The organism is Dyella sp. (assembly GCF_035503745.1).
Classification (GTDB): Bacteria; Pseudomonadota; Gammaproteobacteria; order Xanthomonadales; family Rhodanobacteraceae; genus Dyella_B.
On record NZ_DATJTC010000006.1, the window covers coordinates 1 to 57,671 of the forward strand.

At 63.1% G+C, this 57,671-nt stretch carries 49 protein-coding genes and 1 tRNA gene (1 of these 50 running past the window's edge); 18 read left to right on the forward strand and 32 right to left on the reverse strand.

Going from position 1 to position 57,671, the window contains the following annotated elements; all coding sequences use genetic code 11:
- Positions 1 to 231 precede the first annotated feature (231 nt).
- Positions 232 to 1,407, reverse strand: a complete 1,176-nt coding sequence (locus VME63_RS01565) for a hypothetical protein (protein WP_325429558.1) — start codon at positions 1,405 to 1,407, stop codon at positions 232 to 234.
- Between the two features lie 594 nt (positions 1,408 to 2,001).
- Here VME63_RS01565 and istA point away from each other — a divergent pair.
- The 4 genes from istA to VME63_RS01585 all read left to right on the forward strand — a co-directional run bounded on the left by istA (position 2,002) and on the right by VME63_RS01585 (position 5,965).
- Positions 2,002 to 3,573, forward strand: coding sequence for an IS21 family transposase (istA, locus tag VME63_RS01570; protein ID WP_325429560.1), 1,572 nt, complete (start codon positions 2,002 to 2,004; stop codon positions 3,571 to 3,573).
- A complete protein-coding gene (locus VME63_RS01575) occupies positions 3,527 to 4,282 on the forward strand; it encodes an ATP-binding protein (protein WP_325429562.1) in 756 nt (251 codons plus the stop codon). The genes istA and VME63_RS01575 overlap by 47 nt, the downstream gene beginning before the upstream one ends.
- A gap of 235 nt (positions 4,283 to 4,517) precedes the next feature.
- The gene (locus tag VME63_RS01580; RefSeq protein ID WP_325429564.1) at positions 4,518 to 5,159 is read left to right on the forward strand and encodes a hypothetical protein; all 642 of its coding nucleotides are present in this window, start codon (positions 4,518 to 4,520) and stop codon (positions 5,157 to 5,159) included.
- A 5-nt stretch (positions 5,160 to 5,164) separates the two neighbouring features.
- Entirely contained in the window at positions 5,165 to 5,965 is an 801-nt protein-coding gene (locus VME63_RS01585) for a hypothetical protein (protein WP_325429566.1), read from the forward strand.
- 3 nt (positions 5,966 to 5,968) lie between these two features.
- On the opposite strand, the gene VME63_RS01590 is transcribed toward VME63_RS01585, so the two are convergent.
- Positions 5,969 to 7,639, reverse strand: coding sequence for a MobA/MobL family protein (locus VME63_RS01590; RefSeq protein ID WP_325429568.1), 1,671 nt, complete (start codon positions 7,637 to 7,639; stop codon positions 5,969 to 5,971).
- Positions 7,640 to 8,102: 463 nt separating this feature from the next.
- Between VME63_RS01590 and VME63_RS01595 the strand changes: the two genes are divergently transcribed.
- On the forward strand, positions 8,103 to 10,061 hold the full coding sequence (locus VME63_RS01595) for an ATP-binding protein (protein WP_325429570.1): 1,959 nt from the start codon (positions 8,103 to 8,105) through the stop codon (positions 10,059 to 10,061).
- A 234-nt stretch (positions 10,062 to 10,295) separates the two neighbouring features.
- Here VME63_RS01595 and VME63_RS01600 read toward each other — a convergent pair whose 3' ends face one another.
- The 7 genes from VME63_RS01600 to VME63_RS01630 all read right to left on the reverse strand — a co-directional run bounded on the left by VME63_RS01600 (position 10,296) and on the right by VME63_RS01630 (position 16,213).
- Positions 10,296 to 10,625, reverse strand: coding sequence for a hypothetical protein (locus VME63_RS01600; protein ID WP_325429572.1), 330 nt, complete (start codon positions 10,623 to 10,625; stop codon positions 10,296 to 10,298).
- A gap of 37 nt (positions 10,626 to 10,662) precedes the next feature.
- Positions 10,663 to 12,219, reverse strand: a complete 1,557-nt coding sequence (locus tag VME63_RS01605) for a DUF6538 domain-containing protein (protein ID WP_325429574.1) — start codon at positions 12,217 to 12,219, stop codon at positions 10,663 to 10,665.
- Between the two features lie 82 nt (positions 12,220 to 12,301).
- Positions 12,302 to 12,391, reverse strand: a tRNA-Ser gene (locus tag VME63_RS01610).
- A gap of 57 nt (positions 12,392 to 12,448) precedes the next feature.
- Entirely contained in the window at positions 12,449 to 12,826 is a 378-nt protein-coding gene (locus VME63_RS01615; RefSeq protein WP_325429576.1) for an LrgA, read from the reverse strand.
- Positions 12,823 to 14,103, reverse strand: coding sequence for a serine--tRNA ligase (gene serS, locus VME63_RS01620; protein ID WP_325429577.1), 1,281 nt, complete (start codon positions 14,101 to 14,103; stop codon positions 12,823 to 12,825). The genes VME63_RS01615 and serS overlap by 4 nt, the downstream gene beginning before the upstream one ends.
- A gap of 91 nt (positions 14,104 to 14,194) precedes the next feature.
- Positions 14,195 to 14,773 (reverse strand): hypothetical protein, encoded by a 579-nt coding sequence (locus VME63_RS01625; protein ID WP_325429579.1) that lies wholly within the window; start codon positions 14,771 to 14,773, stop codon positions 14,195 to 14,197.
- An 81-nt stretch (positions 14,774 to 14,854) separates the two neighbouring features.
- Complete coding sequence (locus VME63_RS01630) at positions 14,855 to 16,213, reverse strand: replication-associated recombination protein A (protein WP_325429581.1); 1,359 nt, start codon at positions 16,211 to 16,213, stop codon at positions 14,855 to 14,857.
- Between the two features lie 296 nt (positions 16,214 to 16,509).
- Here VME63_RS01630 and VME63_RS01635 point away from each other — a divergent pair, with 296 nt between their 5' ends.
- Both VME63_RS01635 and VME63_RS01640 read left to right on the forward strand, forming a co-directional pair.
- A complete protein-coding gene (locus tag VME63_RS01635) occupies positions 16,510 to 18,777 on the forward strand; it encodes a TonB-dependent receptor (protein WP_325429583.1) in 2,268 nt (755 codons plus the stop codon).
- Positions 18,777 to 19,514 carry a phosphatase PAP2 family protein gene (locus VME63_RS01640; RefSeq protein ID WP_325429585.1) on the forward strand — a complete coding sequence of 246 codons (738 nt, stop codon included), beginning with the start codon at positions 18,777 to 18,779 and terminating at the stop codon, positions 19,512 to 19,514. Before VME63_RS01635 ends, VME63_RS01640 begins: the two co-directional genes overlap by 1 nt.
- A 44-nt stretch (positions 19,515 to 19,558) precedes the next feature.
- On the opposite strand, the gene VME63_RS01645 is transcribed toward VME63_RS01640, so the two are convergent.
- From VME63_RS01645 to VME63_RS01655, 3 genes are all read right to left on the reverse strand, one after another.
- Positions 19,559 to 20,224, reverse strand: a complete 666-nt coding sequence (locus tag VME63_RS01645) for a YoaK family protein (RefSeq protein ID WP_325429587.1) — start codon at positions 20,222 to 20,224, stop codon at positions 19,559 to 19,561.
- A gap of 10 nt (positions 20,225 to 20,234) precedes the next feature.
- Entirely contained in the window at positions 20,235 to 20,897 is a 663-nt protein-coding gene (lolA, locus tag VME63_RS01650; protein ID WP_325429589.1) for an outer membrane lipoprotein chaperone LolA, read from the reverse strand.
- A 136-nt stretch (positions 20,898 to 21,033) separates the two neighbouring features.
- Positions 21,034 to 23,361 carry a DNA translocase FtsK gene (locus tag VME63_RS01655; RefSeq protein WP_325429591.1) on the reverse strand — a complete coding sequence of 776 codons (2,328 nt, stop codon included), beginning with the start codon at positions 23,359 to 23,361 and terminating at the stop codon, positions 21,034 to 21,036.
- Between the two features lie 359 nt (positions 23,362 to 23,720).
- On the opposite strand from VME63_RS01655, the gene trxB reads away from it, so the two are divergent.
- The 3 genes from trxB (at position 23,721) to aat (ending at position 26,628) form a co-directional block, all read left to right on the forward strand.
- Positions 23,721 to 24,683 (forward strand): thioredoxin-disulfide reductase, encoded by a 963-nt coding sequence (gene trxB / locus VME63_RS01660; protein ID WP_325429593.1) that lies wholly within the window; start codon positions 23,721 to 23,723, stop codon positions 24,681 to 24,683.
- 62 nt (positions 24,684 to 24,745) lie between these two features.
- On the forward strand, positions 24,746 to 25,882 hold the full coding sequence (locus VME63_RS01665; protein WP_325429595.1) for a GNAT family N-acetyltransferase: 1,137 nt from the start codon (positions 24,746 to 24,748) through the stop codon (positions 25,880 to 25,882).
- Complete coding sequence (aat, locus tag VME63_RS01670; RefSeq protein ID WP_325429597.1) at positions 25,879 to 26,628, forward strand: leucyl/phenylalanyl-tRNA--protein transferase; 750 nt, start codon at positions 25,879 to 25,881, stop codon at positions 26,626 to 26,628. Before VME63_RS01665 ends, aat begins: the two co-directional genes overlap by 4 nt.
- Here the strand turns inward: aat and VME63_RS01675 are convergent.
- On the reverse strand, positions 26,612 to 27,424 hold the full coding sequence (locus VME63_RS01675) for an HD-GYP domain-containing protein (protein WP_325429599.1): 813 nt from the start codon (positions 27,422 to 27,424) through the stop codon (positions 26,612 to 26,614). The genes aat and VME63_RS01675 overlap by 17 nt on opposite strands.
- A gap of 204 nt (positions 27,425 to 27,628) precedes the next feature.
- Entirely contained in the window at positions 27,629 to 29,569 is a 1,941-nt protein-coding gene (locus tag VME63_RS01680; protein ID WP_325429601.1) for an acetyl-CoA hydrolase/transferase C-terminal domain-containing protein, read from the reverse strand.
- A 101-nt stretch (positions 29,570 to 29,670) separates the two neighbouring features.
- On the opposite strand from VME63_RS01680, the gene VME63_RS01685 reads away from it, so the two are divergent.
- The 4 genes from VME63_RS01685 (at position 29,671) to VME63_RS01700 (ending at position 35,790) form a co-directional block, all read left to right on the forward strand.
- Complete coding sequence (locus VME63_RS01685; protein ID WP_325429603.1) at positions 29,671 to 31,116, forward strand: phospholipase D-like domain-containing protein; 1,446 nt, start codon at positions 29,671 to 29,673, stop codon at positions 31,114 to 31,116.
- Between the two features lie 120 nt (positions 31,117 to 31,236).
- Positions 31,237 to 32,604 (forward strand): exodeoxyribonuclease VII large subunit, encoded by a 1,368-nt coding sequence (gene xseA, locus VME63_RS01690; protein WP_325429605.1) that lies wholly within the window; start codon positions 31,237 to 31,239, stop codon positions 32,602 to 32,604.
- Between the two features lie 96 nt (positions 32,605 to 32,700).
- Positions 32,701 to 34,344 carry an acetolactate synthase large subunit gene (locus VME63_RS01695; RefSeq protein ID WP_325429607.1) on the forward strand — a complete coding sequence of 548 codons (1,644 nt, stop codon included), beginning with the start codon at positions 32,701 to 32,703 and terminating at the stop codon, positions 34,342 to 34,344.
- Positions 34,345 to 34,359: 15 nt separating this feature from the next.
- A complete protein-coding gene (locus VME63_RS01700) occupies positions 34,360 to 35,790 on the forward strand; it encodes an aldehyde dehydrogenase family protein (protein WP_325429609.1) in 1,431 nt (476 codons plus the stop codon).
- Positions 35,791 to 35,839: 49 nt separating this feature from the next.
- On the opposite strand, the gene VME63_RS01705 is transcribed toward VME63_RS01700, so the two are convergent.
- The gene (locus tag VME63_RS01705; RefSeq protein ID WP_325429611.1) at positions 35,840 to 36,793 is read right to left on the reverse strand and encodes an AraC family transcriptional regulator; all 954 of its coding nucleotides are present in this window, start codon (positions 36,791 to 36,793) and stop codon (positions 35,840 to 35,842) included.
- A 177-nt stretch (positions 36,794 to 36,970) separates the two neighbouring features.
- Between VME63_RS01705 and VME63_RS01710 the strand changes: the two genes are divergently transcribed.
- Positions 36,971 to 38,032, forward strand: a complete 1,062-nt coding sequence (locus VME63_RS01710; RefSeq protein WP_325429613.1) for an NAD(P)-dependent alcohol dehydrogenase — start codon at positions 36,971 to 36,973, stop codon at positions 38,030 to 38,032.
- Between the two features lie 53 nt (positions 38,033 to 38,085).
- On the opposite strand, the gene VME63_RS01715 is transcribed toward VME63_RS01710, so the two are convergent.
- Positions 38,086 to 38,844, reverse strand: coding sequence for a YdcF family protein (locus VME63_RS01715; protein WP_325429615.1), 759 nt, complete (start codon positions 38,842 to 38,844; stop codon positions 38,086 to 38,088).
- 80 nt (positions 38,845 to 38,924) lie between these two features.
- Here VME63_RS01715 and VME63_RS01720 point away from each other — a divergent pair, with 80 nt between their 5' ends.
- Positions 38,925 to 39,521, forward strand: coding sequence for a YigZ family protein (locus VME63_RS01720; protein WP_325429617.1), 597 nt, complete (start codon positions 38,925 to 38,927; stop codon positions 39,519 to 39,521).
- A gap of 149 nt (positions 39,522 to 39,670) precedes the next feature.
- Positions 39,671 to 41,446 carry an ABC transporter transmembrane domain-containing protein gene (locus tag VME63_RS01725; protein WP_325429619.1) on the forward strand — a complete coding sequence of 592 codons (1,776 nt, stop codon included), beginning with the start codon at positions 39,671 to 39,673 and terminating at the stop codon, positions 41,444 to 41,446.
- A gap of 81 nt (positions 41,447 to 41,527) precedes the next feature.
- Here VME63_RS01725 and VME63_RS01730 read toward each other — a convergent pair whose 3' ends face one another.
- The 7 genes from VME63_RS01730 to VME63_RS01760 all read right to left on the reverse strand — a co-directional run bounded on the left by VME63_RS01730 (position 41,528) and on the right by VME63_RS01760 (position 48,269).
- A complete protein-coding gene (locus VME63_RS01730) occupies positions 41,528 to 41,734 on the reverse strand; it encodes a cold-shock protein (RefSeq protein ID WP_115477178.1) in 207 nt (68 codons plus the stop codon).
- 163 nt (positions 41,735 to 41,897) lie between these two features.
- Positions 41,898 to 42,647 carry an S-methyl-5'-thioinosine phosphorylase gene (locus tag VME63_RS01735; protein ID WP_325429621.1) on the reverse strand — a complete coding sequence of 250 codons (750 nt, stop codon included), beginning with the start codon at positions 42,645 to 42,647 and terminating at the stop codon, positions 41,898 to 41,900.
- A 61-nt stretch (positions 42,648 to 42,708) separates the two neighbouring features.
- Positions 42,709 to 43,260, reverse strand: coding sequence for a hypoxanthine-guanine phosphoribosyltransferase (locus VME63_RS01740; protein ID WP_325429623.1), 552 nt, complete (start codon positions 43,258 to 43,260; stop codon positions 42,709 to 42,711).
- A gap of 9 nt (positions 43,261 to 43,269) precedes the next feature.
- Positions 43,270 to 44,271 (reverse strand): beta-N-acetylhexosaminidase, encoded by a 1,002-nt coding sequence (gene nagZ, locus VME63_RS01745; RefSeq protein WP_325429625.1) that lies wholly within the window; start codon positions 44,269 to 44,271, stop codon positions 43,270 to 43,272.
- Positions 44,271 to 44,810 (reverse strand): CYTH domain-containing protein, encoded by a 540-nt coding sequence (locus VME63_RS01750; RefSeq protein ID WP_325429627.1) that lies wholly within the window; start codon positions 44,808 to 44,810, stop codon positions 44,271 to 44,273. The genes nagZ and VME63_RS01750 overlap by 1 nt, the downstream gene beginning before the upstream one ends.
- A 9-nt stretch (positions 44,811 to 44,819) precedes the next feature.
- Positions 44,820 to 46,133, reverse strand: coding sequence for a 23S rRNA (uracil(1939)-C(5))-methyltransferase RlmD (gene rlmD / locus VME63_RS01755; RefSeq protein ID WP_325429629.1), 1,314 nt, complete (start codon positions 46,131 to 46,133; stop codon positions 44,820 to 44,822).
- Positions 46,134 to 46,247: 114 nt separating this feature from the next.
- Positions 46,248 to 48,269: a hypothetical protein gene (locus tag VME63_RS01760; RefSeq protein ID WP_325429631.1), complete on the reverse strand. Its 2,022-nt coding sequence runs from the start codon at positions 48,267 to 48,269 to the stop codon at positions 46,248 to 46,250.
- Between the two features lie 47 nt (positions 48,270 to 48,316).
- Here VME63_RS01760 and VME63_RS01765 point away from each other — a divergent pair, with 47 nt between their 5' ends.
- Positions 48,317 to 49,048, forward strand: coding sequence for a response regulator (locus VME63_RS01765; protein WP_325429634.1), 732 nt, complete (start codon positions 48,317 to 48,319; stop codon positions 49,046 to 49,048).
- Positions 49,049 to 49,053: 5 nt separating this feature from the next.
- Here VME63_RS01765 and recO read toward each other — a convergent pair whose 3' ends face one another.
- From recO to rpoE, 9 genes are all read right to left on the reverse strand, one after another.
- Positions 49,054 to 49,764: a DNA repair protein RecO gene (gene recO, locus VME63_RS01770; RefSeq protein WP_325429636.1), complete on the reverse strand. Its 711-nt coding sequence runs from the start codon at positions 49,762 to 49,764 to the stop codon at positions 49,054 to 49,056.
- Positions 49,765 to 49,795: 31 nt separating this feature from the next.
- Positions 49,796 to 50,737, reverse strand: a complete 942-nt coding sequence (era, locus tag VME63_RS01775; RefSeq protein ID WP_325429638.1) for a GTPase Era — start codon at positions 50,735 to 50,737, stop codon at positions 49,796 to 49,798.
- A gap of 128 nt (positions 50,738 to 50,865) precedes the next feature.
- Complete coding sequence (gene rnc / locus VME63_RS01780) at positions 50,866 to 51,537, reverse strand: ribonuclease III (RefSeq protein ID WP_325429641.1); 672 nt, start codon at positions 51,535 to 51,537, stop codon at positions 50,866 to 50,868.
- A 2-nt stretch (positions 51,538 to 51,539) separates the two neighbouring features.
- Entirely contained in the window at positions 51,540 to 51,926 is a 387-nt protein-coding gene (locus VME63_RS01785) for a DUF4845 domain-containing protein (RefSeq protein WP_325429642.1), read from the reverse strand.
- Between the two features lie 130 nt (positions 51,927 to 52,056).
- Entirely contained in the window at positions 52,057 to 52,953 is an 897-nt protein-coding gene (lepB, locus tag VME63_RS01790) for a signal peptidase I (RefSeq protein WP_325429644.1), read from the reverse strand.
- 22 nt (positions 52,954 to 52,975) lie between these two features.
- The gene (gene lepA, locus VME63_RS01795; RefSeq protein ID WP_325429646.1) at positions 52,976 to 54,766 is read right to left on the reverse strand and encodes a translation elongation factor 4; all 1,791 of its coding nucleotides are present in this window, start codon (positions 54,764 to 54,766) and stop codon (positions 52,976 to 52,978) included.
- Between the two features lie 162 nt (positions 54,767 to 54,928).
- Entirely contained in the window at positions 54,929 to 56,407 is a 1,479-nt protein-coding gene (locus VME63_RS01800; protein ID WP_325429648.1) for a DegQ family serine endoprotease, read from the reverse strand.
- Positions 56,408 to 56,528: 121 nt separating this feature from the next.
- Positions 56,529 to 57,224 (reverse strand): sigma-E factor negative regulatory protein, encoded by a 696-nt coding sequence (locus VME63_RS01805; RefSeq protein WP_325429649.1) that lies wholly within the window; start codon positions 57,222 to 57,224, stop codon positions 56,529 to 56,531.
- Positions 57,221 to 57,671, reverse strand: partial view of an RNA polymerase sigma factor RpoE gene (rpoE, locus tag VME63_RS01810; protein ID WP_325429651.1) — the 3' portion only. It continues 146 nt past the right edge of the window; the window shows 451 of its 597 coding nt (coding positions 147-597); the start codon falls outside the window, past its right edge; it ends in the stop codon at positions 57,221 to 57,223. Before rpoE ends, VME63_RS01805 begins: the two co-directional genes overlap by 4 nt.

Below are 57,671 nucleotides of genomic sequence, written 5' to 3' on the forward strand. Positions count from 1 at the left end.
GCAACAGGTGGTCCTGGGGAACCAGCATCTCGAGTGTCACCATCTCCAGATGCTGTTGGGCCGGCGTCGGTATCTTCAGCATGGCCCATTAAACGACAAACCCCAACGCGATGGTTGGGGTTTGTCAGCAGTCTGAGCCGCTTCCATTGGAAGCGGCTTTTTCTTTGGTGAGAAGCGCGGACCACAAGAAGCCGTATGCCGCCATGCTATGTCCGAGTGGTCCAGGGGATGTCACGCTAAATCTGGCTGCTCATCTTTCAGGTTCATGGCGACCAAGCCACTGCCCACCTCACCGTTTTCCATCCGGCAGATCTGAATGTTGATCTTCGAAAGGAACCTGGCCGGTGATGCCGCCCATCTGATCACTCGTAGCTTTTCGTCACCACCGGAAATATCTGCCCCCGTGGCGTTTCCTTGCAGCAGGTCTTGAACAACTCCTGCGGCCAGGTCCGCCACACTCAACAAGTCATCCAGATAGCTTTTATCCTCAAAGGACCGCCCAAAGCCGATGACATCGAGCGGCTGCGTGGCATACATCCCCCATACGGTTTTGAACAGCTCCTGGGTATGCGCGAAGGTGCGCCGTTTTCCGTCCACATTGATCGTGTCGTTGTCGCAATACCAAAGCAGGCGCTGACCAGTACTCGTCAACAACGACACAAACACGGCAAGGGTATGACACACGCGGGAGACCTTTTCTGCATCCGGCCCCTTCCACTGCCCAAACCCAAGAGAAGCCAGCTGATCCACCAAGAACGCGTGAGCCTCTGGTTTGGAAGGACCAAACAGCGTCTCGATCCGTTTTTCGACTGCCAACGTGATGACCGCGCCATGGATGTAGTTGTCTACCAAGTCTAGGAACTCGGGGAGCGCACGGCTGCGCGCCCCAAATCGAAGGTCCTTGTAAGCGAACTCACTGTAAGGATTGAGCAAGCCATGCTTTTCGCGGAGCTCTCGGACCTTTACCTGGAACGGTCCGATTTTGTCCTGCGCCAAGATGATGAAGGAGTAGGTGTTATAGAGCGCAGAGCGATGCTCCCCGCTGAAATCCGACATGACAAACACCTTCGTGTCATCGGAAAAATCGGGGAGTGATGGGAGCTGCTTGATCGCGTTGAGCAGCAGATGAGCAAACCACGGATATTCCGACGTGACCCTGGGCAGCGCGAACGGTCCCGATTTTCGAACTTTCCCCTGAACCGGATCTCCCGGTGTTAACAGCAGGAGGACCAAATCGCCGGGGTCCAATGTGATGCGGTGATGTTGCCTGATTTGGTTTGCAAGGCGTTCGAATGAGTGACCGTCTACGGTCACCGGGGCCGCACCCGGCGGGAATGGATCAACCTCCGTCACATCGCGGAGCCTGACCATGGCAACGATCAAGGACAGGGCTTCGTCTTGGCTCACGGGTTTTTCTGGGCATTCGAGGAGGAGCCGCAACCGCGACGCCATCCTTCTGAACCACTGCGTCCGAGTTTCCATGGCGCCCCTCGATCATTCATCCGTTCAGCAGTGCCAACTTACCGGATGTCCCCGGTCGAGTTTCCGGAAATCTGAGGCGCGCTCAATCACCGCGGTCAAATCTGGCAAGCGCAGGCAATAGCCCTCCACTTACTGTTGGCAAACCCAGAAACCGTCGATTGACAGACATCCGGTTTTTGGTAAGCCATAGGGCAGCCGCGCCACCCTGCGTGGCACATCCCGCCCCCTTACCCCGGAGAACCCCATGTAGCTCACCCGCCTTGGGCGAGTGATAAAACGAAGAAGGCCCAGCGCAGCAACGCCAGGCCCTTCGAAACGCCAGTTGGATGGAAGCCACCAGCCGGCTTGTTATCTCTCCAGCCCCCTCATCTGTCAAGCGTCGCCCAGCAGGGCGATGTGGGCGGCTGCATCCATGCGGCCCAACCGGCCGAACCGTCGGGTTCAGGCGCCCCAGGAACCTCCCCCAAATATGCAGATCGGTCACGCCCGCCGCTGGCCGGGCATGCCATGGAGCATGGAATGAAGAAGAGCCACAACGAGTTCAAGCTCCACGACCTGCTGGAGCGGATCTTGATGACCCACGACAGTGACCGTGCGATCGCCGAGGCCAGACATGTCTCGAAGACGACCGTGGGCCGCTATCGGCAACTCGTGGCTCAAAAGGGATGGGGGCTGGCAGATCTCAAAAAGATCAAACCGGGTGAGCTCAACAAACTGTTCAACCGCCCCAGCGGGAAGGCCAGCCACCGCAAGCGGCAACCTGACTGGGAGCAGGTGTTCGCCGAGATGCAAAGGCCGAGCGTCACCATCACCTTGCTCTGGCAGGAATACCGAAAACCCAGCCCCGATGATGCCCTTTCGTATTCTCAGATGGCACACCATTACCGTCGCCTGAAAAAGCAGCGGCCCTCTGAAATGCGCCGGTATCACGAGCCAGGCGCGGAGGTTTACGTGGATTATTCCGGCGAGGGACCGTCCTACATTGACCCTCAAACAGGCATCGCGGTCCGCCTTCAACTTTTTGTGGCCGTGCTTCCGGCATCCAGCCTGATCTTTGCCACCTGTGTCCCCACGCAGGGGATTGCCGACTTCATCGCCGGCCACATTCGCATGTTCGAATACTACGGGGGTGTGCCGGGAAAACTGGTGTGTGACAACCTCAAAGCGGCCGTGATCCGCCCCGGCTCCAATCCAGTGCTGACACCGGCCTTCGAGGACTACGCCCGCCATCATGGAATGTTGGTGGACCCAGCGCGACCCTATCGCCCCCGCGACAAGGGGACCGTTGAAAGCAGCGTTGGGTTCGTCCAAAACAACATCCTAGGCGCCCTGCGCAACCATGTTTTTCATTCGATAGACGAGGTCAATGCGGCCATCGCCGAAAAACTGGAAGAGCTCAACGACCGGCCCATGAAGGAATACAAAGTGAGCCGCCGTGCGCGGTTCAACAGTAAGGAAAAGGAACGCTTACGGCCGCTGCCGCGCCCATACGTCTATACGGAATACGTTGAGCTTCCCGCGGTCCCCCAGGACTACCACGTGTGCATCCGGGGCCATCATTACTCGGTGCCTCACACGCTGATCGGAAAGCGTCTGGACGCCCGGATCAGCGACGACATCATTGAGATCCTCAGTCAGCGCGAATGCGTGGCCCGCCACAAGCGGAGCCTCCTGCTGGGTCACCACACGACGTTGCCCGAGCATCAACCACCCAACCACCGATACCAGGCCGAACGAACCCCTGCCGGCGTCAAGGAATGGGCTGCCCGAGAAGGTGGCGACCTGCTCCGGTTCGTTGAACACCAGTTTGAGGTGGCCTCCCAACCTTACCTGGCCATGCCCGCATGCGACGGTGTCCGAACCCTCGTTCACAAGTTCGGTGCTGAACCCGTGCAGGCCGCCTGCCACAGCGCCTTTGAGGTGAAGTCCATCACCCTCTCGACTGTCCGACGCTTTCTGTCCCAAGGAGCAACAAACCACAGAAAGAAACCCACCGTGAGCCGCAGCAGGACGCGAGGTGAACGCCCCACATCGAGCCCTCCCCATGCTCCAAGAAACGTTGAAACTCCTGCGCGAAGCCAAGCTTCATAGCCTGGCTTCATCCTTTAACCGGTGGTGCCGCAACCCTGCCAACCTCCACAAATCTCACGTTGAGTGCCTCCACTCCCTGGCCGTCTCCGTGGCCGCCCAGAAGAAGACCCGCCGCATTGATACCTTTCTTCGCCGAGCCCGGCTGAGCCAGACCGTGGCCATCGCCAACGTATGGACTGAGGCCAGCCGCGGCCTGACTGCGGGCACCCTGGCCAATCTGGCGACTTGCACGTGGGTGGATGAGGGAACCAACCTGATCATCGTGGGCGATCACGGCACCGGCAAAACATTCCTGGCGGGCGCGCTGGCCCGGGAGGCGGCACTCACCCGCCACGGGGTCGTCTACCAGGTCCTTTCCAAACTCATGGACACATCCGATGTCATCGATGCCGCCAAGCTGGAAAAACTGGTGGCTCCCCTGCGGCGTGCCAACCTCTTGGTCCTCGATCACGTTGCAGAGGATTTCATCGAGGAACACCAGTGCACGCTGTTGCGTGACCTGCTGGACGAGCGCATGAGAAAAGGCCTATCCACCATCGTGGTGTCCTCCCGTCCTGTTGAGGAGTGGGAGATCGCATTTGCGAATCCGGATCACGCCGAAGCCATCATCCAACGGATCACTCGCCAGGCCTGCACCATCCGATTGCGCAAGGAGAAGCCGCGTAAGGTGCTCAAACGGCGAGGATTGAAGCCGGCGGCCAGCCGTTGACCAGCAAGCCGGCCAGCGTCAACCAGATTTAGTGGTCAGATGAACCAGAATACTCACAGTGAGTTTTCTGGCCCTATCTGGCCACTCGTCCGGCAGATGCTGACCGGCACGCTTGTTTCGACTGTGCCAGCTCAGTCACCCCGTGCGGTATGCTCGCAAGGCAAGAGACGTTTCCAAAGGTTGCAGTGACCGGTTTGTTCCCTTGAACACGCCGCGCCAACAAGGAGTGACCCAGATGTCCAAGCCGCAGAAAGATGATTTCGATGCCGTCAGGACGGTGATTGAGGCGCTTACCGGCTTCGATGCCGAGGATCAGGAGCGGATTTTGAGGTGGGCCCGGGAAAAACTGGGGTTGAAGACACAGTCTCCCTCACCCGTCCCAGCAGTCAACGTTCCGGCAGTGCCCCCGACGACTGGCATTGCCCCGCCAGCGCTCCCGGCCGCCGCCGACAATGCCTCCGACATCAAAACATTTGTGCAGGCTAAGTCCCCGTCTTCGGACGTCCAGTTCGTTGCCGTCGTCGCCTACTTCTATCGGTTCCAGGCCCCGCTGCAGATCCGCAAGGAGGCCATCTCCGCGGAAGATGTTTTGGAAGCGTGCCGGTTAACGGGACGGCAGAGGCCCAGCAAGATTTCTCAAACTATGGTCAACGCGCACAACCAGGGGCTCCTGGATCGCGCGGAGGGACGTGGCACCTACGCGATCAACACCGTTGGTGAAAACCTCGTTGCGCTAACCCTGCCATCAGGGGGACCGAATGGGGCACCCAGCGGAAAAGTGAGGCGGCCTGCAGGAAAGAAAGCGCCCCGTGGAAATCGCGCCACCAAGAAAGCCCCGCGCGCCACCAAGGCAGCGAAAAAGGCCAAGAAGCGCTAACCGTCATGCTCACCACCAGCATCGACGAAGCCATCGCCCAGATCGATCGGCTCCGCAGGCTGATCAAAAAGGGAAACGGTGCCCAGGTCCGCGGCGCGGAAGAGAGAAGTGTGGTCAAGGCAACGGCTTTGACGTGGTTCAACAACTACAAGGCCACGTTGCGGTCCGTGGAAATGACCTATGAGTTTGAGCGCCTTGAAGAGGCCTATCAGGCTCTATTGGCTCACAGCGACCGACAAACCACCCGCAGTGTCTATGACCAGTTGTGCAAGTCCATCAAGCAAAACCTGATTGACCTGCGCACGGAGGCCCTGAAAGCCCCCGTGCACACCACATCTACCTCTGACCAGCCGATCTCTTTTCAAGCCTTAGGGTCGGACCAGAGGATGCAGTCAGTCTTGACGGCCCGATGGGACGAATGCGTGGTTTGCCTGAAAGCTGGTGCACCGTTGGCCGCCACCGTGATGATGGGCGGCCTACTCGAAGCCCTGCTCCTTGCGCGCATCAATCTTGAAGCAGACAAATCTGCCATCTTCAAGGCCACTGCCGCACCGAAGGACGACCAGCAAAAGACCCGGCAGTTAAAAGAGTGGGCTTTGAAGAACTACATCGAGGTGGCCCATGAACTGGGCTGGATTACGGTTTCCGCAAAGGACGTCGGCGAGGTCCTCCGTGACTACCGCAACTACATCCACCCCTCCAAACAGTATTCCCACAATGTGGCATTGACCACGGATGACGCCATGATCTTGTGGGAGGTCGCCAAGGCCATCGCAAGGCAAGTGTTGAAGCTCGCCCCGCCGTGAACATCAGCTGCCCCTCATCATGGGGCGCGGACGCAGCTTCATCTGATCTTTCATGAGGTCCAAGGGGAGCACCTCTGGCGGAGCGGTTTCGATGGACCCCGCAGGTTTGGCGGCTTCCAGCCACACACGTTCCCCCTGATCACTCACGGACAACAGCCCGGCCATCAGAATTGGACTGAGCTGCTGGATGACATCGAGTGCTCGCCCCAGTTCATCCTTCTGGGCAAGCTCTTGCCCTGTCAGCTGCGCGCCCGCTTGATCGATTGTGACCATGTGCCCCATGTGCCGTTCGCGTGCAGCCTTGGCCTCCTGCACCTTGGCGTCCTCGTGCCGGATGACATCATTCCGCTGGACCCACTCAGAAGGCTTCCGTCCGGCCGCCTTGGCGGCGGCGATGCGCAATGGGTGCTCGTCCTCCCATTGCCTCAAATCCTCTTTCGCGGCCGAGCGCCGCTGACGTGCCTGGTCCACCTGGAACTCCGCGTCCAGTCGTGCCATGACACGTCGACTCCGGTCTTCATCATGGGCCATCTTGCGATGCATCAGGTCTGCCAGCTTCGACAAGAGACGCTCGACCAGGCGAATGATGCCCACGACCTGCACATAGACGCGCAGCGTATCCGCGTCTTCCGGTAGCGCCACCGCCTCGCGGAACCGGCGCAGGAGAGACCCGGGCTCGCCATCGGGCAGTGAGGCGATCGTTTCGGCGGAGGGTGCACCTGATGCAGGATTTTCGCCACCGGACACCCGATTGCTTTGATCAATCTCGTCCATCGCTCCCGGCTCCGTTCTCTGGTCACCTGGTTGCTCGGTCACCTGCTCACGGGCCACGTCCTGCACGGCCTGCGCGTGCTGTGCTTCCAAGGCATCCGCCTGAGAGACACGGAGCACTTCGCTGGCCACAACGATCTGCCCACGGAGCTCTTCGCCCTTTCGGGTCCAGAAGCCCTTGCGTTCCATGGCGGTGACAGCAGCCCCCAAGGTCCTCTGGGGCTCAATATCCAGCCCCATGCGTTGGTAACTTCGGTGGTCGAAATCAGCCACCTGTCCCGCGGCCAATGCGTATTCGTTCGCCAAAGCGGCCCACGCACTGTTCAGGCCCTCCACGAAACTGGACGAGGTGCGGCGATGGGTCAGGAAGGAAAACTTCGACCCCAGCACCCATGCCGATGATCCGCCTGACTGCTCGATCTCATCGAGGGCCCTGGTCGGAAAATAGAGGTGCGCGTGGAAGCCTCGCATACCCGTTGGCTTCGGGGCACCCAGTGCGGTTTTGTCTGCGTCACGATGCACTCCGATGGAGACGGGCGTGTGCAAGTGATCCGAGATTTTACGCGCCATGGCAATGGCCATCTGTTTGGCCTCTTCGAGGCCAACCCCGAGGGGGATGGGAATGCGAAAATCCCGTGCGAGCTGCGCGTCCTTTCTTTTCTCTGCCCCTTCGACTGCGTTCCAGAGCTGTTGCGGGTCGAGGGCCCAATCAGGTGCACCGGCGGGCCCAATGGTGAGGGCCGCGGCGATGTGATCGCCCAGACGGCGGAGGCGAAAGTCGTGCCACTTCCCGGCTCGCTCATCGTAGAGGCGAAGCCCGAGACGATATGCAACGCCGGCGACGGCGCTGTGGCCATCCGATCGGCCATGGGTGGAAAGGTGCGGGCGGGCATGCAGTGTCATCGAAATCCTTTTCGCCATGTGGACCGATCATCATGATCGGGGAGGACCGGGCGCCGGTTATGCACGCCAAGCACATGCCACATGCAAGCAAAGAACAGCCGCACGTCAATGCCTGACGCGCTTCAAAATCTTGCATCTGTGATGAGCGTCAGCCTGTTCGTGCCGATGCTCAAAAGCCCTGGTTTTGACGCTTACTCTTTGGCCTTGGGGTTGCCTTGGCTCGAAGCGTCCTGTTTGAAAAACAGTAAGACGCGCCTTCGATTTTGCATTTAGTGTTGGTCTGCCTGCCTGTGGTTTGCCCTGGCTTTCGGATCGGGAAAAGCGTCGCCACCCATGAGAGGCATTCAAGGAGAGCGGGGCCGTCTCACCCCCTGCGCCAAGCCCCGTCTACCCTCGATTGAGAACCAATCGCGGAGCAGGCATAGTCATGAGCGTCATGGGGCTACCCCGATTTGGAGGGGGTATGGCGAAGGGAAACCGCGGCAACGCCGCCAATGAGGCGCTGTTTGAGGAGGACTATGTCCTCCGAACCTTGGGCAAGATTGGCTACGACGGCGAGACGGCCCTCACAGAGCTGGTGGCCAATGCCTGGGACGCCGGCGCCTCTCGGGTCTCGATCATCATCCCCGAGGATGCAGGCAGCTCCCTGACGGTCGAGGACGACGGCCATGGCATGACCGCGGACAACTTCCGTGCGCGCTGGATGAAGCTGGGCTACAACCGGATCAAGAATCAGGGCAGCGGCGTGGAGTTTCCCCCGGAGCGCGCCGACCAGCACCGCATCCCCTTCGGACGAAATGGTGTGGGCCGCCATGGCCTCCTCTGCTTCGCCAGCCAATATGAGGTGGAGACCTGGCGCGGGGGCGATGCCACCACTTTCGTCATCAACACCCGGAACAACCCGTCGCCGTTCTACATCGAGCGCGAAACCAGGTCGAAGAAAACGGGGCACGGAACACGGCTCTCGGTCGTGGTCGAGCGTCACCTGCCCGACCCGCTATCGGTCTATAAGATTTTGGCGGGGCGCTTTGTGCATGACCCGCAGTTCACCGTGGTCGTCAACGGACGCTCAGTCCCCCTGGCTCAACACGAAGGCCTCCTCAACACCGAAGTGCTCCGCGTCGGTTCTGGGTCCACGGTGGTAGCCCACATTGTGGACACCACCAAGGCCGCCCAGAACACTCGTTACCAAGGCATTGCCTTTTGGGTGAACCGTCGTTTGGTCGGCACCCCGCGCTGGGCGGTCGGCACCACGCCGGTTCTGGATGGGCGCTCGCGGTTTGCCAAACGGTATGCGGTGGTCATCGAGGCCGATGGCACCTGGGCGCCGTTCGTTGAACAAGATTGGTTGCGGTTCAAAGCCGAACCCGAGGTGGACCGGCTGTTCTCCGAGGTGGCCAGTTATGTCCATCGTCAGGTGGAAGCCCTGTCGGCCTCGTTCGTGGAGGAGAACTCCGAAGATGCGCTGATGCGCAACCGGGAGGAGTTCCGAAACCTGCCCACGGGTGCGAAGGTTGAAGTGGCCCAGTTCACCCATGCCCTGGTCGCTGACCATCCGAGCATTGCACCTGAGGCGCTGGCAAAGGCCGTTCGGGCCGTCATCCAGCTCCAATCGGGCCGAGGCGGGATCCGCCTGCTGGACAAGCTCATGCACCTGGACGAAACCGACATCGAGGGACTGGATCGCCTGTTGGAACAGTGGACGGTCCAGGATGCCCTGGTCGTGTTGGATGAGATTGATGCCCGCCTGTCGGTCATCTCCGCCATCGAGAAGCTGGCCAAAGATCCGGCGACCGATGAACTCCACACCCTCCACCCGCTGATCACTCAGGCACGCTGGCTCTTTGGGCCGGAGTTCGACAGCTCCGAATACGCCTCCAACAGCACCCTGCGCACGGTGGCCGAAGAGGTCTTCGGGTCCCGCAAGGCCGACACCACGTTCCAAAACCCGCGCCGGCGTCCTGACTTGGTGATCCTCAACGATGCAACGATCTCGTTGACCGCGACGACCACGTTCAATGGCACGGATCACCTGGCCTGCATGCGGGACGTGCTCCTGATCGAGCTGAAAAAGGGGCATTCAACGATCGGCCGAGTAGAGATGCAGCAAGCCGAAGGCTACATCGAGGACCTGATGTCCAACGGTGCGCTGGCAAGCCGGCCGTTTTTCCATGCCTATGTGGTTGGCCACGAAATCGCTCAGGCAACCACCCGTACCAAGTCGCTCGGTGAAGGCCAGGACGTTTTCGCCCGCATCCAGGCCACCACTTACGGTCAACTCACCGACACCGCCAACCGTCGCCTGATGAACCTGAAAGAGCGCATCCCCTCGCGTTACGAGGAGGTCAATGGCTATGACCTGGTGCAGAAGGTCATGGGGCAACCGAGCCAAGCGCCACTGATACCTTCTGACGCTGAGTGAACCTGCCATCCGTGGCTCCTTGACAGCTCCCCAACTTGGACTAAGTTTCGACGCAGGGGATGAGCCCGTGAAGTTCTTAGGGCTAATCCGCACAAAAGATGCGTCATGTTCCCACAAAGGTTCATCTCATTTGGAGCCATCAATGAAAGAGCGTTCGCACAAAAGCAAAAAAATTAAAGTGACCGACGTCCTTTCCTATGTCTCAGAAATCGTGGCAGTGTTTTTGCTGTCGATTTAAATTCCAGGACAGGCGATCCTGATCACTAACCAGCCAACCGCCGCAGCAGCAAGACTTAGAATAAAAAATGCAATTCTCCACCCTGACTTTCGCGGGTGCTCCGAAAAGCTAAAAGCAAATGACGACAAACTAACACCGACGCCAAATATGGTAGTAACAGTTCTCGGACTTGATCTAAAAAAATAAATCAGCCCAATAACAGCAAAAATAATAACGATCGAGGTTACGACCGCAGCTTTACCCTTTTCCTTCTTCGGCATGGAAGGCGCGGTCGGTGATGGTGGTTCGCTCACTGCAACTGGTGTCCCTGCATCTGTATCGCTCATATCTACTCCCCTTCTTTACCGTGGCAGCATTTGAAAGTTACAACAGGACTTTTCGGATTTTCGGTAGCAATAAATCCCATTTAAGTCCATTAGAAACAATTTCTCGCATTTCTTTCGGCCCATACTCCCCGCTGTAAATCTCCACATGCTCTTCGTCGAGATCGTGCCCCACGAAAGCGCAGCGCCACTCCAACGGAACCTTGGCTGCCTTCATGGTTTGGACGGCCGTTTTCCGGAGGCTATGAAACCCGAACTTTCCTTTGTCAGGCTTTGGGATGCCCACGGCCTCGATGTGACGCCCGAAGGCCTTCGAGAGCCAGTCGCCTCGCCCATTGACTGATCCAACCTTGATCTTCGGAAACAGGTTCTTTTGGCCCTGTTTTCTGAGACGTTCCACGCGCTCCATCAAGCCCAAGGTGAGGAGATCTGGATGGATCGGAATGGTGCGCAAACTCGGAGTGTTTTTGACACTTTGGCCTTCGCCCTCGTCGGTGATCGTGATGCAGGGCACGCCATCCACCATGGTGAAATCCACCAGTGCAAGTTGCCCAATCTCCGAAACACGGGCGCCCGTATAGAGCCCGATCACCGCTCCCCAGCGCGCGCCTGCGCTCAGGGTGGCCAGGGCCTCCGGGGCATAAAGCGCCTGGATCTGTTCAAGAGTGAAGGACTTGAAGCCGAACGCCCGCCGCCGCTTCTTTTCCTGCTTGCGGTAGATGACATGCCCGGCCGCCGGATTTTCGTCTTTGTGAAACTTGGCATAAGCACCAGCGGAGACGGCCCAGGTGAAAAAGCCTCGGACATAAGAGGCTTTGTTGATCAGGGTTGGGGTCTGCAGCCCGCTCGTGCGGAGCGTTTCGATCCAGGCGGAAACATCCTCGCGCCGCACCTCGTGCAGCATCTTCGAGATGCCCACATGCCGGGCAAAACCCATCACAGCCGCTGTTTTGATCACCAGCGTCTTTGGCAACGTGTCAGCCCGGATGCTTTTCAGCCAAGCATCAGCGGCCTTGCCGATCGCACGCGGGCGAGCGGGAGCAGGAGGCATGGAAGAAGCCGCTGAGTTAGACAGCGACTGGGCCAAAGAGGCGCCCAATGTTTCCATCGCACCGGCCAGGGATTGCATGTCCGGAGGCGATGCCTGGGTGGCATGGGGGACGGACGGTGCCTGGGTGAGCCAAGCCGGGGGTTTCTTGGCTTCGCGGATCGCCTCAATCAGCCGTTCGTGGTCCGCCTCATCGGTGGCCTCGAACCGCATGGAACCATCCGGGCGGATCTCACAGCCGTAATCAACCAGCTCCTCCCCAGAGCCCGTTTGCAGAACGACTGAACGCTTCCGAGCCGGTTGCTCCGGCAGATCCTTGGCGCGTCGTTCCTTGACCATCGAGATCCCCTCATCCCGTGCCCTGGCGAAGATCTGAGCATAACGCGCACCGAGGATGTAAGCCCACCACCGGGCCAGCTTGGGATCTCGGGTGCGGAGGGATCGCTTGATGATCCGCACCCCTAGGAGGCCTTGAAGGTCTCGGGGGACCACCAGACGGAAGTGGAAAACGCCTGAGGCGTGGCGCAACAAATGGTGTGCAAGCCGCATTGGATTTGACCAACCGACTTGACCAAGCGCCGTTTCTCCCAGTTCACAAAAAAGCCCTTTAAAAAGGGCTTTTCGTGAGGTTTGGCGGAGAGAGTGGGATTCGAACCCACGGTAGGCTTACACCTACGGCAGTTTTCAAGACTGCTGCCTTAAACCACTCGGCCATCTCTCCATGTGTAGCGCGCCTGCATGCGGGTTGTCGGTTGCATGGCGGTGAGTGCGCATCGTATCAGGAACGGTGTGCGCGCGGGTCGTTGGGGCTTTTGCGGGAAAGCGAATAGAGCGCCCAGGCCATGATGGCTACGGGAATCAATCCGCCCAGCAGCGGAAATAGCGTAGCCGGGTGACGCAGCACCATCGGTACCAGTTGCGTGGCGGTGGTGAAGGCGATGATCCATAGGCGCCACGAGCGGCGCTTGCGTGCGATCCAGAAGCTGGCGATGACGAGTATCAGCGCGAGGATGTTGAAGGCCAGGTCGAGCGGCGGCAAGGTCCACACGGAGTCGAAGGCCAAGCGCGTGCCGATGACGGAGGCGAGCACGAACATAAGGAAGTAGCTGGTGTAGAACTCCACTTTGTCCCAGGACGTGCGCGCCGGTGTGTTCATGCGATGGCCTCGGCACCTGCCATATAGGGGCGCAGCGCTTCAGGCACGCTGATCGAGCCATCGGCGTTTTGGTAGTTTTCCATCACCGCGATCAATGTGCGGCCCACGGCCAGGCCCGAACCGTTGAGCGTGTGTACCAGCTCCGGCTTGTTGGTCTCGGCGCTGCGCACGCGCGCTTGCATGCGGCGCGCCTGGAAATCTTCGTCGTTGGAGCAGCTGGAAATTTCGCGGAAGGTGTTCTGGCTCGGCAGCCACACTTCCAGGTCGTAGGTTTTGGCCGCAGCGAAGCCCATGTCGCCGGTACACAGCAACAGTTTGCGATATGGCAGGCCAAGCTTTTGCAGCACTTTTTCCGCGTGGCCGACCATTTCTTCCAACTGTGCGTACGAATCGCCGGCACGCACGATCTGCACCATTTCCACCTTTTCGAATTGGTGTTGGCGGATCATGCCGCGCACGTCGCGGCCGTAGCTGCCGGCTTCCGCACGGAAGCACGGCGTGTGCCCGGTGAGGCGCAGCGGCAAGGCGTCGGCGTTCTGGATGGTATCGCGCACCAGGTTGGTCAGCGGCACTTCGGCGGTGGGAATCAAATAGCGCCTGGTTTCGCCGACCTGGGTGGCGAACAGGTCTTCCTCGAACTTGGGCAGCTGGCCGGTACCCCGCATGGTGTCGGCATTGACCAGCAACGGCACGTTGCATTCCAGGTAGCCGTGTTCGCGCGTGTGCAGGTCGAGCATGAATTGCGCCAGCGCGCGGTGCAGCTGCGCCAGCTGGCCGCGCAGCACCGTGAAGCGCGCGCCGGAAAGCTTGGCGCCGGATTCGCCGTCCAGCCAGCCATGCCGTTCGCCAAGATCGACGTGATCCTTCACCGCGAAGTCGAACTGGCGCGGCGTGCCCCAGCGGCTGACTTCGTGATTGTCGTTTTCGTCTTTGCCGACGGGTACGGATTCATGCGGGATGTTGGGGATGCCCAGCGCGATGTCGGCCAGCCTGGCCTGCACGTCGGCGAGCGCCTGCTCGTTCGCCTTGAGCGCGTCGCCGATGCCGGCGACCTCGGCCATCAGCGGTGCGACGTCCTCGCCCTTGGCCTTGGCCTGGCCGATGGCCTTGGAGCGGGTGTTACGCAGGTTCTGCAGCTCCTGCGTGTCGGTGGACAGCTGCTTGCGTTGGCTTTCCAGCGCCTCGATGACGGCCACGTCGAGCGTGTAGCCGCGGGTTTCCTTCAGGCGCGCGGCCGTTTCGGCCAGGCGCGAACGCAGCAATGCGGGGTCCAGCATGATCAGATCCGGGTGGATGACTAAGGATCGTGGATTATGGCGGCCGGGCCGGCGCTGCCGCAACGCGGCACCGCCCTGCCCGCCGGGCTTCTCAGCGGGCGGTTTGGCGCTCCCCGCGCCCCAGCCACCACGCCATGACCACGCCCGCCAGCAGCCAGCCGATGATTTGTTCGGCCAGTGCCGCCAGGGTCAGCGCTTGGGGGAAGCGGTACCAGTTCCAGTACGGCACCAGCACACTGAGCCAGGCGAACAGGGGCGCGGCCAGGGCGATGGCCATGCGCTTGCCCAAGCCCAAGGGCGCCAGGCCCATCAGCGCCGCCAGGACCAGCGCCGCGAGCGTGTCTGACGCCCATTCGCGCATCAGCTGGCGCTTCATGTTGGTCATGTCCTCGCCCTGCGGCAAGTACACCACCCAGGCGTAGGGCGCGGTGGCGGATTTCTGTGCGTAGGCGGCACGGGCCGCCGGGTCGTTCCATTTGTCCGGGTCGAACGAAGGCAGGATGTAGACGCCCGGCTGGGTGCCGAGCCCTTCGTGCAAGCTGCTGAGCACAATGTCTTCGTGCACGGGCTGGTGTATGCCCGGGTTGCCCAACCCCAGGAACATGTGGGCCACGAAACCCCACAGGAACAGCACGATGCCGCCGAATATCGCTGCAACCAGTATGCGCATGGATCGGCCCTCCCGGCTGGATGGTAAGCGGCAATCTAGGCGCGCCCGGCTGACGCCGCAAGAGTGCGGCGCCTTCGCGGCTTATTTCTTGCGCGCCCACCTGCGCTGCTCGCGCAGCGATTGCAGCTTTTCGCGCAGTTTCAGTTCCAGCCCGCGCTCGACCGGCTGGTAGAACTCGGTGCCTTCCAGCGCATCGGGCAGGCACTGCTGGTCGAGCGCAATGCCGCCCTCGGCGTCGTGATCGTATTGATAGCCCTTGCCGTAGCCCAGGCCTTTCATCAGTTTGGTAGGCGCGTTGCGCAGGTGCATGGGCACCTCGAGCGTGCCGGTTTGACCGACCACCTCGCGCGCCTGGTTGTAGGCCATGTAGGCTGCGTTGCTCTTGGGCGCGATGGCAAGCCAGATCGCCAGCTGCGCGAGCCCAAGTTCGCCCTCGGGGCTGCCGAGGCGTTCGTAGGTATCCCACGCATCCAGCGCCATGCGCCATGCGCGCGGTTCGGCCAGGCCCACGTCTTCGACCGCCATGCGCGTCATGCGACGGGCAAGATAAAGCGGATCGCAGCCGCCATCGAGCATGCGCACCAGCCAATACACCGCCGCGTCGGGATCGGAGGAGCGCACCGATTTATGCAGCGCGGAAATTTGGTCGTAGAACTGTTCGCCGCCCTTGTCGAAGCGGCGCGTGCGATCGGCCAGCACCTGCTCCAGCGTTGCGTTGTCGATGACGTGCCCATCGGCCACTTCGGCGGCAATCTCCAGCAGCGTGAGCGCACGCCGCACGTCGCCATCGGCAGCGTGGGCGATCAAACGCAAGGCGTCCTCGTCCACATCCAGTTTCAATTCGCCCAGCCCGCGTGTTTCGTCGGTAAGCGCACGGCGCAAGGCAGCGACGATGTCGTCGGTCGATACCGCATCGAGCACGTGCACGCGGCAACGCGACAGCAATGCCGAGTTCAGCTCGAAGGAGGGATTTTCGGTGGTGGCACCGATGAAAATGATGACGCCGCGTTCGATGTGCGGCAGAAACGCATCCTGCTGCGCCTTGTTGAAGCGATGCACCTCATCGACGAACAACACCGTACGCCGGCCGCGCGCAAAATTCACCTCGGCTTCGGCCAACGCCTTGCGCACGTCCGGCAAGCCGCAAAGCACGGCGGAAATGGCGCGAAAATCCGCATCGGCGTAGCGCGCCACCAGCAACGCCAGCGTGGTCTTGCCGCATCCGGGCGGCCCCCACAACACCATCGAGTGCACGCGGCCGGCCTCCAGCGCGCGTCGCAAGGCCTTGCCTGGCGCCAGTAGCCGTTGCTGTCCGACGATGTCGTCGAGGCTTTGCGGCCGCATGCGTTCGGCCAGCGGCTTAAGCTCTTGCGAATCCGCCGCAAACAGTTCCGGGGTATGGGGTAAATCGCGTTGTTCCATCGAACGATGATAGGACATTCGCGCCCTAACCCACCGGCACCCGCCGCGCAACGGCCATCAAACACCCTGAGGGATTATTCCCTATTGCAAATTAATGATTATTGCGGCAATCGTTCATGACTTAGGCTAAGCTTAACTGGCGCCTAATTCGCGCATTAATTTATGTCAGGCTTCATGCAATTCTTAGATTATCCTTAGCGCATTTTCTTTCGCGTCAAAAAGAATATCGATTTAATCTATTTGTTATATAAGTGTCATGTGGGATCTCTACGGTGTCGGCCTTTGCAAACCCCTGCCGATACCGGAAAAAAACAATGACGCCATCGACGTACGCGCTGTTCCGCCGCTCACCGGTTTATCTCGCCCTGTGCCTTGCTTTAACCAGTGCCTTGCCGATTTACGCCCAAGACGCCAATCAAAATGCCAGCGGCCCTAATTCGACCGACAACACCGATATTGGCAATTCGGCGCAAAACGCCAAAACCCTCTCCAGCATGCAGGTCACGGCCAACTCCAGCGCAGTCAGCGCGGTGGCCCCCACGCAAGGCTCGCTGATTGCCACGCAACCGCAGTCGATCATCGGCAGCACCTACATCCAGGAAAATATTCCGCCTACCGGCGACTACACCGACGCCATCGCGATCTCGCCCAGCACTTACACCATCGCGCCCAACGGCTCGGGCTTGATGGAAACCTCGGTGGCCAGCATCCGCGGCTTCCAGGACGGCCAGTACAACGTCACCTTCGACGGCATCCCGTGGGGCGATTCGAACGACTTCACCCATCATTCCACCTCCTATTTCACCAACCAGGAAACCAGCAGCGTTACCGTCGATCGCGGCCCGGGCACGGCCGGCACGCTGGGCGATGCCACCTTCGGCGGCACGGTGTCGGTGGAATCGATCAACCCCTCCAGCACCTTCAACCTGCATCCGTACATCAGCTACGGAAGCTGGAACACGGCGATCGAAGGTGCGCGCATCGACACCGGCACCTTGAATAACAGCGGCACCAACGCGGTGGTCAACGTGCAGAACAGCACCTCCGACGGCTACCTCACCGAGGCCGGCCAGCGCCGCCAGAACGTGTTCGCCAAGGTGGTGCAACCGCTGGGCGACAACACCACGCTCACCTTCGGCGGCATGTGGAACAAGATCAACCAGTACGTGCCGCTGGGCGCCACCAAGGCGCAGATCGCCCAGTACGGCCCCAACTATGCCTTGAATGACAACCCCAACAGCCAGTCCTACTACCGCTACAACAACGACCAGATCAGCACCTACATGGGCTACGTCGGGGTGCATTCGGAGTTCGACGGCTGGACGCTCGACAACAAAGCCTACACCTACGCCTACAACCATTTCGGTTTCAACGGCCTGGACCCGAACGGCGAAACGCCCAACGGCACCTTCTGTAACGCCAAGGGCAACGACTGCCTTTATCCGGACAATGTGCCCGGCCAGCACATGCGCAACTGGTATCGCTCCTTTGGCGACATCTTCCGCTTGAGCAAGGAAATCGGCCCCGGCGAGCTGCGCACCGGTGCCTGGTTCGACCACCAGGACAACCTGCGCTGGGAGTATGAATTCGACGACACGCTGGACGTGCCCGCCCTCAATACCACCGGCGCGCCGACCAAGGGCACCGACCTGCCGATCGATCGCGTCATGACCGATTCGCTGCGCACCATCCAGCCGTTCGTGGAATACCAGTGGAACATCACCGACCAGGCCTACCTGGTGGGCGGCGTGAAGTACGAAGACTTCCTGCGAAATCTGGACGCTACGTACAACCAGAAGACCGGCACGCCGTTGGACTATTCCAAGGGTTGGAACGCCACGTTGCCTTCGGCCGCGTTCCACTACGCGTTTACCTCCGACTGGACGGCTTACGCGCAGTGGGCCAAGGGCTTTCTGGCACCGAACCTCAACCTGCTCTACGTCGCCAAGCCGTCGATTTCCGACGCCGCGCTGGAACCGGAGAAGACCACCAACGTCCAGCTCGGCACCACCTGGACCAGCAACCGACTGACCGTGTCGGGCGACGTGTACAAGATCGACTTCAACAACTTCATCCAGAGCCAGAAGATCGGCGGCAACACCGTGTTCTACAACGGCGGCGGCGTGCACTATAAGGGCGTCGAACTGGAAGGCACGTACATGGTCGGCGGCGGCTTGAGCGTTTACGCCAATGGTTCGCTCAACCGCGCCATCCAGACCCAAAGCAACACCTGGAACCCCAACACGCCGGACAAAACCGCCGCGCTTGGCCTGATCTACACCAACGGACCGGTCTACGCCTCGCTGGTGGACAAGTTTGTGGGCAAAACCTACTACACGGCCAACAACAACGACGACACGGTGATCGGCGGCTACGCGGTCACCAACTTCACCGCCAGCTACAAGTTCGATCCGCACATGGCAGGCGTAAAGGATTTCAAGATCGGCATCCAGCTCAACAACCTGTTCAACAACACCCACATCGACGCGCTGGCCGGCACTACCGTGGCCGACAGCACGCCGTTGTTCTGGACCATTCCGGCGCGCAATTTCAACTTCACCGTTTCGGCGGATCTGTTCTGATGAAATGCTCGTTGTTGCTTTCTTTGCTGCTTATCGGCCAGCCCGCACTGGCCGACGGTGGTGTCCATCCGGCCACCATTGCATTGTCGAACCTGCTGCCGCCTCCGCCGGCAGCAGGTTCGATTGCGGCCCAGCGCGATCTGCAGGCGGTGCTGGATACGCAAAAAACCCGCACCGATGCCGATGACGCGGCGGCGAAGGCGGACACGGACCGTTCCGTGTTCCGCTTCGCCGATGCCTTGGGTCTGGCCGTGCCGTCCTCGGCGCTGCCGAAGACAACCGCGTTTTTTGCGCGCACCGCCCAACTGGACAAGGCGCTGGTGAAAGATGCAAAAAACTACTGGCAGCGTCCGCGACCCGCCGCGGTTTCCGGCGACGTGCATCCGCTGGCCAAGGAGAAAGCGGACGATTGGAGCTATCCCAGCGGCCACTCGACCTTCGGTTACACCACGGCGGTGCTACTGGCCAATATGGTGCCGGAAAAGCGTGCAGCCATCTTTGCGCGGGCCGACGTGTACGCGCAGCACCGCATTGTGATGGGCGCGCACTTTCCCAGCGACGTGGAAGCCGGGCATCTTGCAGGCACGGTGATCGCTGCCGAAGTCATGCAGGATCCCAGTTGGCAGCAGGATTATCTCGCCGCGCGCGCGGAGTTGCGCAAGGCATTGGGATTACCCGCCCAGCCGCCGTTGGCGACCTCGGGCGCAAAGAAAGCGACGGCTTCATCGACACACTGAAACGCCCACGGCATGCCGTCGGCGCAGGGCATCGCCCAGATCGCCTATTCGCGCAGAAAAAACTGGCGATAGATGGCGTAGGCAAGACCTACGGCGCCGGTAAGCGCGGCAGGAATCAGCAATACGCGTTCCTGCCAATGCGCGTATCCCAGTGTACCTAGCGCGGAGCCGACGATGAAATGCCCGGCTACCAGCAGGCAGACATGGATGCGCAGCATGTCCACCTCCAATCCGCGCAAACGCTGTCCGAGGTAGATACCGAGGTCGGTGAAGATGCCCGACAGATGCGTCGTGCGCAGCGTGGCACCGCTATAGGTGCTGACCATGGCGTTCTGCAGGCCGCACGCGGTGGAGGCCAGGTACAACCCAAGATCGTTCGCCGCGTGGATCATCGGCGCGGCCATGAACAGCAGCGCCGATTCGAGTATCAACACAATGCCGTAGCGGCGACCCAGTTCAAGCGCGCCCTGCTTGACGATGAAGCCGCTGACCATCGCGCCGAGCACGAACGAAACGATCATCAACGCCCAGTGCAGATCTTCGGCAACATTGCCTTGCGCAAGCGCGATGCCAAGCTGCGTGCTGGTGCCGGTGAGGTGGGTGATCGGCTGATGCCGAAAGCACAGGTAACCGACCGCATTGATGCAGCCGGCCACCAGCGCCAGCAATCCACCACCGATCCACGCCCAACGCGGCAGCCGGCGGATCATCGCAGTGCGATCAGTTTTTCAGCGGTTGGGTGGTGATCACCGGCAGATCGCCGATCACATCGGCGCCCTTGGGCGGCGTGAAATTGAAATCCTGCGGCGGAATCGGCGGATTGCGCTGCCAATTGGAAAAGTGGATGTCAGTCAGCGAACCGAGCTGATCCTTGAACTGCATGCGCGCCAGGCCGTTGGCATCGAAACCCAGGTCCGCGTATTGGAACTGCGGATCTTTGGAGGTGGAGGTAAGCCGCAACCAGACCAGGCCGTCGCGCTCGCCCTGCTCGGTGACATTGAAGTCGCTATCCAATTGCTTCAGATCCGTCAGCACGGTAAGCGGGCTATGCGCCTCTTCGGTGTCCTGCTTGCGCACAGTGACCTGTTCCAGATCGGGGTCGTACATCCACACGCGGCTGCCGTCGGCAACGATGGTCTGCTTGTAGGGCGCCAGCGTATCCCAGCGGAACTGGCGCGGCGCCTCCAGCACCAGCGTGCCGTTGCTGGTCTGGCCGGGCTGGCCGTCGGCATTGGTGAGGGTCTGGGTGAAGTTTCCGGCGATCGCGTGCAGCCCTTGGGCGAAGGCATCCAGCCGCGTGCGGGCCGGGCCGGCGGCCTGCGCCAGATTGCACGCCAGCAGGGCGAGCGAAGCGACGAGGGCGGCGAAGCGGAAGCGTTTCATGGGTGCTGTTCCTGGTGGGCGGAATGTGCCAAGTGTGCAGCGGGGATGCTTAATGGCGGATGCGTTTTTTAAAGCCTGCCCCCTCCCGGCCTCCCCGTGCTTTGCACGGGGGCCAAAAGCGCGGCGTGCTTGAAGGTCAATGCTTGGGCGGCGGCGGTGCCAGCACTTCGCGGTTGCCGTTGTGCTGCGGAGCGCTGACCACCCCATCCTGCTCCATCTGTTCGATCAGGCGCGCGGCGCGGTTGTAGCCGATGCGCAGGTGGCGCTGCACGCCGGAGATCGATGCGCGCCGCGTCTCGGTGACGATGCGCACGGCGCGGTCGTACAACTGCGCGTCCGCGTCGCCGCCCTCTTCGCCGTCCTGGGGCAGACCCGACTCATTGATGAACTTGCCGTCGCTGGTGGCCTGCACTTCTTCCAGCACGCCTTCGATGTATTGCGGCGCGCCCTGCGCCCTGAGCCAGTTCACCACGTTATGCACCTCGTGGTCGTCCACGAAGGCGCCGTGCACGCGATCGGGGGTGGCGGTGCCGGGCGGCAGGTAGAGCATGTCGCCGTGGCCAAGCAGGGTTTCGGCACCGGACTGGTCCAAGATGGTTCGGGAGTCGATCTTGCTCGATACCTGGAACGCGATGCGGGTGGGAATGTTCGCCTTGATCAAACCGGTGATCACGTCCACCGAGGGGCGTTGCGTGGCCAGCACCAGGTGCACGCCGGCGGCACGCGCTTTTTGCGCCAGGCGCGCGATGAGCTCTTCGACCTTCTTGCCGACGATCATCATCATATCGGCGAATTCGTCGATGATCACGACGATGTACGGCAACGGCTCCAGCGGTTCGGCCGCCAGGTTCGGCATCTCCGGATTGGGCCGAAACAGCGGATCCAGCAGCGGCTGGCCGGCGTTCTCGGCGTCCCTCACCTTTTTGTTGAAGCCGGCCAGATTGCGCACGCCCACGGCCGCCATCAGCTTGTAGCGGCGTTCCATTTCAGCCACGCACCAGCGCAACGCGTTGGCGGCCTCTTTCATGTCGGTGACGACCGGCGCCAGCAGATGCGGAATGCCCTCGTAGACGGACAGTTCCAACATCTTCGGGTCGATCATGATCATGCGCACGTCTTTCGCGCTGGCCTTGTACAAAAGGCTCAGCACCATCGCGTTCACCGCCACGGACTTGCCCGAGCCGGTGGTACCGGCCACCAGCAGATGCGGCATCTTGGCCAGGTCCGCGACCATCGCGCGGCCGCCGATGTCCTTGCCCAGCGCAAGCGTCAACGGCGATTTCTGCTGGTCGTATTTGTCGGAACGCAGGATTTCCGAGAGATAGACGATCTGCTTTTTGGCGTTGGGAATTTCCAGGCCGATGACGTTTTTGCCCGGAATCACGTCGACCACGCGCACGCTGACCACCGAAAGGCCGCGCGCGATGTCCTTGTCCAGGCTCGACACCTGGCTGCCGCGCACGCCCGCGGCCGGTTCCAGTTCAAAGCGGGTGATCACCGGGCCCGGATAGACACCCACCACCTTCGCCTCGATGCGGAAATCCTTGAGCTTAAGCTCCACCTGGCGCGAGAGCACTTCCAGCGTTTCTTCCGAATACCCCGGCCCCTGCTCGGGGGCCTCGTCGAGCAGCGACAGCGGCGGCAATTCGCCCGGTTGGGCGGCACCCACGAACAACGGGATCTGTGTCTCCACGCGTGCGCGTTCGCTCTTCACGACCGGTGCCGGCGCCGCTTCAATGCGTACCGGCTCGCGCCTGGCCTGTTTGATCGCCTCGGTTTTCTTCACTACCTCGCGCTCGGCACGCGCCTGGTGCGCGGCGATCGCCTCCGGCGCTTGGCGCAGCTTGCTGCCGAACCAGCCCAACAGCTTGAGCACGCCCTGCCCGGTCAGGTCCATCACCTTGAACCAGGACAGGCCCGTGGCCAGCGTCACCGCGATCAGGAAGATCGCCAGCAGCAACAGTGGCGCACCCTTGTCGCCGAACGCACGCACCAGTCCGTGCCCCACGGCGCGGCCAAGGACGCCACCGGCGCCCTCGGGCCCCATCGTGCTGTCCGGAAAATTCAACCAGCACAGTCCGGGGGCGGTGATGAAGAAAAACACCGAGCCGATCAGGCGCAGCGAGGGCTCCCACGGCTGCACGCTGCGCGCGCCGTGGTTGCGCAGCACTTGCACGCCGAGAAACAGCAACAGCAGCGGGAAGAAATAGGCCACCCCGCCGAACAGATAGCGCAGCAGGTCGGCGATATAGGCGCCGACCGTGCCGCCGAGGTTGTGCACATGCCCGCTGGTGTCGGCATGCGACCAGCCCGGGTCGGCGACGTCGTAGCTGAACAGGCAGACCAGCAGGTACAAGGCCAGCGGCAGCAGCAGCAAGGCGCCGGCCTCGCGCAGGCGGCGCTTGAGCTCTTCGCTCAGGCCTACCTTTTCCTTTTGTTTTCTCACATTCGCGCTACGCGCCACCGGATTCGTTTTCCTTGCAGTTTTCGTGGAATCCCGGCCGCGCCGGGTTGCGCGGGGCAGTTTAACAAGGGGCGGCCTCCTGGCGAGGGTACAGGTTCAAAAGCGTGCGTAAACCCCCATATCGCCAATGATTTTGTCGCCTGCATGTTGCATTCGCCCGACACCCCCTACGTCGCCGGGGAAGCACCGGCGTTGGCGCCGGCAGGCGGTGGGCGTTCCACCGGCCGGTGCCTTGAATAGATGGTGAGACTTCCCCATTCTTGCGGGCTCGCGGATCGCTCGCCCCGCCGGGATGAAACCAACCCGGGGCCACGTGCGAATAGCGGAAAAATCATGAGCCAATTCCAAGGATTAACGCAATGACCAGCCCCAAACACAGCCGCCTGCTGATCCTCGGCTCCGGTCCCGCCGGCTACACCGCTGCCGTGTATGCCGCGCGCGCCAACCTCAAGCCGACCATGGTCACCGGCCTGCAGCAGGGCGGTCAATTGATGACCACCACGGACGTGGACAACTGGCCGGGCGACGTGAAGGGCGTGCAGGGTCCAGAGCTTATGCAGCGCATGGCCGAACACGCCGAGCGCTTCGAGACCCAGATGGTGTTCGACCACATCCACACCGCCGACCTCAAACAGCGCCCGTTCCGCCTGAAAGGCGATTCGGGCGAATACACCTGCGATGCGCTGATCATCGCCACCGGCGCCACCGCCAAGTACCTGGGCATTCCCAGCGAAGAGCAGTACAAGGGCAAGGGCGTATCGGCCTGCGCCACCTGCGATGGGTTCTTCTTCCGCGAGCAGGACGTGGTGGTCGTGGGCGGCGGCAATACGGCGGTGGAAGAAGCCCTGTACCTGTCCAACATCGGGCGCAAGGTGTACCTGGTCCACCGCCGCGACAAGCTGCGCGCCGAGAAGATCATGCAGGACAAGCTGTTTGAAAAAGCCGCCGCCGGCAAGATCGAGCTGGTGTGGAACCACACTATCGACGAAGTGCTCGGCGACGATTCCGGCGTCACCGGCGTGCGCGTGAAGGACCTCGACAGCGGCGTCACCCGCGACATCGAGGCCACCGGCTTCTTCGTGGCGATCGGCCACACGCCGAACACCGGCATCTTCGAAGGCCAGCTGGACATGCACGACGGCTACATCAAGATCCGCAGCGGCCTGGAAGGCATGGCCACGATGACCTCGGTGCCGGGCGTATTCGCCGCCGGCGACGTGGCCGATCACGTTTATCGGCAGGCCGTGACCTCCGCCGGTTTCGGCTGCATGGCCGCGCTGGATGCCGAACGCTGGCTGGAACAAGGCAAGCCGGTCGCCTGAGCACCGCATCCGCGTCGTTTCCGTGCCATCGGGAGCGACGCGGCTGATGGCATCATGCGCTTGTGATCGAAGCACGTTTCCACGACAGCATCGAGGACCTGGCAAGCGCCGATTGGGACGCGCTGTGCCCTGACGACCAGCCGTTCCTGTCGCACGCCTTCCTCGCCGGGCTCGAACGCACCGGCTGCATCCGCGCGGACTGGGGCTGGCAGGCGCACCACCTGGGGCTGTACCGCAACGGCACGCTGATCGCCGCGGCGCCGCTGTACCTGAAGGGCAATTCGCACGGCGAGTTCGTGTTCGACTGGAGCTGGGCCAGCGCCTGGGAACGCGCCGGCGGCGAGTACTACCCCAAGCTGCTCAATGCCGTGCCCTATTCCCCGGTGCCCGGAACGCGCCTGCTCGCCGGCCGCGATCCGGTTCGCGCCGCCGAGCTGAAGAAGCTGCTGGTGCAGGCCATGCAGCAGCACGCCGAGCGGCTGCAGCTTTCCTCCATCCATGCCAACTTCCTCGACCCCCAGGACCTGGCCGCGTTCGACGATGACTGGGTGGCTCGAAGCGACGTGCAGTTCCACTGGCATAATCGCGGATATGCCGATTTCGACGCGTTTCTCACCGCGTTGAACCACAAGAAGCGCAAAAACATCCGCCACGAGCGCCAGCGTGTCGCGGCGCACGGCTTGCGCATCGGCATGTTCGGCGGCACCGAACTGGATACCCGCGCCTGGCGCGACGTGCATGCCCTGTACACCGCCACTTTCGATGCCAAAGGCAATCACGCCGCGCTTACCGAAGCGTTTTTCCAGCATCTGCGCCGCGCGTTAGGCGATGCCGTGCAATTGGCCCTGGCTTACGATGGCCAGGAGATCGTTGCCATGGCCTTGTTTTTGCGCAGCGCGAACACGCTGTATGGCCGCTATTGGGGGGCGCGCGTGGATCTGCCGGACCTGCATTTCGAGCTGTGCTATTACCAGGGCATCGAGTACGCCATTGCACAGGGCCTGGAAAACTTCCAGCCCGGCGCCCAGGGCGAGCACAAGCTGGCGCGCGGCTTCATGCCGGTGCGCACGCACTCGCGCCATTACGTGTTGCACGAAGGCTTCCGCTCGGCGGTGCGACGGGCGCTTGCGCACGAGCGCGAAGGCATGGACGCTTACGCCCAAGAGTTGCTCGATCATTCGCCCTACGCCGAACGATGATTCGCCTGCCGCTGCTGAACGAACACGCCCCGGAACACTTCCCCGACCCGCGCTCGGCGCTGATCGAGCCCAACGGCCTGCTCGCCTTCGGCGGCGATCTCTCGCCGCAACGTCTGCTGGCGGCCTACGCGCGCGGCATCTTCCCCTGGTACAACGAAGGCGAGCCGATTCTTTGGTGGTCGCCCGATCCGCGCTGCGTGTTCCATACCCAGGCGCTGCGTCCCCATCGCAGCCTGCGCCGCGCGCTGGCCAATGCCGGCTGGCACGTCACCGTGAACCGGGCGTTCAGAGCAGTGGTGGAAGCCTGCGCCGCCCCGCGGCCGGGCCAGGCCGGCACCTGGATCGGCCCTTCGATGATCGATGCGTATTGCACGCTGCACGCCATGGGCCATGCGCATAGCGTGGAGGCCTGGGACGGCGAACATCTGGTCGGCGGTATCTACGGTGTGGCCATCGGGCATCTTTTTTGCGGCGAGTCGATGTTCAGCGCGTGCAGCGGCGGCTCGAAAATGGCGCTCTGCGCGCTGGCGACACTGTTGCGCGAATGGAATTTTCCCTTGCTCGACGCGCAAGTCAGCAACCGGCACCTGTTGAGTCTTGGCGCGGTTGAGATGCCGCGTCACGTATTCCTGCACGAAGTCGACACATTGCGGTCGCAGCCGTTCGAGGCGCAACGTTGGCAAAGCGTGCCCGCCATGCCTGCCGCACGCTTGTTGCAGGCGCAAGAAGTCAGGTGGTCGGATTGAGCGCCAGCGTTTTCAACGCGGCGTAGTTGTCCAGAAACAGACGCACCAGCTTCGGGTCAAGCTGCCCGCCCGCGGCATCCTTCAAGTAGGCCAGCACTTCCGGTTCCGGCCACGCCGGCTTGTAGACGCGGGCAAAACTCAAGGCGTCCCATACGTCAACCACGCTGAAAATGCGCGCCGCGAGCGGTATGTCCTCGCCCTTGAGGCCCAGCGGATAGCCGGTGCCGTCCCAGCGTTCGTGGTGGCTGAAGGGAATGGCGCTGGCGCTGCGCAAAAAACCGATTCGCTGCAGCATGTCGTGGCCGATGCGCGGATGCGTGCGCATCAGGCGCATTTCGTCTTCGTCCAATTTGCCCGGCTTGATCAGAATCGCATCGGGCAACGCCAGCTTGCCGATATCGTGCAGCAAGGCGCCAAACTTGATGTCGCGCAGCGCAGCGCCTTGCACGCCGGCAAGTCGCGCAAGCCCCGATGCCATGCGAACAACGCGCTCGGAGTGATCGCTGGTTTCCTTGTGCCGGGCATCCATGGCCTCCACCAGCACGTGCAACGCCTGTTCGTGGCCTTCGAGCAGGCGCTGGTTGGCCTCCTGCATGTGCCGCACCATGCGGCCGACCAGCCAGTAAATCAGCAGCCCCGTGCTAAACACGAAGAACCAACCCTTAAAAATCAGGTACTCGATGATGCGATGCGGATCGTGCACCAACGATCCCAGCAATTGACCGGAAAACCAGATCCATGCCGCGGAAACCAGCACGTAGATGCCTGCGGTACGTAGCTGCGGGCTTAGGTTCACAACCTGCCCTCCACCGGGCGCGTTTCTACTGCGGAAGCATTCTGCCACCGGCAGGGCGGTGCCCGATGTGCGCTTATGGGCAGATCATCGCGCATGTCATGTGAAATTTCAGGCAACTTATACGCGGTGATAACGGCCCCTATGCGTGGGTTTGCCGGCACCGTCGTGAGCGGACTTGCCAAGCGCGTCAAATTTTCGACGCAATCACTTGCCCCGCAACGCGGCCTGCAGCAGGCGCCGCTGCAGCCGATCGCCCAGTTTGGCGGCTGTCTGAAGGCCCATGCGATCGAGCGCGGCAGGCTCTTCCGCCGTGGGTTCGCCCGGACGCGCAAACGCCTTGAGCAAGCGCCAACGCCCCCTCCAGCTGGCGCCGGACACTTTCAGCCATTCGAGCGCGGGTAGCAGGCGCAATTCGACCTCGGTGAAGTCGCTACCAAAGGGAAACGCCGGCAACACGCCTTTGCGCACCAGCGGGCTCAATGCTTCGTGCAGCGCTTCCGGGCGATGCAGTCGCCAGGCGGCAGGGATCTTGAAATCCGCCGCCAGTTTGCCGTGCGATTTGGCTTCCGCGGCAAGCGCATCGATAAAGCGCGCGTCACTGATGGACAGCATGGCCTCGATGCATTCGCTATCGCTCTTGCCGCGAAGATCCGCCACGCCGTATTCGGTGATCACGATATCGCGCAGATGGCGCGGAATGGTGGTATGGCCATAGTTCCAGCGGACGTTGGTTTCCATGCCATGCTTGCCTGCACGCGTCGCGCGCAGCATCAGGGCGGAACGGCCGTCGGGCAGCTCGTGCGCCATGGCCACAAAGTTGTACTGGCCGCCGACGCCGCTTACCACGTGGCCGTCTTCCAGCCCGTCGGAGACCGCCGCGCCCATCAGCGTGGCCATCATGCAGGTGTTGAAGAAGCGGGCGCCGCGCCGCTGCAACATGGCCAAAGCCTGGTGATCGCCATAAAGCTGGTTGACGTTGGACACGCGGCACATGTCGATCGCATCCGGATCGGTGCCGGCGGTTACCTCCAGCCAGTCGTAAAGCTCGCGCGAGCCGAGAAAGAACGCGCCGCGCAAGTAATGCCCGCCTGGCACCTCGCCGCCAAGACGGCCTGCGGCGGCGGCGCGCTCCACCGCGAGATTGTCCCAGCTGCGGCGCTTGAGAATGCCGGCCTTGGCCAGGTGCATGAAGCCATCCAGCACCATTTCGCTGCAACCGTAGAGCCCGTCCTTGAACGGGGCCAGGCCACCCATGCGCGTGGCGAGCGCATGCGTGGCGCCGCGAGGATCGAGCGCCACCAGCGCCTTGCGCCAGGTGACGTTGTCCTGATGCCTAAGCAGCAAACTTTTGACCAGCGCATCGGACAGCGCGCCGATACCGATCTGCAAACAGCCGGCATCCCTGACCAGCGCGCTGGCATGAAACCCCAGTGCGTATTCGACCACATCGACCGGCAGTCGCGGCATCGCAAACAGGCGTGGAGATGACACCGGCGTCAACTCGATGTCGAAGAAATTTTCCGGTACCTGTGCATGACCGCCGATGTACGGCAGCGCCGGATGCACCACCGCCACGCACAGCGGCCGCGCTTTGCCGGCCGCCTTGACGCGCTCGAGAAATTCCAGCGTCAGGTCCGGATTGCACGACAGGCTGTAATGCACACCCGCCGGCGTTTCATGACGGGATACCAGTTGGACCAGCAAATTGATGTCCTGCACCACCAGGTCGCGCGCGACATGCGTGTAATTCTGGCTGATGTAGTTGCGCTGGGCACTGGGCGAATGGAGCAAAACACCCGACTGCATGTAGAACTCATGGACGGCCACGTTGGCCGGCAGGTTGCCGCTGGCCTGGTCGAGGGCGTATTGCAAATCGACGAAATCCTCGCCGAAATGGCGCGCCAGGAACGGCTTGAGAAAACGCGCTTCCAGGCCCGGCTTCGGTTGCGGACGCATCAACGACAAGGCGGTGTAGAGCGTCATCGATCGCCAGGTATCGGTCTGCACCAACCGGTACAACGCATTGAGCAAACCATGCGGCTTGCCCAGGCCCAACGGTGCTGCAACGCGCAGGTCCGCCCCCAGCCGCTCTACTATCAGCTGCGCACAGGCGTCAGTGTCCGTAAAACGCTGCTCTGGCAACATGGGCCGATCATGCCAGAACAGCGCGCACCTGGGCACACCCCTGCCCGCGCACGGTTCGTGGCATCACCGGCTGATAAAAATTCCATCGATATACTCACTGCATGATCACCTCACCGCCCACGCCGAACCGGCTGCTGGCCGAACAGGCGTTGAGCCGCGCTGCCGGCGCGCCCCTGCTCGGCGGCAATGCCGTGGAACTGCTGATCGATGCGCAAGCCCATTACACCGCGTGGCTTGCCGCGATCGGCAACGCGCGCCGATGCGTATTGCTGGAGAACTACATCATCCGCAACGACAAGGTCGGCCAGGCCTTTCGCGACGCGCTGGTCGAACGCGCACGCGAAGGGGTGCTAGTTGCCGTGATCGTCGACTGGATGGGGTGCCTGGGGCAGTCGGGTGCCTCGTTCTGGACGCCCCTGCGCGAAGCCGGCGGCCTGGTGCAGGTGTTCAATCCACCGCGCCTGGGCCACTCGCTGGGATGGATGAGCCGCGACCACCGCAAGCAACTGGTGATCGATGGCCAGCTGGGTTTTCTATCCGGCGTATGCATCAGCGCGAAATGGCTCGGCGACGCGGCGCGCCGGGTGGCGCCGTGGCGCGACACCGGCGTGGCCTTGCGCGGCCCGGCGGTGGCGGAACTGGAGGCGGCCTTCATCAATAGCTGGACGGCAACGGGGGCAACGCCGTTGCCGTTGCCGCCGGCACCCCAGCCGGCCGAAGCCGGCTCCATGTCACTACGGGTGATTGCCACCCAGCCGGCCACCGCCGGCATGTATCGGCTCGATCAAATGATTGCCGCCATGGCGCGGCGCAGCCTGTGGTTGACCGACGCTTATTTCGTGGGGGTCGCGCCTTACGTGCAGGCCCTTTCCGCCGCGGCGCGCGACGGCGTCGACGTGCGGCTGCTGGTGCCGGGCACCAGCGATATTCCGCTGGTCGCCGGCATGTCGCGCTCAGGTTACCGGCCGCTGCTGAAAGCCGGCATTCGCATATTCGAATGGAACGGCTCGATGCTGCATGCCAAGACCGCCGTGGCAGATGGCCAATGGGCGCGGGTGGGCTCGTCCAATCTCAATCTGGCCAGTTGGCTGAACAACCGCGAGATCGACGTGGCCATTGAGGACGCCGGTTTCGCCGCGCAGCTGGCCGCGCAATATGAGCAGGACCTGGCCAACGCCACCGAGATTGTGCTGGCCCCGCGGCGCTATCGGCGCGGGGAAAAGGTGCGCAGCAGCCAGGCGCGTCCACAGCCCCGGCACATGGGCGGCAGCTCCAGCCGGGCGGCGGCAGGCGCTTTGCGTATCGCCAACTCGATGGGCGCAGCCCTGGCCGAACGGCGCGTGCTGGGCGACACCGAAACCGGCATGCTCGCCGGCACCGCCCTGCTGCTCGCTGCGCTCGCTGTCGTCGCCATCCTGTGGCCAGCAGTGATCAGCTGGCCGGTCGGTGGACTGGCGGCATGGTCCGCACTCAACGCCGGTATCCGTGCCTGGCAGTTGCGCCAGCGCAAACAGCAGCGAATCGGCAGCATCGACGAGTCCGACTGAGCGCCTTTTGCCATAAAAAATCCATAAATCATGGGTTTACGCAAAAGCATGCAGAAACGACCTGCGCATAGCCCGGCAATGGGATGTTCTCCAAACCATTCGTGCTAGTCTCCCGCCTCCATGCACGTGCTAAACGATCCCAGCGACGGTGCCGGCGGCCAGCCCCCCCGGCACATCCTTACACCCAGCACCCTCAATCGTTTGGTGCGCGGACTGCTGGAAGACGCGTTGCCGCTGGTGTGGATCGAAGGCGAGCTTTCCAATGTCGCGCGGCCCGCGTCCGGGCATCTGTATTTCACCCTCAAGGACAGCGCGGCGCAGGTGCGCTGCGCCATGTTCAAGCCCAAGCCGCAGTGGCTGCGCTTCAAGCCGGCCGATGGCATGCACGTGTTGATCCGCGCGCGCGTGGGTTTGTACGAACCGCGCGGTGAGTTCCAGCTGGTCGCCGAACACATGGAGCCCGCGGGCGAAGGCGCGCTGCAACGCGAGTTCGAACGACTGAAAGCGCAGCTCGACGCCGAAGGCCTGTTCGCCGCCGAACGCAAGCGCGCGCTGCCGCGTTTTGCGCAGCGCATCGGCGTGATCACATCGGCCACCGGCGCGGCCATTCGCGATGTGCTGAGCGTGCTGGCACGTCGCTGGCCGATGGTGGAAGTAGACGTGCTGCCGGTGCCCGTGCAGGGGCGCGAGGCGCCGCCGGCGATCGTGTCGATGCTGCGCAAGGCCGCCCTGTCGCAACGCTACGACGTACTGCTGCTTACGCGCGGCGGCGGTTCGCTGGAAGACCTCTGGGCCTTCAACGACGAACAGGTGGCACGGGCCATCCACGCCTGCCCGGTGCCCGTGGTCAGCGCGGTCGGGCACGAGATCGACTTCAGCATCGCCGACTTCGTCGCCGACCTGCGCGCACCCACGCCGTCTGCGGCGGCGGAATTGCTGGTCCCCGATACGCTTGCCCTGCGGCGTCATCTGGATCAGCTGCAGCGGCGCCTCGTGGCACTGCAGGAACGCCGGCTGCAGGCGCACATCCAACGCATCGACCATCTGCTGGCGCGCCTGCAATCGCAGCGTCCGCAGGCGCGGCTGGCGCGCGACCGCGAACGTCTCAAGCAGCTGCATCGCCACTTGCTCGGCGCGCGGGTATCGCAATCCACGCAAGCAAAGCTGCGCCTGGAGCGCGTGCACGCACGCCTGCTGGCGCAGCATCCGCGGCAGCGGCTGGTGCTGTGGCGTCAGCAACTGGATCAGTACGTTGCGCAATTGCACCGTACGATGGAGCACAAGCTTGAACGCGATCGCCTTATGCTGCAGCAAAGCGCGCGCGCCCTGCATGCGGTAAGCCCGCTGGCAACGTTGGAACGCGGCTACGCGATCCTGTTCGACGCACAAGGCAAGGTGCTGCGCTCGGCCCAGCATGTCGCCGCCGGCACGTCGCTGCGCGCGCGGCTGGCGGACGGCGAACTGCCGTTGCAGGTGGGCGAGGACTGAGCTTCGATTCCTCACACGAATTGAACGTTTCTGCGCACGAATCGAGTATTGTTGTACAACTGGCATTCGCTTATCTCTCCCCCTTGGAGGCGATGCATGAAAGGCGCAACCGTGTTCGTGAAAGCGCTGGAAGCCGAAGGCGTGCGCAGCATCTTCGGCGTGCCGGGTGAGGAAAACCTGGATGTCGTCGAAGCTCTACGCGATTCGTCGATCCGGCTGATCGTCACCCGCCACGAACAAGCCGCCGGCTTCATGGCGGCCACATGGGGGCGGCTGACCGGCGAAGCCGGCGTTGCGCTGTCCACCCTGGGCCCTGGCGCGACCAACCTGGTCACCGCCGCCGCCTACGCGCAGCTCGGCGCCATGCCCATGCTGATGATCACCGGTCAGAAACCTATCCGCACGCACAAGCAGGGTTTGTTTCAACTGGTCGACGTCGTGGACATGATGCAGCCGCTGACCAAATACACCCGGCAGGTGGTTTCCGCCGCGACCATTCCAGCCCGCGTGCGCGAGGCGTTCCGGCGCGCCGAGGAAGAACGCCCCGGCGCCGTGCACCTGGAATTGCCCGAGGACATCGCCCGCGACGAGGTCGAAGAGGTGATCCTGCTGCCCACTGAATACGCCCGCCGCCCGTCGCCCGACGATGCCGCGCTGATACAGGCCGCCGAGGCGATCAGCAACGCCAAGCACCCGATCCTGATGATCGGCGCCGCCGCCAATCGCCAGCGCACCGCCGTGGCGTTGCGCGCATTCGTGGACAAGCTTGGCATTCCCTTCTTCACCACCCAGATGGGCAAGGGCGTAATCGACGAAGAACATCCGCTATGGCTGGGCAACGCCGCGCTGTCCGACGGCGACTTCGTGCATCGCGCGATCGACGCGGCCGACGTGATCATCAACGCCGGCCACGACGTGGTGGAAAAGCCGCCCTTCTTCATGCATCGCGGCCGCCGCACGGTAATCCACATCAACTTCTCCTCTGCCGAAGTGGATTCGGTGTATTTCCCGCAGATCGAAGTAGTGGGCGACATCGCCCACACCATCGAGCGCCTGACCGATGCACTTGCCGCCCAACCGCATTGGGACTTCACGTATTTCGACAAGGTGCGCCAAGCCTTTCACGCACAGCTGGGCCTGTATGCGGACGATGCGCGTTTCCCCATGCATCCGGTACGCATCGTGGACGACACCCGCAAATACATGCCCGACGACGGCATCCTGTGCCTGGACAACGGCATGTACAAACTGTGGTACGCGCGCTACTACAAGGCGCGCCAGCCCAATACCGTGCTGCTGGACAACGCGCTGGCCACCATGGGCGCCGGCCTGCCCTCGGCGATGGGGGCGAAAATGGTGTATCCGGATCGCAAGGTGCTGGCGATCTGCGGCGACGGCGGCTTCATGATGAACGCGCAGGAGCTGGAAACGGCGGTACGCCTGAAAATGGACCTGGTGATCCTGCTGCTGCGCGACGATGCCTACGGCATGATCCGCTGGAAGCAGGCCGAGATGGGTTACGCCGACTACGGCATGCAGTTTGGCAACCCCGATTTCGTCCGCTTTGCCCAGGCGCATGGTGCGCAGGGCCATCGCCCCGAACATGCCGGGGAGTTTCTTCCCACGCTCAAGCGCGCCTTCGAGGAAGGCGGCGTGCACCTGATCGACCTTGCCATCGACTACTCCGACAACCATCGCATACTCGACGAAGAAATCCGTCGACTCAGCGCAGCCGTCTGATTTTCGGGAGTGACCGTGCTGGACAAAACCTACCCCTACTACCTGGCCAACCAGGCGCAAACTTCCAAGACGATGATGGACGTCTTGGATAAATTCAGCGGCAAGGTCGCCACGCGCGTGGCGGTGCCCGATGCGGGCGCCACCGAAAAAGCGATCAAGGCGGCGGTCAAGGCAGCCGCCCCGATGAGGGATTTCCGCCCCTGGGCGCGCCAGGCCGTGCTGCAGCATTGCGCCAAACGCTTCGAGGAGCGCAAGGACGAACTCGCGCTGGCGCTGTGTATCGAAGCGGGCAAGCCGATCAAGGATTCCGCCGGCGAAGTGACCCGCCTGATTGAAACCTTCCGCATCGCCGCCGAAGAAGCGGTGCGCTTGAACGGCGAAACCCTGAACCTGCAACTAGCGTCGCGGCTGGACGGCTATCACGGCTACACCAGGCGCGTGCCGGTGGGGCCGGTGTCGTTCATTACGCCATTCAACTTTCCCTTGAATCTTGTCGCGCACAAGGTCGCCCCGGCAATTGCGGCGGGCTGCCCCTTCGTGCTCAAGCCGTCCGAGAAAACACCGATCGGCGCCTTGATCATGGGCCAGATCCTGGCCGAAACGGATTTGCCCAAAGGCGCATTCTCCGTGCTTACCCTGGACGGCAAGAGCGCCGGACCGCTGGTGGAAGATCCACGCCTGAAGCTGCTTTCGTTTACCGGCGGACAAATCGGCTGGGACCTCAAAGCCCGGGCCGGCCACAAGAAAGTGACGCTGGAACTGGGCGGCAATGCCGCCTGCATCGTCGACGGCGACCAAAAATCGCGGCTGGACAAAGTGATCGACCGGCTGATCTTCGGCGCGTTCTACCAATCGGGCCAGAGCTGCATCAGCGTGCAGCGCATTTACGCGCACGAATCCCTGTACGACGAGCTGAAGAAGCGCCTGGTCGATGCGGTGAAGAAACTCAAAGCCGGCGACCCCAGGAAAAAAGACGTCTTCCTCGGTCCCATGATCGACGAAGCGGCTGCGCAACGCCTGCAAGGCTGGATCGACGAAGCACAAAAAGCCGGCGGAAAAATCCTGTGCGGCGGCAAACGCAAGGGCAACATGCTCGAAGCGACCTTGATGGAAAACGTACCCGGCGATGCCAAGGTCAATCGCATGGAAGCCTTCGGACCTTTCGCGCTGATGGCGCCCTTCAAGCGCATCGGCGACGCGATCGCCATGGTCAACGACTCCGATTTCGGCCTGCAGGCCGGCATCTTCACCGACAGCCTGGACCACGCCATGCGCGCCTGGAACGAACTGGAACAGGGCGGCGTGGTGGTCAACGACGTGCCCAGCTTCCGCGTGGACAACATGCCCTACGGGGGCGTGAAGCTTTCGGGCATTGGTCGCGAAGGTGTGCGCTATGCGATCGAGGACATGACCGAAATCCGCTTGATGGTGATGCGCGAGGTTTAGGGTCTTTCCATACTATTGACGTGGTCCACGCCAATAGTGTGAAAAGGCCCTAATGCACATCGACAGGATTGCCGGCATCACCGGCAACCTGACGCAACCGATTTACATCGCGCAGCGGCGGCGCGCCGTGCTGGCGGCTGTATTCGCGACTGAATTGGGAAGGGCTTTCGTAGCCGACACGATGCGCGGCGGTGGCCACGTCGCAGCCTTCGGTCAACAGCAAGCGCCGCGCCTCATGCAAGCGCAGTTGCTTTTGATACTGCAGCGGGCTCATGGCGGTGATTTCGCGAAAGTGATGGTGCAATGACGAGGCGCTCATGTTCACCATGCTGGCCAGGTCGCTGATGCGCAGCGGCTTGTTGTAATGCTGCTTGAGCCATTGGATGGCGCGCGCAATCTGCTGCCCCTGCCCGCCCACCACCGCGATCTGCGCCAGGCGCGCACCCTGCTCGCCGGTGAGCAGGCGGTAGATCAGCTCGCGCTCGATCAGCGGCGCCAGCAGCGGCAGGTCGCGCGGCTGATCGAGCAGCCGCACCAGGCGCAGCAGCGGATCGAGCAGATCGGTGTTGAGCGCGCTCAGCGCAAAGCCACGCGCCGTCGCCGCCGCCGGCTTGGGCAATTTCACCTCGGACAACCATTCGCCGATACGGACCGGATCCAGCCGCAGCGTGATGCACAGGCAGGGCTCATCGGGCGAGGCGCGCATCACCTGCGCGGACACCGGCACGTCGATGGAATTGATCAGGTAGTGCCCGTTTTCCTGTTCGAAGCGCTCGTCCCCGAACAGAATGTGCTTGCTTCCTTGCAACAGCAGCCCCAGGCAGGGCTCGTACATCACGCAGCTGCGATCGTTGGGGGTGTCGGCGCGGAAGAACGACAATGCCGGCCACGCGGTGGCAACAACCCCCTCAAACTGCGTGTATTGTTCAACGAGAACTGTCAATTCCTCGCGATCAAGCTCCAGGCGCGAGAGCGGCATGGTGGGCTGTGGCCATGTATTCATGGGAAAGACACCAAAATGAGACTCGCCAAGCTTGCCTGTTCCTGCGAGCCAAGGCGAGAGCCTGAATCTGACTTTGCAGGATCGGGCAAGCATTTCGCAGGATCCGGCTACATGCTCGCGAGCCTGCTGCGCATACTTGTCAGTCATTGGCTTCCCCCCCGCTTCCTGGAGATCAACATGCCCGTCAGCATCCGCGGCTACGCTGCTCAATCGGCCACCTCCCCCATGGCCCCGTTCCAGTTCGAGCGGCGCGACCCGCGCGCGGATGACGTAGTGATCGACATCCTGTATTGCGGCGTCTGCCATTCGGACCTGCACCAGGCCCGCAACGAATGGGGTGGCACCCACTATCCGCTGGTGCCCGGCCACGAAATCATCGGCCGCGTGGCCGCGATCGGCGCCAAGGTCACCGGCTTCAAGCCCGGCGACATGGTGGGCGTCGGCTGCATGGTCGATTCCTGCCGGCACTGCGATGCCTGCGCCCAGGGCCTGGAGCAGTACTGCAAGGAATTTCCCACCTTCACCTACAACAGCACCGACCGTCACGACAAGCAGCGTACCTACGGCGGCTATTCGGAGCGCATCGTGGTGTCAGACAAGTTCGTGCTGCGCGTGCCCAGCGGCCTCGATGCGAAATCCGCCGCGCCATTGCTGTGCGCGGGCATCACTACCTGGTCGCCGTTGCGCCATTGGAAAATCGGCAAGGACCACAAAGTGGCCGTGGTCGGCCTGGGCGGATTGGGCCACATGGGCCTGAAATTCGCCAAGGCGATGGGCGCGGACGTCACCCTGTTCACCCGCTCGCCCGGCAAGGAAGAGGAAGCGCGCCGCCTCGGCGCCGATCACGTGGTGCTTTCCACCGATCCCAAGCAGATGGAAGCGGTAGCCAGCCACTTCGACTTCATCCTCGACACGGTGCCTCATCCGCACGACCTTGGACCTTACCTTGCCACGCTGAAATTGAACGGCGTGCACGTGCTGGTGGGCCTGGTCGAACCGATCGAGCCGACGGTGCACTCCGGTGCGCTGATTTTCGGCCGCCGCTCGATGGCCGGCTCGTTGATCGGCGGTATTGCCGAAACGCAGGAGATGCTCGATTTCTGCGCGCAGCACGGTATCAGCGCCGATGTTGAAATGATCGACATGCAGGACATCAACGAGGCTTACGCGCGCATGCTCAAGAGCGACGTGCGCTACCGCTTCGTGATCGATCTGGCTTCGCTGAAAAACGCCGCCTGAGGGCTCTTGCGGACCGGATGCGCCAAAGTGCATCCGGTCACCCCGGCAACGGGTCAAGGCGCCCCGTTGCGGCTGGGCGGCGCGTTCCATCCCATCGCGTCGTACACGTGATACGTAGCCAGCCCCATGTATTCGTGCAGCGCCAGATCCGTCAGCACCAGGTTCAGGCTATTGGGGATCCAGGTTGGCCGGATATCCACGTAGTCGCCGCGTACGGGTATGGGGTGCATGCCGAAATGCGCGAAGAAAATCAGTGCGCGATCGAGGTGCGTCGCGGAGGTCACCAGCACCAGCCGCTGCGGCGCATAAGCATCGATCAAGGGACGCACGAATTGGGCGTTCTGCCAGGTGTTCATGCTGCGCGCATCCAGTTGGATGTCGGCGCCGTCGGCACCCAACCGCTGCAGGACCTTGGCGTAGGAGGCCGCCTCGGACACGCCGTTGCGATAAGCATCGCCGCCGCTCACCACGATTTTGCAGTCGCCGCCGCTTTGCTTGCAGGCGTGGTAAAGCGCATAGGCTTCCAGCATGCGGCCATTGGCGAACAAGGTAGGCTCAACCGACCCACCTTCCACCACGCGCGTCGTACCCGCGCCCAGCAGCACGATGGCGTTGCGCGACGCCCAGGCAATGTCAGGCCGCTTGGCGTACGGCGCCTGCAGATGATCCAGCAAGCACGCCGGCAACGGACCGCATCCCGCCGACAGGAACAGCACCAACGCCAATCCATACAAAAACCACCGGCAACGCCGCCAACGCAGGCGGCCAAGAGCGTAGCCGGCCAAGCACAGTACCAACAGCAAAAGGATCATGCGTATACCCCCGTTAACCTGTGAAGCCTAACGCAAGCGACAATAGGTCTCCCAGAACCTGGCTTGTGTACCAGCACGACATGAACCTCCCGTTGCACTCGCTTGTGGCGGCCTGCCGGCATAGTGAAGACATCCGCAAGAGCCGCTTCCTGGCCCAGGCCGCTCCGGTCGAAACACCGCAGCAGGCATTGGCCTGCGTGCAGCAGGTGAGCGACCCGGCGGCGACGCATAACTGCTGGGCTTACCGCATCGGCCAGGATTACCGTTTCAACGATGACGGCGAACCCGGCGGCACCGCCGGACGGCCGATCCTGCAAGCCATCGAAGGCCAGGGTATCGACCGCGTCGTGGTGGTGGTAACGCGCTGGTACGGCGGCATCAAACTCGGCGCTGGCGGCCTGGCGCGTGCGTATGGCGGGACGGCTGCCGAATGCCTGCGGCTCGCCGAGCGCGTGCCCATCGTGGCGATGGCGCGACTGGGCGTGCATTGCCAATTCGCCGATCTCGCGCGCATGAAGGCACGCCTGAAAGAACTCGGTGCGCAGATCGAACAGGAGCTGTTCGACGTATCGGGCGTCACCCTGCATCTGCGCCTGCCGCAGGAGCGGGTCAGCGAAGCTAAGCTGCGCATCAGCGACATCAACCGTGGCCGCAGCGACGCCTACGCCTTGGAATGAATTGTCCGCCATGGCTATCCTGACCCCGCCGCCAGCCCCTTGTGGGCGCCGGGGAGCCCTTGCCGCATGCGCGGCCTGTCGAAAACGCCGCAATTGAATCGCCAGCGCCTAGCCCCATGTCGAATCGGTCCGTCCCGCGCCGAGAGCCTATGAGCACCACGCCAGCAAACGATCCGAAGCCGCCGCGCCGCCGCATTGGCGCCCTGCGCCTGCTGTGGCCGTTCGTGAAGCCGCACCGCATGCTGGCGGCGGGGTGGCTGGTATTTCTCACGATCTCCTCCGGTGCCACGCTGGTGCTGCCCACCGCGGTCCGGCACATGATCGACCACGGGTTTCGCAACTCGAGCACCACCGCGATCAACAGCAGCTTCCTGGCCTTGTTCCTGGTGGCGCTGGTGATGGCCTTTGCCTCCGCGGCGCGCTTTTACTGCATCAGCCTGCTCGGCGAACGCACGCTGGCGGACTTGCGCGCGAAGCTTTACGCGCATGTGATCCGGCTGGACGTGAGTTTCTTCGAGCGCAATCGCGTCGGCGAGCTGATTTCGCGCCTGGGCACGGATACCGAAGTGGTGCAGGCGCTGGTCGGCTCGGGCGTCTCGGTGGCGTTACGCAGCGCGGTGATGCTGATCGGCGCCACGGCGGCGATGATCTGGACCAGCCCGCGCCTGGCCGGCCTCACCGCGCTGGTGATTCCCGCGGTGGTGCTGCCGATCCTGATCTTTGGCCGCCGCGTGCAGAAGCTTTCGCGCGCCAGCCAGGATCGTCTGGCCGATGCGGCCGCCATCGCCAACGAGACACTCAACGCCGCGCAAGCGGTAAAAGCCTATGCCCGCGAAAGCATCGAAAGCGACCGCTACGGCGGCGCGATCGGCCGCGCGTTGGCCACCGCGCGCCAGCGCATCGGCACGCGCTCGGGGCTCACTGCGGCGGTGATCACACTGTTCTTCGGCGCGATTACCCTGGTGCTATGGATGGGTGCGCGCGACGTGCTGGCCGGGACGCTCGACGCCGGCGTGCTGGCCCAGTTCGTGGTGTACGCGATTTTTTCCGGCGGCTCGATGATGGGCTTGTCCGATGTCTGGGGCGACGTGCTGCGGGCCGCTGGCGCGATGGAACGCATTGGTGAGCTATTCAGCGAAGAGGCCACCATTGCCGATCCGCCCCATCCCGCGGCGCTGCCCCGCCGGGTAAGCGGGGCGCTGCGCTTCGAAGGCGTGGAGTTTCGCTATCCCACGCGCCCCGACGCACCGGCGCTGCACGATTTCAACCTGGACATCCGCCCCGGCGAAACGGTAGCGCTGGTGGGCCCCTCGGGCGCCGGCAAGAGCACCGTCTTCGCGCTGTTGCTGCGCTTCTACGATCCGCAGCGCGGCCGCATCAGCCTGGACGGTGTCGATCTGCGTGCGCTGGCCCTGCCGCAACTGCGCGGCGCGATTGCGCTGGTGCCGCAGGAAACCGTGCTGTTCAGCGGCTCGGCCGCCGACAACATCCGCTTCGGCCGGCAGGATGCCAGCGACGAGGAAGTGCACGCCGCCGCGCGCGCCGCCGAAGCCAACGACTTCATCCAACTGCTGCAGGACGGCTACGCCGCCGAGCTGGGCGAGCGCGGCGTGCGCCTGTCCGGCGGCCAGCGCCAGCGCATTGCGATTGCCCGCGCCATTTTGCGCGATGCGCCGCTGTTGCTGCTGGACGAAGCGACGTCGGCACTGGATGCGCAATCGGAAGCCGCCATCCAACAGGCACTGGAACGTCTGGAAAAAGGCCGTACCACGCTGGTGATCGCCCATCGCCTGGCGACGGTGCAGCGCGCCGATCGCATCGTGGTGATGGATGGCGGACGCATCGTGGCGCAAGGTACGCACGCAAGCCTGTTGGCCGAGGGTGGCCTCTACGCCGAATTGGCGCGCTTGCAATTCGTGGCCTGAAAGCGGCGCTTTTTACCGCGCGCAAAAAGAGAAAGCCTTGCACAAGGCAAGGCTTTCCCGGACTGCATGATGACGCGTTGATCAGACTGCGAGTTCGACCCCGGAAGCCTGGGCGCCCTTGGGGCCCTGGGTCACTTCGAACTTCACACGCTGGCCTTCCTGCAGACTACGGAAGCCCTTCGCATTGATAGCCGAGAAGTGGACAAATACGTCCTCCCCACCGTCCTCGGGTGCGATGAAGCCGAAACCCTTGGCGTCGTTGAACCACTTGACCGTACCGAAACGCATTGCGTGAACCTCTGAATCTAAGGACTGGATGCACCAAGTCGCTGCGAGAACCACCTCTACCCCTAGGTCCACCGCCCCCTGGCACAGGGAAAGTATCTGCATGTTTCAGGCAAAAGCGCAATATGCGCCTGCGTTTGGTCCCGTACAAGCCCCGCCCGGCTGCTTAGCTTTTGAGCAACTGCGCAAGGATCGGCGGCACCGAGGCGGTGGCCGCCGCCAGATGGGCGAAGATCTCCTCGATGCTGATTTCAGCCTCGTCGCCGCAACCGGCGGCATAGTTGGCGACCAGCGCCAGGCAGGCGTAATCGAGCTCAAGCTCGCGGGCCAACGCCGCTTCGGGCATGCCGGTCATGCCGACCAGATCGCAACCGTCGCGTTTCATACGTGCGATTTCCGCCCGGGTTTCCAGGCGCGGCCCCTGCGTGGCGCCATAGCAACCGCCGTCGATCACGGCAATGCCGGCTTTTTGCGCTGCAACGAGCAGGTCCCGGCGTAGCGACGCCGTGTAGGGTTCGCTGAAATCGATGTGCCTGACCTCGGCGCCTTCGACGTCGCAGAAGCTGGTATAGCGTCCGTGGGTGTAGTCGATGATCTGGTCGGGCACCACCAGCACGCGCGGCCCCATGTCCAGCCGGATGCCGCCGACCGCATTGATGCCGATCACGCGGCGCGCACCCAGATGGTGCAGTGCCCACATGTTCGCCCGGTAGTTCACCCGGTGCGGCGGCAAAGTGTGGCTTTCGCCGTGGCGGGCGAGAAAGGCCAGGCGGCGGCCGGCGAAGTCGCCCATCACCACGTCGCCCGAGGCCGGGCCATACGGCGTATCGACGCTATGCCGGGAGGTGTTTTCAAGGCCCGGGAACTGATAAAGGCCGCTGCCGCCGATCACGGCGAGGTCGATCGCATGGGTCATGGATGTGCCCGATAGTTGACGCTTGCAAATGCAAATTGGGGAAATGAAACGCTGGCGGGCTTTATTCTTTCAGCGCATAGATGGCGGGAAGATTACGTCCCTGCTCGTGATAGTCCATGCCGTAGCCAAACACGTAGCGGTCGGGTAGCTCAACGCCGTTGAAATCGCTTTCGATGCCCGCCACCCGGCGATCGTGCCGCTTGCTGCACAGGGTCGCCACCAGTACGCGCCTGGCGCCGCGGCGCAGGCAATCGTCGCGCACGGCCTTGAGGGTATGGCCTTCGTCGAGGATATCGTCAACCAGCAACACCACTCGCCCTGCGAGCGGCACGGCCGGTTCGCGCAGCCAATGCAGGTCGCTGCCCGAGGTCGCGCCGCGATAGCGCGTGGCGTGCACGTAGTCAAATTCCAGGTCGGTGCGAATGGCCAGCGCCAGTTGGCCGCCAAACATCAGCGCGCCGTTCATCACGGTAAGAAATACCGCGCGTTCGCCATCGAGCGCCCTGTCGATATCGCGCCCCATCGCGGCAATCACGCTATCGAGCGCCTCGCGTTCGAACAACACGTCCGAGCGCATCAGCGCGTCGGCCAGGGATGGAGGAGTCTGGGTCATGAGGGTTCCTTAGTGATCCAGCGCGGTAACGCGCGCGACGAATCGATCGCGCTGGGGATTATCCAGTAGACCGGCCCAGGTGGCGCCGATCGCGCCGCGCAGGGTCGCCACGCGCCGCATGCTTGCCTGCGAAGGCGCCGGCATGGCGGCGATCGCCTCCTCCACCACGTCGGGGAAGCAGGCCAGCACCAGGTCGCAGCCGGCCGACAGATGCGCGTGCACGCGTTGGCCCACGCCACCGGCCACGCCCGCGGCGGCCATGCTGATGTCATCGCTGATCACCGCGCCCTGGAAGCCAAGCTCCTGACGCAGGATGTCGCCGATCCAGCGGCGCGAGAAACCGGCCGGCTGCTCGTCCACGGCCGGATAGACGACGTGCGCCATCATCACCGCCTCGGCATGCGCCGAAAACGCCTCGACGAACGGGCGCAGGTCGTTCTGGCGGATGTCGTCGAGCGAACGCGGGTCGATCGCCTGCGCCTTGTGCGTATCCACCGCCACCGAGCCGTGCCCGGGAAAATGCTTGAGCACCGCCGCCATGCCGCCCAGGTGCATGCCGCGCACGTAGGCGTGGATCAGCTCGCCCGCCACTTGCGGATCGGCGTGGAAGGCACGCGTGCCGATCGCCGCGTTGCCGCGCGCAAGGTCGGCCACTGGCGCGAAGCTGAAATCGATACCACTGGCGCGCAGCTCGCTCGCCATCACCCAGGCGTGTTCCTCGGCCAGCTGTATGGCTTGGGATGGATGGCGGTCGTACACCTCGCCGATCCTGGCCAGGGCCGGCAGGCGCGTGAAGCCTTCGCGGAACCGCTGGACGGGGCCGCCCTCCTGATCGACGGCGATCAAGACATGCTCGCCCGCCGCATCCCGGATCGACTCCACCAGCGCCAGCAACTGGTCGCGATGGGCGTAGTTGCGCGAGAACAGGATCACCCCTGCCACGCCGGGCGCACTCAGCCACGGGCGTTCGTGGGGCAGCACCTCAAGACCGGCCAGACCGATCAACAGCATCAGGGCGTTCCTCGCTGTGCGGGCTCCACATCGCTGCCCTCGCGCTCCTTCGCGCTCCAGCTCGCAAAGGGATGCTCCAGCAGGTTGACGTTGTAGTAGCGCGCCAGGCGGCTTACTTCCGCGCCGAGCCATGCCGGATGCGGGAACGACGCATCGGCCGCCGGCAACTCGATTTCCGCCACGATCAATCCGCGATTGTCGCCGTGGAATTCGTCCACCTCGAATAGCCATCCATCCACGGTCACGTGGTGGCGCGTCTTTTCCAGCACACCGTCGCACAACGTGCCTAGCATGGCCTGCGCATCGGCAAGCGGCAGCGGCACTTCGTATTCCGCGCGTGCAATACCCAGTTCGACGGATTTGACATTGAGCCATGCCTGCTCGCCGCAGATGCGCACGCGCACGGATGCGCGCGCGGTGCCGTCGCGCAGGGCGCGCACACCAACCAGATAACCCTGGGCGATGTGCCTGCTTTCGGTGACGGCGCTGCGCCAGGCGTCGCTGGCAACCAGGAATTTGCGTTCGATTTCGATACCCATCGGCGAATCTTACCTGCGCTCGAACAAGGCAATGGATTCGACGTGCGCGGTATGCGGAAACATGTCCATCACACCCGCCGACACCAGCCGGAAGCCGTGCTGGTTGACCAACATGCCGGCATCGCGCGCCAGCGATGCAGGATGGCAGGAGACATACACGATGCGCCCGGTTTCCTTGTGCGGAAGGTACTCCAGCACCTTGTCGGCGCCCGCACGCGGCGGGTCGAGCAGGAGCTTGTCCCAGGGCTTGCGCGCCCAATCGGTGCCGCGCTGGTCCTCGAACAGATTGGCTACTTGGAAGCTGGCGTTGGCAATGCCGTTGCGCTGGGCGTTTTCGGCCGCGCGCCGCACCAGCCCGTGTTCGCCTTCCACACCGGTCACCTCCGCCACGCGGCGCGCCAGCGGCAAGGTGAAGTTGCCCAGGCCGCAGAACAGGTCGAGCACGCGGTCCTGCGGCTTGAGGTCGAGCAACTCCAGCGTGCGCGCCATCATGCGGCGGTTCATGCCGGCGTTGACCTGCACGAAATCCAGCGGCTCAAATGCCAGCTCGACCTCATCCACGCCCTCGCCTGCGGGAATGCGAAACGCCAGGCGGGGATGCTCGGGCCACAGCGGATGCACGCTGCTGACGCCGCCCGGCTGCAGGTAGATCGCAAAGCCATGCTGCTGGCCGAATGCTACCAGCGCCGTACGATCGCGCTCGCTCAGCGGCTTCAAGTGACGAAACACCAGGGCGAGCGTGTCGTCGCCCGCGGCGAATTCGATTTGCGCGATGTCGGCCGCCGCATCCATGCCGCCCACCAGTTCGCCCAGCAGCCCGATCTTGGGCCCGAGCGCGGGGTGCACTACATCGCAATGCAGAATGTCGGCGACGAAGCGCGGGTTGCTTTCTTCGCGAAAGCCCACCAGCACGCGCCCTTTCTTGGCTACCGCGCGAACCGACAGGCGCCCCTTGCGGCGATAGCCCCACGCTTCGTCGGTGAGCGGCGGCAGCCAGTTTTCCGGCTCTACCTTGCCGATACGCGTGAAGTTATCGACCAGTACGCGCTGCTTGGCCTGGATCTGCGCGGCGGCATCAAGATGCTGCAGCGAACAACCGCCGCACTGTCCGAAATGACTGCAGCGCGGCTCCACCCGGTGCGGCGAGCGCTCGATCACTTCGATCGTCTCCGCTTCGTCGAAGTTGCGATGACGCTTGCGCACGCGAAAGCGCACCTGCTCGCCGAGCAAGGCGCCGCTGACGAACACGGTCTTGCCGTCGATGCGGGCCACGCCCCGGCCGTCGTGACTCAAATCGGTGATGGGGGCTTCGAATTCGTTCATCGGCACTCTTGGAAAGCATGCCGCCCGGGTGCAAAGACCCAGGCGAGGCGGGGGTGAAAGGAAGGGGCCACGCACGAGATGGCCCGCAGCCGCCCATGATACCAGCCGGCCTGATCAGCGTTCGGCTACGCCGGCCTGGGAGGCGGCCTTGAGCCGGCGGACAAAGGTGGGCCAGTCGATCTTGTTCTGTTCGCCGACCACATGCACGAACGGCAAGCCCGTGCCTTCGACGATGGTGTAGCCGTTCGCATCGCCATCCAGGCCGCCGAGCGCGCACATGCCGTCCTGCAGGCTGGCGTGGAAACCCATGCGCTTGTAGTTGAAAGCCCTGAAAAGCTTCAGTACCGCGCCTTGCAAGCCGCTGGCCGCGGTTCCGCCCGTGACAATGGAGAGGTTGTTGGCGGCCTTCAGGCTGATTCGCCCGCCATCCTGAGCCTGTAGCGAGGCCTTGAAGGCGACCGGGCTCCCGCCGACGAGCTGCAGGCCATTGATTGAACCGTCCAGCCGTCCGCTGATGCTGCCGAAGTTGAACGTGTCGGTGAGCGCGGCCAGGTCCAACTGATGCAAGGCCAGATCCCCGAACACCACCGGGTTGTCGCTCAACGGTTGCTGCACGGCAAGGTGGCTGAGCACGGCCGTGCCGTTAAATGCCTTGAAGGTGAGGTCGCCATCCATCGCATAGCGCTCGCCCGTCCATTGCAGGGAAGAAATCGTGCCCGCCAGCGTTCCGGCGAACGGCGTCCAGCCAAAGGCCTGGTTGAGCGTGGGCACATCCACGCCGGTCACGTTCGCGCTCAGGTTGAAACGTTGCGCCTTGCCGGCGGCCGGCCGCCACTCCAGTGCCGTCACGTCGGCCTGTCCCTTCCATACCGGAATCGTCAGCGGCGACTGCAGGGTCAGGCTGCCGCCGCGGCTGCGCCAATGCGATTGCGCGGCACCCAGCGCCACGTGGCGAAGCACCAGCTGGTTCCATCCAAACTCGGTCGGCGATCGATCCCCTTGCGCCGACCAGTCCACACCGCCGTGCAAGCCGTTCGCCTGCCATTGGCCGGCACTATCGGCAAGATCCAGTCCATCGGTATGGAAAGCGAAGCTGCGCCACGTGTCGGCCGCGTAGTCCACGTGTCCGTCGAGTTGCCCGGCGATATGCAGGTTCGGCGCCGCGAGGCTGTCGAGCCATGGCAGCCCATAGCGATCGTAGGCGGCCGGAAAGCGCGCCTGGAAACGGTCCAGTTTCAGCTTCTGCAGATTGCCCTTGGCGTCGACCGACAGCGCACCATCGAGCAACAGCGCGTCGGCATCGTCCAGATGCAGATGACTTACGTCCAGGCCGCCGCGCTCCATGGAAGCGTCCATATCCAGTTGCACGTCGTGCGCGGGCAGCCGCGCCAGCACCGGGCCGAACTGCAGCTGGCCGCCGCGGACGCCGCCGTTCAACGACAGCTGCGCGGGGTGGCCGGTGGCGTCCAGTTGATAGCGCGCGTGCACGGCCAATCCGTCGCCCACCACGTCGCCGGCCGGTGTGGCGTACTTCAACTCCGTGACCTGGACGCTGCCAGAGGACTCGAAGCCCTCCTCGCGCACGTCCAGCGCGAGATCGGCATCCAGTTTCCCGCCTCCGATATGTCCCGGCCACACCGCGGCGAGCAGCCCCTGCAGCCAGGCCGCCGGAACGTTCCGCAGGTTGATCTGCGCATGGGTGGGCTGATCGAGCGGAAAAGCGGTGGCGATATGGGCGACGCCCTGGTTGGCATCGACTTCCAGCGTGTTCGCCGCGCCGTCCACCACCAGCTCCAGCTCTGCATCGCCGAGCGCCCCTCCGGGGGCTCCGGCGGCCTGCACGGTGCCGTCGAACAGCCAGCGCAGCTGGATATCGCGCTGGAGGTGGCCGTCCAGCGTCAACCCGACCCGCCTCCAGCCCAGCGCGGGGATATCGGCCCTGGCGGCATGCAGGCGGATCCGCAGGCTATCGGGGTCCGTACCGGGGGCCAGCGACATGCGCACGTCCTGTAGGCTGACGCCGGGCAGGTCGATCTTCTTGGCGACCACCACGGTATCCGCACACGAAGGCATCACCCAGAACAGGCTACAAAGGGCGAGCAGGCATACCAGGGGGCGGCTGAATGTACGAAACATTGAGCACCCATTCTGCCAAACTAAGCTGAACGAAATGGACTACAGCCATGGCGTACATAACGGACGATCTCACGCCCCCTTTCCAGCCCCACGTGCTGGTGGCCGATGATGACGCGACCAGCCGCTGTTTCCTGGGCGACGGCCTGCGCCAGCTAGGCGCGTGCGTGGCGCTCGGCGTCGATGGCCATTCGGCACTCGAATGCGCGCGCAGCGAGGCTTTCGACCTGCTGCTGCTCGACTGCCGCATGCCCGGCATGGATGCGGTCGGCGTGCTGACTGCCCTGCGCAACGATCCCGGCGCCGCTTCGGCATGCAGTCCCGCCGTGGCCAGCAGCGCGGAGCTGGATGCCAACGACCAGCGCGCCCTGCTCGCGGCGGGCTTCCATGCGGTGCTGCTCAAGCCGTGCTCGTTGCAGGATCTGCGCGAGATCCTGCAGCTGGCGACGATCGATCGCCGCCATGCGCCGGTGCTGGACGATGGGCTGGCATTGAAAACCGCCGGCACGCCGGTGGTGGTGCAGGCCCTGCGCGGCTTGTTCCGGCAGGAACTGACCAACATCGACGCGCAACTGGACGATCTCAGTGCCGATGCCGGCGCGTTTGAGGCGCGCCTGCACAAGCTGCGCTCCTCGTGCGGATTCTGCGGCGCCGCGTCGCTGGCGGAACACGTGGTGTCGCTGCAGCAGCATCTGAAGCTGGCCCACCACGGGGCGATGTTGCCGCTGTCGGATTTTCGCCGATCACTGCGCCAGACCATCGAGGCGCTCCAGGTGCCATGAGGGCCTCAGCGGCGCGCCAGCGCGCCGCGCAATACACGCCAGGCGCGAAGCTCCACACCGCCGAGATGGAAGCGGATCAATGCGCGCATCATGCCGCGCAAAGCATGCAGGCCTTGCGCATCGGGCATGCAATCGCGCTGCAGCGAAAGCAGATCGCTACCGCGCACGGCATGGGTTTCGTTCGTGCCGCAGCGCGACGGACCGTGCTCGGGCCGATACACATAGAGCATGTCGGCCTGCAGCGGCTCGCCGGAATCAGCGTCATCGAGCAGTTGCAGGGCGTAACCGAGCGCGCCGAGCAGATCGCGTTCGAACCGGCGCAACTGCCAACCCAGCGACTGGCCGGCGGCGAGCCGGTCAAGTGCCTGCGCATACGCCGCATAAAGCATGGGATGCGGGTCCTGCCGTTCGGTCAGGCGCACCACCAGCTCGTTGATGTAAAGGCCGGCCACGCCCGCATCCCCTGGCAGGCGCAGCGGCGCCTGCATCGGTTCGGCGCTGCGCAAGGTGGCCAGTTCGCCGCGCATTTGCAAATCCATGGCCAGGGCCTGGAACGGCTCGAGCTGCGAGCGCTGCAACCGCCCGCGCTGGCTGCGCACGCCGCGCGCGACCACACCCAGCCGCCCATGATCGCGGGTGAGGCATTCGAGCAGCAGCGACGTTTCCCGGTAAGGGCGAGTGTGAAGCACGAACGCCGGTTGCTGCTCTACCAGCATGGCCTGTGGGTCTGGTCTGGTGCGTTACGCATCAATCGGTGTAGCCGAACTGCTTGAGCACGGCCTCGTCGTCCACCCAGCCTTCGCGCACCTTTACCCACAATCGCAGGAACACCTTGCGATCGAACATGCGTTCCATGTGCCGGCGTGCGGAGGTGCCAATTGCTTTCAGCTGCGCGCCGCCCTGCCCGATCACGATGGCCTTCTGTCCTTCGCGCTCGACCCAGATGACGGCGTGGATTTCGGCCACGCCATCGGGGCGGTCCTTGAACTGCTCGATCTCGACCGTGGTGGCGTACGGCAACTCCTGGTCCAGGCGCAGCATCAACTGTTCGCGCACCATTTCGGCGGCGAGAAAGCGCTCGCTGCGATCGGTGATTTCGTCTTCGCCGAACACCGGCGCGCGCACCGGCAGGCGGGCCAGGATGTCCTTGCTCAGTGTATCGAGGCCTTTGCGCTTGAGCGCGCTGACATAATGCACCGACTCGAAGTGGTGCTTTTCGGTCAGGTCGGCGACGAAAGGCAGCAACGCGGTTTTATCCTTGCTGAGGTCGACCTTGTTAATCACCAGCAGGCGCGGAATGTTCTGTTCGGCCAGCGCGTCGTAAAGCGCCTCGTCTTCATCGGTCCAGCGCCCTGCCTCGATCACCTGGGCGGCCAGTTCGACTTCGCTGATGGCCGAACGAACGGCCCGGTTGAGACTGCGGTTCATGGCGCGCTTGGCGCCGCGATGCAGGCCTGGCGTATCCACGTACAGGATCTGCCCCGCTTCGCTGGTCGCGATGCCAAGAATGCGATGCCGCGTGGTCTGCGGGCGGGGGCTGACGATGGACAGCCGAAAGCCGATCAATGCATTGAGCAGGGTCGACTTGCCCACGTTCGGGCGGCCGGCCAAGGCCACGAATCCACACCGGAAATCCGGATGGGGCAATTCGTTCTCGACGATGTCGTCGCCTTCGCGTTCGTCATTCATGGCAAAGCGGCACTCTTCTTAAGACAGGTATAAGCATGGCGCCCCGTGGCGATGAACGCCACTGCAGGCAGGTAGGCCATGCTGGGTGGGAAAAGGATCAAGACGCCACGGCAACCCGGGCGGGAGTATCAGGCGCGCGTGTCGGGGGCATCCTTGGTATCCAGCAGCCGCCCGAGTACGGTTTCGGCGGCATCCTGTTCGGCCAGCCGGCGGCTGCTGCCGCGCCCGACGGCCGTGACCGCCATCGGCTCGGCCACTACGCAATGCACATCGAAAATCCGCGCGTGATCTTCGCCCTGCGTGCCGACCAGTTCATAGTGGGGCAGCGGCCAGCCTTGCGCCTGCAGCCATTCCTGCAACCGCGTCTTGGCGTCCTTGGAGGAGCGCGGCAACGCCGCCACGCGATCGGCAAACAACGTACGGACGGTATGCCGGCAAGCTTGGAAACCGCCATCGAGATAAACGGCGGCAACCAGCGCCTCGAAAGCGTCGGCGAGGATCGAATCGCGGCGAAACCCGCCACTCTTGAGTTCGCCCGAGCCGAGCTTCAGCCGATCGCCCAGTTCCAGTTCGCGCGCCAGCTCGGCAAGCGCCTGCCCGTTGACCAGCTGCGCGCGCAGACGCGACATCTCGCCCTCGGTGGCCTTCGGATGCGTCTCATACAGCATTTCGGCGACGATCGCCCCGAGCAGGGCATCGCCCAGGAACTCCATGCGCTCGTTATTGGGCTTACCCGCGCTGCGATGGGTCAAGGCAAGCGCGGCGAGCGCTGGATCGTTAAAGCGGTAATTCAATTCCACTGTTATTGCGGGGGAGCGACATTGCCTCGCACGGGCACGCTCTTGTCAAAGTGGACCAGGAAATCGATGTTGTAGATGAAGGGCATCTGCTTGTCGTACGAGACATGCAATTCGTTGCCGTCGCTGCCCTGCTGGAAGTTGATGTCGCTGGGCTGGATGGTTGCGTCGTCGACGTACTGGAAGCCGAGCTTGAACATCATTTCGCGGCGAACCTGATCAAGCGTTTTGCCATCGACGCCTTCGCTGGCGATTTGATTCATGGCTTTCACCACGCCCGCATACTCGATATACGAGGGCACCAGTTTCATGGCCGCGTAGGCAAAAAAGCCAGCGACCGCCAATACGATCAGGAACCCGATAAGGGTGATACCCGCCTGTTTCGACTTCATAGTCCCCTCGCTATGCCGCTGCCGCGGCCCCGCCCTGATTGACGCTCAACCGCCAGGGCATACTTTGCCCGCTCCACGGCCTGATCGCCAGCGACACGTTCACGCTTTGTGCCGCCCAGCGCCAGGGCCATCAGCGGATGACCTTGCCGATCCGGTGGAAATCCACCCCGCCGGTACTCCAGCCCTTCCAGCTCAGCCAGATCATGAAGGCCCGGCCGACCAGGTTCTTTTCCGGCATGCAGCCCCACCAGCGGCTGTCCTGGCTGTTTTCGCGGTCGTCGCCCATCACGATGTAACAGTTCGGGGGCACCACCGATGGAACCGCCTGATTGGGGATGGAGGGGGTCTGCAGGGACGGGATGCGCGCGATCAGGTGCTTGACCGTGCCCAGCTGCTCGCTCCATATGCTGCCGTTGTTGTACAGCAGGTAATTGTCTTCGGGACGGCTCGGGTTGCCCTGGAACGGACCCACTTCGGTGTCCACGACCGGCTTGCCGTTGATGACGATCTGGCTGTTGTGCACCTCGATCGTGTCGCCCGGCAGGCCGATGATGCGCTTGATCCAGTTCTGGCTGGGCACCGGCGCGTGCGGATCGGCGCAGGTCACATCGCCGCTGCGGATCGTTTTGCCGTTCTCGTCCTGGCAGAGATACCCCGGGAAACGGAACACGACCACGTCGCCGCGCTTGGGTTCGCCCACGCTGAGGATCTTGTTGTTGAACGCCGGCAGCCGCAAGCCGTACGCAAACTTGTTGACGAGAATGAAGTCGCCCACATCCAGCGTCGGCATCATCGAGCCGGATGGAATACGAAACGGCTCGGCCACGAATGAGCGAAGCAGCAGCACCACGAAGATCACCGGAAAGAGCGAGCGCGCCCAATCCACCGTGACCGGATCGCGGTATTCCTCGCCCGCCGCGGCAAAACGTGCCTGACGCTTCTTGAAGAAAAGCAGGCGATCAATGCCCCACACCACGCCGAACACGGTGGTGAGTGCAAGCAAAATGGCTGAAAAATCGAAATCCATGCAATGACTCCAAAGCCCGCTTTTATTTATCCACCTTGAGTACGGCCAGGAAGGCTTCCTGAGGAATCTCCACCCTGCCGACCTGCTTCATGCGCTTCTTGCCTTCCTTCTGCTTTTCCAGAAGCTTTTTCTTGCGCGAGACGTCGCCACCATAGCACTTGGCCAGCACGTTCTTGCGCAACGCTTTCACCGTCGAGCGCGCGATGATCTGCGCGCCGATCGCCGCCTGGATGGCAACATCGAACTGTTGGCGCGGAATGAGGTCTTTCATGCGCTCGACCAGCTCGCGCCCGCGGCGGTCGGCATGGCTGCGGTGCACGATCAGGCTGAGCGCATCCACGCGATCGCCATTGATCAGCACATCCACGCGCACGAACGGACCCGCGTCGAATCGCTCCAGGTGATAGTCCATCGACGCATAGCCGCGCGATACGGATTTGAGCTTGTCGAAGAAATCGAGCACCACTTCGGCCAGCGGAAGCTCGTAGCTGATCTGCACCTGGGTGGCCAGATACTGGATCGAACGCTGCACGCCGCGCTTCTCTTCGCACAACGTAATGATGTTGCCGATGTAATCGGGCGGCGTGAGGATGTTGGCCACGATCATCGGCTCGCGGATCTCCTCGATCTGCGGCGATGGCGGCAGGCGTGCGGGATTGTCCAGCTCCATGATCGTGCCGTCGGTCTTGAGGATCTCGTAGACCACGGTCGGAGCGGTGGTGATCAGGTTCAGATCGTATTCGCGCTCCAGGCGCTCCTGCACGATTTCCATGTGCAGCATCCCTAAGAAGCCGCAGCGGAAGCCGAAGCCCATGGCCTCCGAACTTTCCGGTTCGAAAAACAGCGCGGCATCGTTGAGGCGCAGCTTGTCCAGCGCTTCGCGCAAAGCGGGGTAATCGTCGGCCGAAACCGGGAACAAGCCGGCGAACACGCGTGGCTGCATGGTCTGGAAACCGGGCAGCGGATGCGGAGCGGGCTTGCCGGCATGCGTAAGCGTGTCGCCGACGGGAGCGCCGTGCACGTCTTTGATGGCCGCGGTGATCCAGCCCACTTCGCCGGCGGAAAGCTTGTCGAGCTTCTTGCGCTTGGGCGTGAAGACACCCACTTCGCTCACTTCGTGAGCGCGGCCGGTGGACATCACCTGCAGCTTGTCGCCCGGCTTGATCTCGCCCTGCATGACGCGCACCAGCGACACCACGCCCAGGTAGTTGTCGAACCAGGAATCGATGATCAGGGCCTGCAGCCGGTCGGTATCGCGTGGCTTGGGCGGCGGAATGCGCGCGACGATGGCCTCCAGCACCTCGATCACGTTCTGGCCTGTCTTGGCGCTGACGGCCACCGCGTCGGTGGCATCGATGCCGATCACCGCCTCGATTTCGCCCTTCACTTTTTCCGGATCGGCCGTGGGCAGGTCGATCTTGTTGAGCACCGGCACCACTTCCAGCCCCTGCTCCACCGCGGTGTAGCAATTGGCCACCGATTGAGCCTCCACGCCCTGTGCGGCGTCGACCACCAGCAACGCGCCTTCGCAGGCGGCGAGCGAACGGCTCACTTCGTAGGAAAAGTCGACGTGGCCCGGGGTGTCGATGAAATTGAGCTGATAGGTCTTGCCGTCCCTCGCCGTGTAGGGCAAAGACACCGACTGCGCCTTGATGGTGATGCCGCGTTCACGCTCGATCGGATTGCTGTCCAGCACCTGGGCTTCCATTTCACGCTCGGCCAAGCCGCCGCAGATCTGGATGATGCGGTCCGCAAGTGTGGACTTGCCGTGATCGATGTGGGCGATGATGGAGAAATTGCGGATCAGTTCCATGGAGCACGCTGTCAGCTTCACCGCCCCGCGCGATGCTAAAGGCCGGCCATCGCCGGAATGGCGATATTAGCCGCTCATTATCGCATGGATTGAGAAACCAGACTGTACGCGCGAGTCCGCAAATTCGAAGGCCTGCTCGGGCAAGCAGGCCTTCGAGTTGCCTCAACCGTTGTTCTGATCGGCCGGCGGAACCGTCAAGGCGATGAAATTGCTCGAATCGCCGCGACGTACCAGCAGCAATACGGTGTCGCCAGGCTTCACGCCGGCCGTGGCAGTCCGGAACGCCGCCACGCTACCCACCTTTTGCTGATTCACCATCAGAATGACGTCACCCGGTTGCAGACCGGCCTGCGCCGCCACGGAGCCGGTCACATCCGTGATCGCCACGCCCTCGCCCGGTTGCAGGCCCAGCTGGCGGCGCGTATCCGGATCGACGCCCTGCACCGCCAGGCCGAGGGCATCGGTACCCGAACTTGGCGCCGGCTTGTTCGCCGAGGCGAACGGATTACCGTCGCGGGGCATGGTACCGATGGTCACCTGGACGGTCTTGTCGCGCCCATCGCGCATGATTTGCACCGGCACCGTGGTGCCCGGCTTGGTCATGGCAACCATCGGCGGCAGGTCCGAACCCTGCTCCACCGGGCGACCGCCGAAGGCCAGGATGATGTCGCCCGCCTGCAAGCCTGCCTTCTGCGCCGCGGTGCCTGGCGAAACGCTGACCACGATCGCGCCCTTCGCACTGTCCAGCTTGAGCGCCTTTACGATGTCGTCATCGACGGGCCGGATCATCACGCCCAGTTCGCCGCGCGTGACGTAGCCCTTGGTCTTGAGCTGATCGACCACGTTCATCGCCACATCGATCGGGATCGAGAACGCAACGCCCTGATAACCGCCGGTATCGGAATAAATCTGCGAATTGATGCCAACCACCTGGCCCTGCAGGTTGAACAGCGGGCCGCCCGAGTTGCCGCGGTTGATCGGCACATCCGTCTGGATGAACGACGTGCTGGGCTGGTCGCCCGCCCCCAGGCTGCGCCCCACGGCGCTGACGATGCCTTGCGTGACGGTGTAATCGAAGCCGAACGGCGAACCTATCGCCAGTACCCACTGGCCCGGCTTAAGCAGGCGCGAATCGCCGATGCTTACCGTCGGCAGGGGGCCGCCGGCCTGGACTTTCAGCAGCGCGATGTCGTAGGTCGGATCGGTACCAACCACCTTGGCGGTCAGCGTGCGGCGATCCTGCAACCGGACGGTCACGGTGTCGGCATGATCGACGACGTGGTTATTGGTAAGAATGTAGCCATCGCTGGAAATGATGAAACCCGAGCCCAGCGAGGTATGCGCCTGCTCTTCGGGCGAGGGCATCATCGGCATGCCGAAGAAACGGCGCAGGATTTCCATCTGGTCGGCATCGGGGCCTTGCCCCTGCATCGGCGCGGCAGAGCCCCCCTTGGGACGGCGGCCGGTGTATTTGGCCTCCACGTGGACGACTGCCGGTGCGTTCTTCTCTACGATTCCCGTGAAATCCGGCAAGGCAGCAGCAGCGGCCGGGGCGGTCTGCGCCACTACCACGCCGGGCCCTGCCAGCCCCAACGCGAGCGCGCAGCACAAAAGACTGCTGACGAGACGGTGATGACTCATGGATTCCTCCTAGGTTCTGGGCACCCTGCTCCCGCCCAGGCTCATGGGAGCGGAACGGGAAGAAAGGGAGGTTATTGAAAAGCGGGAAAGCGCCTGGCCACAGGCGGAAAGCGGGCGGCGCTCAGTGCGCCGCCGCTCCCTGATAGGCCGGAGCCTGTTGCTGCGCCGCGGCGCTCGCCTGCGGCGTATCGATGAGCAGCAGGTAGCTACCATCGTGGCTGTTCAGGGTATGGTAGCTGCGATAACCGTTCATGAATTGCGGCTGGCTATCGGTGGAGTAACCCTGGAACAGCGGGTTGTCCGAAGGATTGCCCAAGGTCACCGAGGCGCGCTGGCTCAGTCCGTAGGCCGGATACAGGCTCAGCGAGGGCGGAACCGCCGCCAGCATGGTGCTGCGGTCCGTCTGGGCAGCCGCCTGGGTGGCGGACGAAGGAACGGCGCGCGAGGCGACCTTGGCGGTCAGCGACGCGGGCCGCTCGGCATCGGGGGCCGTCGGTTGGGAAACCATCAGCGCGGCGACGGCCACGCTCGCGGCGATTGCGCCGCCCACCGACAGGCGCAGCCAGTCGCGGCGCCTTGGAACGGTTGCCGCCACGGATTGCTCGGATTCGATCATCTGCATCACGCGGGTGGCAAAGCCGGCGCTCGCCATGGCCGGCACCTGGCCCCGCAGGCCATCGCCAACCACGTGATAGCGCGTCCAGGCCTGGAGCAAGGCGGCGTCGTGATCGAGGCGGCGCAATAAGAAGCGCAGCTCTTCCTTCGACAGCTCGCCATCCATCGCGGCGGAGAGGGTTTCCATATTGGCTTCAGTCATGACATCCGATCCTCGCGGTCCGAGAGTAATGGCCGCAACTTCTCATCGATCGCCTCACGTGCCCGGAAGATGCGCGAACGCACCGTACCGATCGGGCAGCCCATGGCTTCGGCAATCTCTTCATAGCTGAGGCCCTCCACTTCACGCAAGGTGATGGCTGTCCGCAGCTCCTCGGGCAAGGCTTGGACAGTGGCAAACACGGTTTGTTCAATTTCTTGCCGCATTAATTCGCGTTCAGGGGTGGCGCTTTCCTGCATGCGGTCGGCCCCCGGCACGTAGACGGCGTCTTCGACAGCAATATCGTCCGTGGGCGGGCGCCGGCCCATCGCGACCAGATGGTTCTTGGCCGTGTTCACGGCAATTTTGTACATCCAGGTATAGAAAGCGCTCTCGCCCCGGAACGAGCCGATCGCGCGCCATGCCCGGACAAAAGCTTCCTGGGCTACG

Coding starts and splice junctions, on each gene's coding strand:
- VME63_RS01615 (WP_325429576.1), bottom strand. CDS start 12,826: ATGAACACACCGGCGCGCACGTCCTGGGACAAAGTGGAGTTCTACACC.
- VME63_RS01710 (WP_325429613.1), top strand. CDS start 36,971: ATGCCCGTCAGCATCCGCGGCTACGCTGCTCAATCGGCCACCTCCCCC.
- VME63_RS01680 (WP_325429601.1), bottom strand. CDS start 29,569: ATGTTGCCAGAGCAGCGTTTTACGGACACTGACGCCTGTGCGCAGCTG.
- VME63_RS01750 (WP_325429627.1), bottom strand. CDS start 44,810: ATGGGTATCGAAATCGAACGCAAATTCCTGGTTGCCAGCGACGCCTGG.
- VME63_RS01685 (WP_325429603.1), top strand. CDS start 29,671: ATGATCACCTCACCGCCCACGCCGAACCGGCTGCTGGCCGAACAGGCG.
- rlmD (WP_325429629.1), bottom strand. CDS start 46,133: ATGAACGAATTCGAAGCCCCCATCACCGATTTGAGTCACGACGGCCGG.
- VME63_RS01585 (WP_325429566.1), top strand. CDS start 5,165: ATGCTCACCACCAGCATCGACGAAGCCATCGCCCAGATCGATCGGCTC.
- istA (WP_325429560.1), top strand. CDS start 2,002: ATGAAGAAGAGCCACAACGAGTTCAAGCTCCACGACCTGCTGGAGCGG.
- VME63_RS01765 (WP_325429634.1), top strand. CDS start 48,317: ATGGCGTACATAACGGACGATCTCACGCCCCCTTTCCAGCCCCACGTG.
- lepB (WP_325429644.1), bottom strand. CDS start 52,953: ATGGATTTCGATTTTTCAGCCATTTTGCTTGCACTCACCACCGTGTTC.
- VME63_RS01740 (WP_325429623.1), bottom strand. CDS start 43,260: ATGACCCAGACTCCTCCATCCCTGGCCGACGCGCTGATGCGCTCGGAC.
- VME63_RS01595 (WP_325429570.1), top strand. CDS start 8,103: ATGGCGAAGGGAAACCGCGGCAACGCCGCCAATGAGGCGCTGTTTGAG.
- VME63_RS01695 (WP_325429607.1), top strand. CDS start 32,701: ATGAAAGGCGCAACCGTGTTCGTGAAAGCGCTGGAAGCCGAAGGCGTG.
- VME63_RS01605 (WP_325429574.1), bottom strand. CDS start 12,219: ATGCGGCTTGCACACCATTTGTTGCGCCACGCCTCAGGCGTTTTCCAC.
- VME63_RS01600 (WP_325429572.1), bottom strand. CDS start 10,625: ATGAGCGATACAGATGCAGGGACACCAGTTGCAGTGAGCGAACCACCA.
- VME63_RS01645 (WP_325429587.1), bottom strand. CDS start 20,224: ATGATCCGCCGGCTGCCGCGTTGGGCGTGGATCGGTGGTGGATTGCTG.
- VME63_RS01800 (WP_325429648.1), bottom strand. CDS start 56,407: ATGAGTCATCACCGTCTCGTCAGCAGTCTTTTGTGCTGCGCGCTCGCG.
- VME63_RS01785 (WP_325429642.1), bottom strand. CDS start 51,926: ATGAAGTCGAAACAGGCGGGTATCACCCTTATCGGGTTCCTGATCGTA.
- xseA (WP_325429605.1), top strand. CDS start 31,237: ATGCACGTGCTAAACGATCCCAGCGACGGTGCCGGCGGCCAGCCCCCC.
- serS (WP_325429577.1), bottom strand. CDS start 14,103: ATGCTGGACCCCGCATTGCTGCGTTCGCGCCTGGCCGAAACGGCCGCG.
- VME63_RS01715 (WP_325429615.1), bottom strand. CDS start 38,844: ATGATCCTTTTGCTGTTGGTACTGTGCTTGGCCGGCTACGCTCTTGGC.
- VME63_RS01805 (WP_325429649.1), bottom strand. CDS start 57,224: ATGACTGAAGCCAATATGGAAACCCTCTCCGCCGCGATGGATGGCGAG.
- VME63_RS01625 (WP_325429579.1), bottom strand. CDS start 14,773: ATGCGCATACTGGTTGCAGCGATATTCGGCGGCATCGTGCTGTTCCTG.
- VME63_RS01760 (WP_325429631.1), bottom strand. CDS start 48,269: ATGTTTCGTACATTCAGCCGCCCCCTGGTATGCCTGCTCGCCCTTTGT.
- VME63_RS01730 (WP_115477178.1), bottom strand. CDS start 41,734: ATGCGTTTCGGTACGGTCAAGTGGTTCAACGACGCCAAGGGTTTCGGC.
- recO (WP_325429636.1), bottom strand. CDS start 49,764: ATGCTGGTAGAGCAGCAACCGGCGTTCGTGCTTCACACTCGCCCTTAC.
- VME63_RS01635 (WP_325429583.1), top strand. CDS start 16,510: ATGACGCCATCGACGTACGCGCTGTTCCGCCGCTCACCGGTTTATCTC.
- VME63_RS01640 (WP_325429585.1), top strand. CDS start 18,777: ATGAAATGCTCGTTGTTGCTTTCTTTGCTGCTTATCGGCCAGCCCGCA.
- VME63_RS01575 (WP_325429562.1), top strand. CDS start 3,527: ATGCTCCAAGAAACGTTGAAACTCCTGCGCGAAGCCAAGCTTCATAGC.
- VME63_RS01590 (WP_325429568.1), bottom strand. CDS start 7,639: ATGACACTGCATGCCCGCCCGCACCTTTCCACCCATGGCCGATCGGAT.
- nagZ (WP_325429625.1), bottom strand. CDS start 44,271: ATGCTGTTGATCGGTCTGGCCGGTCTTGAGGTGCTGCCCCACGAACGC.
- VME63_RS01725 (WP_325429619.1), top strand. CDS start 39,671: ATGAGCACCACGCCAGCAAACGATCCGAAGCCGCCGCGCCGCCGCATT.
- VME63_RS01720 (WP_325429617.1), top strand. CDS start 38,925: ATGAACCTCCCGTTGCACTCGCTTGTGGCGGCCTGCCGGCATAGTGAA.
- VME63_RS01705 (WP_325429611.1), bottom strand. CDS start 36,793: ATGAATACATGGCCACAGCCCACCATGCCGCTCTCGCGCCTGGAGCTT.
- trxB (WP_325429593.1), top strand. CDS start 23,721: ATGACCAGCCCCAAACACAGCCGCCTGCTGATCCTCGGCTCCGGTCCC.
- era (WP_325429638.1), bottom strand. CDS start 50,737: ATGAATGACGAACGCGAAGGCGACGACATCGTCGAGAACGAATTGCCC.
- VME63_RS01630 (WP_325429581.1), bottom strand. CDS start 16,213: ATGTCCTATCATCGTTCGATGGAACAACGCGATTTACCCCATACCCCG.
- lepA (WP_325429646.1), bottom strand. CDS start 54,766: ATGGAACTGATCCGCAATTTCTCCATCATCGCCCACATCGATCACGGC.
- aat (WP_325429597.1), top strand. CDS start 25,879: ATGATTCGCCTGCCGCTGCTGAACGAACACGCCCCGGAACACTTCCCC.
- VME63_RS01735 (WP_325429621.1), bottom strand. CDS start 42,647: ATGACCCATGCGATCGACCTCGCCGTGATCGGCGGCAGCGGCCTTTAT.
- VME63_RS01580 (WP_325429564.1), top strand. CDS start 4,518: ATGTCCAAGCCGCAGAAAGATGATTTCGATGCCGTCAGGACGGTGATT.
- lolA (WP_325429589.1), bottom strand. CDS start 20,897: ATGAAACGCTTCCGCTTCGCCGCCCTCGTCGCTTCGCTCGCCCTGCTG.